This is a genomic window from Bacillus sp. IBL03825, assembly GCF_024712505.1.
Taxonomy (GTDB): Bacteria; Bacillota; Bacilli; order Bacillales; family Bacillaceae_G; genus Bacillus_A; species Bacillus_A wiedmannii.
Map to the genome: position 1 here is coordinate 1 of NZ_JAMXKE010000004.1, position 57,671 is coordinate 57,671.

Annotated in this window: 38 protein-coding genes and 17 pseudogenes; 25 read left to right on the forward strand and 30 right to left on the reverse strand. The window is 33.9% G+C overall.

What is annotated here, in order from left to right; translation table 11 throughout:
• Positions 1-416 precede the first annotated feature (416 nt).
• The 6 genes and pseudogenes from NHG49_RS30980 to NHG49_RS31010 form a co-directional block, all read right to left on the reverse strand.
• Positions 417-821, reverse strand: a complete 405-nt coding sequence (locus tag NHG49_RS30980) for a DUF6508 domain-containing protein (protein ID WP_258127200.1) — start codon at positions 819-821, stop codon at positions 417-419.
• A 649-nt stretch (positions 822-1,470) separates the two neighbouring features.
• Positions 1,471-1,629, reverse strand: a pseudogene (locus NHG49_RS30985) (IS4 family transposase); the annotation flags it as partial.
• Positions 1,630-2,097: 468 nt separating this feature from the next.
• Positions 2,098-3,033, reverse strand: a pseudogene (locus NHG49_RS30990) (RNA-guided endonuclease TnpB family protein); the annotation flags it as partial.
• 23 nt (positions 3,034-3,056) lie between these two features.
• A pseudogene (gene tnpA / locus NHG49_RS30995) lies at positions 3,057-3,371 on the reverse strand (IS200/IS605 family transposase); the annotation flags it as partial.
• Between the two features lie 56 nt (positions 3,372-3,427).
• The gene (locus NHG49_RS31000) at positions 3,428-3,658 is read right to left on the reverse strand and encodes a hypothetical protein (protein ID WP_258127201.1); all 231 of its coding nucleotides are present in this window, start codon (positions 3,656-3,658) and stop codon (positions 3,428-3,430) included.
• A gap of 1,166 nt (positions 3,659-4,824) precedes the next feature.
• Complete coding sequence (locus tag NHG49_RS31010; RefSeq protein ID WP_258127202.1) at positions 4,825-5,052, reverse strand: hypothetical protein; 228 nt, start codon at positions 5,050-5,052, stop codon at positions 4,825-4,827.
• Between the two features lie 148 nt (positions 5,053-5,200).
• Between NHG49_RS31010 and NHG49_RS31605 the strand changes: the two genes are divergently transcribed.
• The 3 genes and pseudogenes from NHG49_RS31605 to NHG49_RS31835 all read left to right on the forward strand — a co-directional run.
• On the forward strand, positions 5,201-5,575 hold the full coding sequence (locus NHG49_RS31605; protein ID WP_308665816.1) for a hypothetical protein: 375 nt from the start codon (positions 5,201-5,203) through the stop codon (positions 5,573-5,575).
• Complete coding sequence (locus NHG49_RS31610; protein ID WP_308665818.1) at positions 5,572-6,039, forward strand: tyrosine-type recombinase/integrase; 468 nt, start codon at positions 5,572-5,574, stop codon at positions 6,037-6,039. The genes NHG49_RS31605 and NHG49_RS31610 overlap by 4 nt, the downstream gene beginning before the upstream one ends.
• 63 nt (positions 6,040-6,102) lie before the next feature.
• Positions 6,103-6,948 (forward strand): annotated as a pseudogene (locus NHG49_RS31835) (DUF4158 domain-containing protein); the annotation flags it as partial.
• Positions 6,949-7,021: 73 nt separating this feature from the next.
• On the opposite strand, the gene NHG49_RS31030 reads toward NHG49_RS31835, so the two are convergent.
• The 5 genes and pseudogenes from NHG49_RS31030 to NHG49_RS31050 all read right to left on the reverse strand — a co-directional run bounded on the left by NHG49_RS31030 (position 7,022) and on the right by NHG49_RS31050 (position 12,035).
• Complete coding sequence (locus NHG49_RS31030; RefSeq protein WP_258127205.1) at positions 7,022-8,452, reverse strand: IS4 family transposase; 1,431 nt, start codon at positions 8,450-8,452, stop codon at positions 7,022-7,024.
• Positions 8,453-8,567: 115 nt separating this feature from the next.
• Positions 8,568-9,077, reverse strand: coding sequence for a DUF4367 domain-containing protein (locus tag NHG49_RS31035; RefSeq protein WP_258127032.1), 510 nt, complete (start codon positions 9,075-9,077; stop codon positions 8,568-8,570).
• Between the two features lie 306 nt (positions 9,078-9,383).
• Positions 9,384-9,641 (reverse strand): annotated as a pseudogene (locus tag NHG49_RS31040) (EamA family transporter); the annotation flags it as partial.
• Positions 9,642-9,788: 147 nt separating this feature from the next.
• On the reverse strand, positions 9,789-11,216 hold the full coding sequence (locus tag NHG49_RS31045; RefSeq protein WP_258127216.1) for a flavin-containing monooxygenase: 1,428 nt from the start codon (positions 11,214-11,216) through the stop codon (positions 9,789-9,791).
• Between the two features lie 510 nt (positions 11,217-11,726).
• Positions 11,727-12,035, reverse strand: a complete 309-nt coding sequence (locus NHG49_RS31050) for a hypothetical protein (protein WP_258127217.1) — start codon at positions 12,033-12,035, stop codon at positions 11,727-11,729.
• A 1,003-nt stretch (positions 12,036-13,038) separates the two neighbouring features.
• Here NHG49_RS31050 and NHG49_RS31060 point away from each other — a divergent pair.
• Positions 13,039-14,455: pseudogene (locus NHG49_RS31060) on the forward strand (IS4 family transposase).
• A gap of 548 nt (positions 14,456-15,003) precedes the next feature.
• On the forward strand, positions 15,004-15,933 hold the full coding sequence (locus NHG49_RS31065) for a hypothetical protein (RefSeq protein WP_258127218.1): 930 nt from the start codon (positions 15,004-15,006) through the stop codon (positions 15,931-15,933).
• Between the two features lie 443 nt (positions 15,934-16,376).
• Here NHG49_RS31065 and NHG49_RS31070 read toward each other — a convergent pair whose 3' ends face one another.
• The gene (locus tag NHG49_RS31070) at positions 16,377-16,691 is read right to left on the reverse strand and encodes a hypothetical protein (protein WP_258127219.1); all 315 of its coding nucleotides are present in this window, start codon (positions 16,689-16,691) and stop codon (positions 16,377-16,379) included.
• 176 nt (positions 16,692-16,867) lie between these two features.
• Positions 16,868-17,983: pseudogene (locus NHG49_RS31840) on the reverse strand (RNA-guided endonuclease TnpB family protein); the annotation flags it as partial.
• 524 nt (positions 17,984-18,507) lie between these two features.
• Here NHG49_RS31840 and NHG49_RS31085 point away from each other — a divergent pair.
• Positions 18,508-18,816 carry a hypothetical protein gene (locus NHG49_RS31085; protein WP_258127220.1) on the forward strand — a complete coding sequence of 103 codons (309 nt, stop codon included), beginning with the start codon at positions 18,508-18,510 and terminating at the stop codon, positions 18,814-18,816.
• 265 nt (positions 18,817-19,081) lie between these two features.
• Here the strand turns inward: NHG49_RS31085 and NHG49_RS31090 are convergent, their stop codons facing one another.
• Positions 19,082-19,507 (reverse strand): DUF4879 domain-containing protein, encoded by a 426-nt coding sequence (locus NHG49_RS31090; RefSeq protein WP_258127221.1) that lies wholly within the window; start codon positions 19,505-19,507, stop codon positions 19,082-19,084.
• A 1,556-nt stretch (positions 19,508-21,063) separates the two neighbouring features.
• Here NHG49_RS31090 and NHG49_RS31095 point away from each other — a divergent pair.
• Entirely contained in the window at positions 21,064-22,494 is a 1,431-nt protein-coding gene (locus tag NHG49_RS31095) for an IS4 family transposase (RefSeq protein ID WP_258127222.1), read from the forward strand.
• A 64-nt stretch (positions 22,495-22,558) separates the two neighbouring features.
• Positions 22,559-23,220 (forward strand): annotated as a pseudogene (locus tag NHG49_RS31100) (transposase); the annotation flags it as partial.
• 120 nt (positions 23,221-23,340) lie between these two features.
• On the opposite strand, the gene NHG49_RS31105 reads toward NHG49_RS31100, so the two are convergent.
• The 4 genes and pseudogenes from NHG49_RS31105 to NHG49_RS31115 all read right to left on the reverse strand — a co-directional run bounded on the left by NHG49_RS31105 (position 23,341) and on the right by NHG49_RS31115 (position 28,324).
• On the reverse strand, positions 23,341-23,727 hold the full coding sequence (locus tag NHG49_RS31105) for a hypothetical protein (RefSeq protein WP_258127223.1): 387 nt from the start codon (positions 23,725-23,727) through the stop codon (positions 23,341-23,343).
• Positions 23,728-23,911: 184 nt separating this feature from the next.
• Positions 23,912-24,006 (reverse strand): annotated as a pseudogene (locus NHG49_RS31845) (RNA-guided endonuclease TnpB family protein); the annotation flags it as partial.
• Between the two features lie 789 nt (positions 24,007-24,795).
• A complete protein-coding gene (locus NHG49_RS31110; RefSeq protein WP_258127224.1) occupies positions 24,796-26,112 on the reverse strand; it encodes an HlyD family secretion protein in 1,317 nt (438 codons plus the stop codon).
• Positions 26,105-28,324, reverse strand: coding sequence for a peptidase domain-containing ABC transporter (locus NHG49_RS31115; RefSeq protein ID WP_258127225.1), 2,220 nt, complete (start codon positions 28,322-28,324; stop codon positions 26,105-26,107). Before NHG49_RS31115 ends, NHG49_RS31110 begins: the two co-directional genes overlap by 8 nt.
• Before the next feature lie 174 nt (positions 28,325-28,498).
• Between NHG49_RS31115 and NHG49_RS31120 the strand changes: the two genes are divergently transcribed.
• From NHG49_RS31120 to NHG49_RS31850, 4 genes are all read left to right on the forward strand, one after another.
• Positions 28,499-28,711 carry a hypothetical protein gene (locus tag NHG49_RS31120; protein ID WP_258127226.1) on the forward strand — a complete coding sequence of 71 codons (213 nt, stop codon included), beginning with the start codon at positions 28,499-28,501 and terminating at the stop codon, positions 28,709-28,711.
• Positions 28,712-28,933: 222 nt separating this feature from the next.
• Positions 28,934-29,635 (forward strand): CPBP family intramembrane glutamic endopeptidase, encoded by a 702-nt coding sequence (locus NHG49_RS31125; RefSeq protein ID WP_258127227.1) that lies wholly within the window; start codon positions 28,934-28,936, stop codon positions 29,633-29,635.
• A gap of 221 nt (positions 29,636-29,856) precedes the next feature.
• Positions 29,857-30,978, forward strand: a complete 1,122-nt coding sequence (tnpB, locus tag NHG49_RS31130) for an IS200/IS605 family element RNA-guided endonuclease TnpB (protein ID WP_258127228.1) — start codon at positions 29,857-29,859, stop codon at positions 30,976-30,978.
• A gap of 217 nt (positions 30,979-31,195) precedes the next feature.
• Positions 31,196-31,438: a DDE-type integrase/transposase/recombinase gene (locus NHG49_RS31850; protein WP_374987946.1), complete on the forward strand. Its 243-nt coding sequence runs from the start codon at positions 31,196-31,198 to the stop codon at positions 31,436-31,438.
• Between the two features lie 360 nt (positions 31,439-31,798).
• On the opposite strand, the gene NHG49_RS31135 is transcribed toward NHG49_RS31850, so the two are convergent.
• Complete coding sequence (locus tag NHG49_RS31135; protein WP_258127229.1) at positions 31,799-33,178, reverse strand: S8 family peptidase; 1,380 nt, start codon at positions 33,176-33,178, stop codon at positions 31,799-31,801.
• Between the two features lie 290 nt (positions 33,179-33,468).
• Here NHG49_RS31135 and NHG49_RS31140 point away from each other — a divergent pair, with 290 nt between their 5' ends.
• Positions 33,469-33,789, forward strand: a complete 321-nt coding sequence (locus NHG49_RS31140; RefSeq protein WP_258127230.1) for a BLB8/JUQZ-1 family protein — start codon at positions 33,469-33,471, stop codon at positions 33,787-33,789.
• 194 nt (positions 33,790-33,983) lie between these two features.
• Here the strand turns inward: NHG49_RS31140 and NHG49_RS31145 are convergent.
• Positions 33,984-35,007, reverse strand: a pseudogene (locus NHG49_RS31145) (IS110 family transposase); the annotation flags it as partial.
• Positions 35,008-35,437: 430 nt separating this feature from the next.
• On the opposite strand from NHG49_RS31145, the pseudogene NHG49_RS31150 reads away from it, so the two are divergent.
• From NHG49_RS31150 to NHG49_RS31160, 3 pseudogenes are all read left to right on the forward strand, one after another.
• Positions 35,438-36,021 (forward strand): annotated as a pseudogene (locus NHG49_RS31150) (RNA-guided endonuclease TnpB family protein); the annotation flags it as partial.
• Positions 36,022-36,113: 92 nt separating this feature from the next.
• A pseudogene (locus NHG49_RS31155) lies at positions 36,114-37,158 on the forward strand (IS630 family transposase).
• Between the two features lie 20 nt (positions 37,159-37,178).
• A pseudogene (locus NHG49_RS31160) lies at positions 37,179-37,714 on the forward strand (RNA-guided endonuclease TnpB family protein); the annotation flags it as partial.
• Positions 37,715-37,965: 251 nt separating this feature from the next.
• Here the strand turns inward: NHG49_RS31160 and NHG49_RS31165 are convergent.
• Positions 37,966-38,273: pseudogene (locus NHG49_RS31165) on the reverse strand (transposase); the annotation flags it as partial.
• A gap of 98 nt (positions 38,274-38,371) precedes the next feature.
• Positions 38,372-39,643, reverse strand: a pseudogene (locus NHG49_RS31170) (IS3 family transposase).
• A gap of 252 nt (positions 39,644-39,895) precedes the next feature.
• Here NHG49_RS31170 and NHG49_RS31175 point away from each other — a divergent pair.
• The gene (locus NHG49_RS31175) at positions 39,896-41,854 is read left to right on the forward strand and encodes an exosporium leader peptide-containing protein (RefSeq protein WP_308665829.1); all 1,959 of its coding nucleotides are present in this window, start codon (positions 39,896-39,898) and stop codon (positions 41,852-41,854) included.
• A gap of 56 nt (positions 41,855-41,910) precedes the next feature.
• Here the strand turns inward: NHG49_RS31175 and NHG49_RS31180 are convergent.
• The 6 genes from NHG49_RS31180 to NHG49_RS31205 form a co-directional block, all read right to left on the reverse strand.
• Positions 41,911-43,373 (reverse strand): IS1182 family transposase gene (locus NHG49_RS31180; protein ID WP_374987945.1). Its coding sequence is split into 2 segments (ribosomal slippage): positions 41,911-42,812 and positions 42,812-43,373, totalling 1,464 coding nucleotides; the frame shifts between segments, so codons are not numbered across the junction.
• Between the two features lie 701 nt (positions 43,374-44,074).
• Entirely contained in the window at positions 44,075-45,307 is a 1,233-nt protein-coding gene (locus NHG49_RS31615; RefSeq protein ID WP_308665832.1) for an exosporium leader peptide-containing protein, read from the reverse strand.
• Between the two features lie 727 nt (positions 45,308-46,034).
• The gene (locus NHG49_RS31190; protein ID WP_258127231.1) at positions 46,035-46,472 is read right to left on the reverse strand and encodes a DUF4879 domain-containing protein; all 438 of its coding nucleotides are present in this window, start codon (positions 46,470-46,472) and stop codon (positions 46,035-46,037) included.
• Between the two features lie 918 nt (positions 46,473-47,390).
• Positions 47,391-47,570 (reverse strand): hypothetical protein, encoded by a 180-nt coding sequence (locus NHG49_RS31195; RefSeq protein WP_258127232.1) that lies wholly within the window; start codon positions 47,568-47,570, stop codon positions 47,391-47,393.
• 1,218 nt (positions 47,571-48,788) lie between these two features.
• Complete coding sequence (locus tag NHG49_RS31200; RefSeq protein ID WP_258127233.1) at positions 48,789-49,682, reverse strand: helix-turn-helix domain-containing protein; 894 nt, start codon at positions 49,680-49,682, stop codon at positions 48,789-48,791.
• A 56-nt stretch (positions 49,683-49,738) separates the two neighbouring features.
• The gene (locus tag NHG49_RS31205) at positions 49,739-50,107 is read right to left on the reverse strand and encodes a transposase (RefSeq protein WP_258127234.1); all 369 of its coding nucleotides are present in this window, start codon (positions 50,105-50,107) and stop codon (positions 49,739-49,741) included.
• A gap of 237 nt (positions 50,108-50,344) precedes the next feature.
• Between NHG49_RS31205 and NHG49_RS31210 the strand changes: the two genes are divergently transcribed.
• The 3 genes from NHG49_RS31210 to NHG49_RS31220 all read left to right on the forward strand — a co-directional run bounded on the left by NHG49_RS31210 (position 50,345) and on the right by NHG49_RS31220 (position 52,364).
• Positions 50,345-51,388: a tyrosine-type recombinase/integrase gene (locus tag NHG49_RS31210; RefSeq protein WP_258127235.1), complete on the forward strand. Its 1,044-nt coding sequence runs from the start codon at positions 50,345-50,347 to the stop codon at positions 51,386-51,388.
• A gap of 212 nt (positions 51,389-51,600) precedes the next feature.
• Positions 51,601-51,927, forward strand: coding sequence for a helix-turn-helix domain-containing protein (locus NHG49_RS31215; protein ID WP_258127236.1), 327 nt, complete (start codon positions 51,601-51,603; stop codon positions 51,925-51,927).
• Between the two features lie 92 nt (positions 51,928-52,019).
• Positions 52,020-52,364: a helix-turn-helix transcriptional regulator gene (locus NHG49_RS31220; protein WP_258127239.1), complete on the forward strand. Its 345-nt coding sequence runs from the start codon at positions 52,020-52,022 to the stop codon at positions 52,362-52,364.
• 102 nt (positions 52,365-52,466) lie between these two features.
• On the opposite strand, the gene NHG49_RS31225 is transcribed toward NHG49_RS31220, so the two are convergent.
• Both NHG49_RS31225 and NHG49_RS31230 read right to left on the reverse strand, forming a co-directional pair.
• Positions 52,467-52,817: a YolD-like family protein gene (locus NHG49_RS31225; RefSeq protein WP_258127237.1), complete on the reverse strand. Its 351-nt coding sequence runs from the start codon at positions 52,815-52,817 to the stop codon at positions 52,467-52,469.
• A pseudogene (locus NHG49_RS31230) lies at positions 52,814-53,969 on the reverse strand (DinB/UmuC family translesion DNA polymerase). The gene NHG49_RS31225 and the pseudogene NHG49_RS31230 overlap by 4 nt, the downstream one beginning before the upstream one ends.
• Positions 53,970-54,347: 378 nt before the next feature.
• On the opposite strand from NHG49_RS31230, the gene NHG49_RS31235 reads away from it, so the two are divergent.
• The 5 genes and pseudogenes from NHG49_RS31235 (at position 54,348) to NHG49_RS31255 (ending at position 57,575) form a co-directional block, all read left to right on the forward strand.
• Positions 54,348-54,542: a hypothetical protein gene (locus NHG49_RS31235; RefSeq protein WP_033710306.1), complete on the forward strand. Its 195-nt coding sequence runs from the start codon at positions 54,348-54,350 to the stop codon at positions 54,540-54,542.
• A gap of 247 nt (positions 54,543-54,789) precedes the next feature.
• Positions 54,790-54,939: pseudogene (locus NHG49_RS31240) on the forward strand (HU family DNA-binding protein); the annotation flags it as partial.
• Positions 54,940-55,747: 808 nt separating this feature from the next.
• Positions 55,748-56,017 (forward strand): hypothetical protein, encoded by a 270-nt coding sequence (locus tag NHG49_RS31245; protein ID WP_258127238.1) that lies wholly within the window; start codon positions 55,748-55,750, stop codon positions 56,015-56,017.
• 520 nt (positions 56,018-56,537) lie between these two features.
• Positions 56,538-57,026 (forward strand): reverse transcriptase domain-containing protein, encoded by a 489-nt coding sequence (locus tag NHG49_RS31250; protein ID WP_258127240.1) that lies wholly within the window; start codon positions 56,538-56,540, stop codon positions 57,024-57,026.
• 351 nt (positions 57,027-57,377) lie between these two features.
• Positions 57,378-57,575 (forward strand): HNH endonuclease signature motif containing protein, encoded by a 198-nt coding sequence (locus NHG49_RS31255; RefSeq protein WP_258127241.1) that lies wholly within the window; start codon positions 57,378-57,380, stop codon positions 57,573-57,575.
• Positions 57,576-57,671 lie beyond the last annotated feature (96 nt).

Consider the following 57,671-nt stretch of genomic DNA (forward strand, 5'->3'; position numbering starts at 1 on the left):
TTTTGGATAGATACGATATTTGTATGCTTTTCAATATTTCCTAGACCTCACTCAATACATTGCTTCTGTATTTCTCGACGAATACACGGTGATAATTTAATATGAACAATGAATGATTATTACTATCTAATTTAATTTTTATAACAACCTTTATAACTTATAAGAATAATTATATCAAAATATACGAAAAATAAAATGAAGTGCTTTTAGGCTATGCAAACCGGAATTCATCTCCCACCAACCGTTGGGGTATCCCCTTGCACACAATTAAGGAAGTAAATTCCATTTAGCTAGTTCGTCATAAATAAAAAATTTATTCAGAGGGCTACTCCTTATGAATTGTTCAAAAATCTAACTTAATTTAGGACCACAGTTATTCATGCCCTCAAAAATGGAGTTACACAAGAATAATTGTGCTATCCCTTATTTGCAAAATCCTTTAAGCGGAATAAAATTTTAACAATTTGTCTTCGATCAATCATATTAGCTAGATGTCCTTCACACCATTCTTCCCTACAAATATGATATGTTAATAATTTTCGGAGTGTCTCGAAACTAGCATTCGTTATCAAGTTTGGATATTTGATATATTTAGCGAATTGGCTTTTATTAGATATTCTTACAAAATCAACATTTAATAAAAACTTATGTTCTTTTAAATCTTTTTGAAATTGTAAAACTTCATTAGAGTAATGGAATGAACTTAAACCATTACTAGCAATATATGTTTTGTAAAATATATTACTAGAATCTTCAAAGTAATTTTTATATAGTAAAATTCTATTTATTGTAATTCGGTCTATATTAATGAATTTTTCCACCTATTCTCTCTCCTATTGTCCTAATTATATATGTCTTAAATCACGAGATATTGAGTATTTTCTCTTCCATGTATTAATATCAGAAATGGATAATGTTGGTTAATATGAAAATTTAGAAATACATACATTTGAATTGTATAAAATCATAGAAATGAAGATAATTACTACTATAAAGTATGCATATCTAAATTCTATTTAAATAATAGACTCCTATCTTAAACACTGTTGTAGCTGATATGAATTTAGTTTAATTAAAATATGTACTGTGCGCAAATTAGGAATAATCTTGGTCAAAAAAGAAATAATGACTATGTATATTTGTAATTAAGATTGTTATTTAGAAAAAACATATTCATTTCGGTTTTATAGAATAGTATTCTATACTCATAATATAAATATCCCCCGAAACAATTCATAAAAATAAAACAATATTTATCTTTTTTCGTCAGGGGACTCCTTTTTAAAATAGTAAAACATCAATTTTAGGCGGGCTTTTTTCTGTTTAAAAGTCCCAGTTAGGGGGGGCTGTGTACATGCCCATCAACTTAAGAGCGGAAACAAAATGAACTTTTGTTCAAACAAACTAAAAAACTATTTAAGCTTAAAAATGAGCATGCCAAATATATCTAGTTAGGTATCATTTTAAAAGTTATGCAGCTTTCTTTTGTTTTCCGAACCTATTATACTCATAGACAACACCCATAATATCAAAGACTGTCTTCTTCTCATATCTGTGAGAATTCCTACCATTTTTCTGTGGTAGGGTAAACAGGCGAATCAGAATCTTCGTTATTGCTTGGGTGTTTTTTGTGCGAAAAATAAGATTACTTTTAAAATTTTTTTAATTTATGTACGTTTGTTATTATTTATGATGTATTTACTTTCGTTATTTTACGAAATCCCTAGAAAGTATCCGAAAAAAGTTCTAACAAAGTTGTTAGAACTTTTCATTTATCTATTAATATATATATAAGAAATTTTTAGGAGTCTTTTCCATATGATGAACCATCCTCTATTACAAAAGTCAATAAAAATAAAAAATTAGGTACATGATTAATAATTGAGAGACACATGGTGGGTACATAAATGTTAGCATTTTGTACTTATTGTTTTTTCTAGGCTTTGGTGGAAGCAAGAGCTTCTATGCACTACTAGCTAATGTATTAAGGAGTGATGTGAACTACCCGCCACTTCACGTCCTAACGGACTGTTTGAAGTGGGGGCTTCTTAGTTAGTCGTTACTTTTGATAGCTAACGAATTTGTCCCAAGACAGCCGAGCGAAATGCCTTGTTCGCGTAGTTTATAAGCTAAAAAAGAAGTGAACATACCCCAACTATTGTCAGCGACACTTTTTCCAAAATGAAGTGATTGCGACATTCCTTTCATGCTTAGATCCTTAATAGCTACAACATCAAAATGAGTAGCTAACTTTTTAGACTCATGATGAAGGGAATTCTTACGTTGGTTAACTACTTTCTCCTGTAATTTCGCTACACGAATACGTTGTTTGTTCCAACGTTCTGAATTTTTAGTACGTTTTGATAATACTCGTTGTGCCTTTGCTAATTGGTCTAACATGTTACGATAAAACTTAGGATAATTGGCTTTCTCATCCTCAGAACTAACGTATAATCCCTCCATTGCAAAGTCTAGTCCAACAATTGTTTCTACTTCTTTTTGTACAATCTTTTTTACGTATTCAGTCAAGATGGACACATAGTATTTACCAGTAGGTGTCATAGGAATCGTACATGACTTGATCATATGGTCTTGTGGTATTGCTCGATGCTGTTTAATACGTACCATTTTCAATTTTGGCAACTTGATATGACCATTAAGCAACATAATATTTCCGTTTACTACATTCGTTGTATATGATTTTCTATCTTTTTTGCTTTTGAATGTAGGAAAGTCATTTTGACCACTAAAAAAATTCTTATAGGCAGTTTGCAAGTTTAGTTGAGCATTTGCCAAAGCTAATGAATCAACTTCTTTTAACCACTCAAATTCTGCTTTGTATTTCGCAAGAGTTGGTAGCTTTTGTTCCTTTAGTTTTTCCTTATCATCTTTGTATTTTTCGTACGCTTCTTTACGTTCAGCGAACATTCTGTTATACACGAAACGTACACAACCAAAGGGTTTACGCATAAGATATGCCTGTTCTTCAGTTGGATACAAGCGGAATTTATAGGCTTTATTATGCTTTGTCATATCATTTCACCTCACATTTCACCTTAATTTTCAATATATTTCTTTACCACGTCTATGGGTGAACCACCAGTAGTTAATAAGCAAAAACCTCTTGACCAAAACAGTTCTTTCCAAAGTTTCTTTTTTACTTGTGGAAAATCTCATTTAATGAGTCGAGAACTTGCACTCTTATAAGCATTGATGAATTTTGCCATTTCTGTATTCGGATGTGCCTTGAACAAAATATGAACATGGTCTACATCATGATTCCACTCATCTAATGTGATGTTATAGTTTTCAGAAAATCGCACAAACATGTCTTTTGCATAGTCTGACCTATCATTAACAAACACATTTCTTAACGTATCCTATGATTGGAGCAGTTAGCTTTGCTAGCTGCTCTTTTAACTTGCACCTAACCATGGATGCAGCAGTTATACAACTTTTCATCAATATGCTCTGTACGCTCATCATACTTAGCATTTTTTTCGCAAACTTTATGCACTTCTAGGACATTACTTCTTGCTGTAAAAATATCGTCTGAGCTTGTCAGGTAAATATAGAAGTGTCCTAATCCCACATTACGTACCATCGCTTTTCCTTTGCAATCTTGCTTCAATTTATTTCTTAGTGTTTCAATATACATTTATCACACCACTTTTCTACAAAATGAAAGTTTTGTTTTATTTCATTCATACTTGAAAATGACAAGCATATATTATAATACAATTGGAAATCCCTAAGATTCCCTTCTTAGGACATCTTTCTTAGAGCACATTGGCACATGTGCCCTGTTAACTTCACATGTATATTTATTTTCAAATGAAGTTTTTCAAAAAAATTTTTCTCAACACCGAATACGTGGAAATTCAACCTCTTTTCTGGTAATGTACTGGTAATACCCTATGTTTTTATCGTCTTTTAAATGATTTCTACTAAAAAGCTTTTTTGTTTAAATATGTTCACCTTTCACATGAGGCATGCATAGAATAAATGTACAAGACATAGTTTTTAATGGAACGTATACAAAGAGCACTTGTATACGTTTTTTTATTAATGAAAGTTTTTTACCAAATAGCTTTTTTGTTCGTATTTTTAATTTTTTTCGAATAAATTAATATTAAATCTTTGGACTGCAAGACCTTCTCTGGACTGTATTCTTTGAATCCCTTGTACATAGAGCCTATTAGTTGTAACAGGCTCTTTTATTTTCCTTATAATCTAAAACCTTCTTAACCCAATAACAATTCCGTGCACTTTTTTGTTGCTTTTTTAAAAAATTCATATGTTATATTTAGTACGTCCTTTAAAAAACAGATAGATTTATTATGTAAAAAGTCCTAGCCCCTTCTAGGACTTTTTACATTCGTGCGTGATAGGTACGGCTTTGATATCATCTCCACCTTTTCCCCCACCCAACACCGTACGTGCGACTTTCATCGCATACAGCGTCCCATCTTATCCTTTTGTACTAAAGTATCTAGATTACAAACTTTACGAAGTTCGTTTATTTGCTTCAATTGTTTATCATTCAATTGAAGCAATCTCATATATTTTCTAATCATCTCTTCCTTTTATGTATCTTCTTGTTATTTATAGATGTCACCACGCTTGCCAATTGGTTGTATGTATATTACTTTCTCGTCATAGTTTATTTCAAATAAAACCCGAAAGGTTCGCACCCTAAGTCGATAAAATTCCGTATAACCTTTCATCTCCCCTTCAGCAGGGATTTCCAGAAGCCCCTTTAATCCCTCAGCAATTCACTTTTGTACGGACTTCTCCTGCTTTGAAATAAACTTTAAAGCAGATTTATGGTAAATCAACTTGTAGTCTGAACTCACGTTTTACTCCCTCACCTGATACATATCCTTCTTCAATGTTTAATTGCTCCAGTTTTTGTTTAGATAAGAGCTCATCATCTGGTTCTGCACGATCAATCTTTTCCCAGTCTACAGGTTTTCGCTTGGAACGTTGAACAAAGAATTCTAAAAAATCAAATGCTACTTTTTCATCTTGGTGACCAAGACAATCAATCAATATAACTCTTATCTACAAACAGCCATATGCTACACCTACCCTCGGTATTTTTAATGTCCGCTAATCTAAGTGATCAATCAAGATTATTTCAACACAAGGAACATCTTTTATCTCAAATTTTATTTCTAGCTTATCTCTTGAAGGAAATTTGCATACAAAAACACTTACAGAATATAAAAGTGATCTTGAAGATTTTATATTCTGGTTTGAACATGTATGGGGAAATATCTCGGAAGAAACTTTCTTCCGGACAACTGAAATTACTGCTCGGACATTTGCAAGGTACCGAGAACACATTCAAATTCCCAAATCTCTAAATCCGGCCACAATTAATAGAAGAATAAACTCTATTAAGTGCTATTTTAACTGGGAGAAGGAGCAAGGAGTTATTCAAACGAATTATTCCAAGTCGATTAAATTTGTTCCAACAGTAAAGACGAGCCCAAAGCAAATGACGGTTAAAGAAAACGCTTCACTAATAATTCTGTTGAAAAATACGGAACACTTCGTGACAAAACCATGATTATTTTTATGCTTCATACAGGCCTTCGCTCCAAGGAAATTTGTGATGTCCAACTAGAAGATATTTTTATAAGAAAGCGTGGTAGCCATGTCATTGTTCGTTCTGGAAAACAAAATAAACAACGGGAAGTTCCCTTGAATAATACCGTTCGTTTAGCATTAGAAGAGTATATGGGACCAAACTATGTGCAGCAAGACTATTTGTTCCTTTCTACTAAAACAGGACAACGGCTACAAGAAAGAGCTGTTCGTCATATTCTTAAAAAATATATGAATTTTGCTAAACTGGAAGGATTCAGTGCACATGATCTACGCCATCGTTTTCATTATGTAATGACAGAACGTACACCATTACATCGTCTTGCACAAATTATGGGACGTGATAACTTAAATACTACGATGATTTATGTAAGAGCTAAGCAAGCTGATTTACGGGGAGAAGTAGAGAAAATCGCTTGGACTTAATACTAAATAGAATCTTACTAATTTTTTGATGCAGACTACTAAATGTAACAGGGGAAATGGATTATGCCTGTAGATTTTTTAACGCCTGAACAAGAAGCCTCAGACGGTTGTTTTAGTAATACCCCAACATCAAGAGCAATTAGCGAAATATTTTTAGCTAGACGATAAAGACAGAGAACTTACTTGGAACCGCCGAGGTGATCATAACCAACTCGGATTCGCTGTGCAATTAGGAACCGTTAGGTTCCTAGGTACATTTTTATCTAATCCTACAGATGTTTCACAAACGGTCATCGCATATATGGCAGACCAACTAAACCTAGATGTACAACGTTTTTCATCTTACACGAGTAATCGGCGTCAATGGGACCATATGAACGAAATACGTTTTACTTATGAGTATAGAGATTTTACAGATCAGTCTGGACATTGGCGCTTAATTAGGTGGTTATATGCGCGCATGGTTGTATAACGAGCGCCCAAGAATATTATTTGATTTAGCTACGGCAAGATGTATAGAGCAAAAGATTCTATTGCCGGGAGTATCTGTATTAACAAATTTAGTAGCAAATATTTGGAATCGTGCGTCAGAACAGCTTTGAAGGAAACATGCTGGCCTTTCCGGTAAGGAGCAGCGCAAAAAGCTAGATAACCTTCTTCAGTCGGATCCGAAAACAAAGAAAACTCATTTAGAGCATTTGAGCAATGCACTGGGATACATCTAGAATTCCTGTTAAAAGGATGCAACAACTCGCCCAGCATGCATCACAAGCAATTGCTAGAATGAATGATGAACGTCGTATAGCTATGTTAGTCGCATTCACTAAATTCTATACACAAAATGCTCAAGATGACGTTTTTGATATTATGAATCGCTATTTGACAGATTTATTTGCTAAAACCTATAGGGGTCTCACCACATCGCTATCAAGCTAAGCTTATACAAAGTCAATTTTAGGCGAGATTGTTTCATTTTTTTGAATTAAGCCGCTTGATTATCAGACATGGTACAATTGTAAACGACACCTAATATATCAAAGACTGTTTTCTTCTCATATCGATGAGATTTTCGCCCGTTTTGCTGTAGGAGATTGAACAGGCGAAGTAACACCCTTGATAGCTCTTGGGTGTTTTTTTGTATAGTTTGGAATAGAAGAAAAAAATAGTCTTTAATCATATATATGGCTTTATACTCACTAAGCTCTCGTTTTTTCTTCATGAGGAGCAATTGGCGCATCTGAAACATGATAGAAGAACAGAGTAGAATGGCAATCAACTGACCATATAAATGGCACTCCAATCTTTCTGGTTTTATCTTTTTACAATGATGGATTTGAAAGAATGACTTCCACGTTTTAAATAAAATTTCGATTTGCCAACGCAAAGAATACCAGTCATGTACCTGTCCCATCGGGACAATGTCTGTAGGGGTGTTTGTCATATATACATTGATACCACTGAGTCGTTTACTACGAGGAGAATACTTCATTCCTTTCTTTTTTTCTCTTACAGCTTGATCTTGTAATCGTTTTTGTTGCTGTTGTTTTGTTAATCGATGAAAAATTACACGAGCTGGCACTTTATCAATCATACCTACATAAGCATCAGCTATTTCACATGTTTGTCCTGGTTGAAGAGAGTTCATTACCGTCTCCATATCTATCTGTATATACTCTGTACCTTTCTTGATTCTTCCATCTTGAAAATAATCAGGGTTAGGATTTTTTTGATATATACGTGTATTCGACTTGATACGAGAGATATAGTAGGCCTCTTTATCTTGTATATATTGAAGGTCTTTTAAATGAAAATAACCTAAATCTCGGATACATAAATCATTCGCTGTCACAGTTGGTGCACACAGAGAGCCGTAAGTGCGATCATGTTGTTTACCTGGACCTGTATGAATATGTAGGAACTGTCCACTTAACAAATCATACTCAAGTTGAATTTTTATCCCAGCTGTATGGCTGCATCCTCCTGCACCTGGATAAACCGATGAAAATACATCCGGGAGTTGAAATGCCGTTGAATCTAAAATACGAATACGCTTGAAAACAGAAGTGTATGGAGAAGAAATTGGTATAGATGTGGCCAATTTTTTGCTTAGTAGTTCGGCTAGTAGGTGTTGTAAAAGTTGGACGGCCGCCTTATTAAACCGTTGATTCAGTCCCTCAGGACTGATGAGTACTTCTGTTGATGCTTCTAAACAGCTAGATAACTGAGTTAAAGAAGTCATAGTTACATTTTGGCTCACCCATACACATAAAGCTACTAAATCTTTTGCTTGGTATTTACTGGTTCGTTGTACAAAACCAACATCTCTAGCAAGATCCCGCAAGGTATTTGGAGATAAAAAACTTTGAATCTCTTGAGCAAATAGTTGTAATTCGTCAGACACAGAAACAGACATAAAAAACGCCATCCTTTCCTATAATTCTACAGAAAGGATAACGCCTTTTTTGCTTTATGGATAGTGCAAAACCTTAGCTTTATAGCGATGTAATGCTACCCTATATACACCTTTTTTATATTTTCTTCATTGATTTAGCGATTGTAATTAATTCTTCTTTAGAAATTCGTGAACTAAACAATGTAATTATTGTTCCGTCTTGTACCCAAGTTAATTGACCACCCTTAACATCTTTAATTCTTTTTGTCGGTATTAAGGGATGAAATACACCATCTATATTTTTTACTTTTACCCTTTTCTTATGATTACCAGATTGAATATCATTTCTTTTTGCTGTTTTTTCAATAACCGCAACTTTTAATTTGGTACCAGTTCTATCTAGAAAGTGTATTTGTACTTTTCCCATATTTTCATGTACATGCTTTGGATATTTTAATTCAACTTTCCAGTCTTTTGCAATCTCAGTAGGAATGAAACAATTAAAAGATGTTTTCCCTTTTAATTGTTTCACAGAAAAAGTTTTATTACTCATTTCAGTACTTTCAGCGTAAATACTAGTAACAGAATTACTACATATTGCAAATAAAAAAAGTGATATAATCACTTTTAAAAAAATATTTTTCATGTGTTTTCTCCTAATTGAATAATTTTTACTAGTAGTATTAAGTTTCCTTGGAATTTTTACTCTTTTTTAAAGAAGGGGTTCAGCCGTGATATACACGTTATCTTGACTAAGAAAATACACGTATCTCGGTCGAACCCCCTTATAGCGTGATTGGGTTCCATTGCTACACAAACCCCATGCTCATCAACTTAAGAAAAATAAACGCCCTAAAACGAAAAAAATGAGCTGACTTCTCAAAGTAACTACCTGTAGAGAAAGAAAATTTTCGTTTAGGGGGTACTTCAAAACCTTAGCTTGATGGAGATGTGTCTGTAACCCCAAAAAGAGAATCGTATTAAAGAATGCTGAAATACAATATTTCGACCACTTTTCACGCCAGTTGATCCTGTTCCTCATTTTATATATGAGAGCTGCTAGTATAAGGCCCCCAATCACAGCACGCATACCTGCAAATAATAACGGGGGCGTATAAGGCACAGCCATTTTATAGATTGGCCAACTTCCACCCCAAAGAAAGATTAACAATAATAATGCACACGTCGATTTTGTAAGGACTTTCCCCAATTGTCTATCCTCTCTTCAATAGTTGAATAGAAAACTAAGTCTATATTTCGAATTAGGCTTGAACTCTCCCCCCCACCATTAGATTCTAGCCTATGTTAAGGGAAGATATCTGCACCCTTTTATTTATCTTTATCCATATCGAAAAAATTATCTTACTTCAGAACCCCTATTTATCCATTCTCCAACAAATTCAGTTTCATTATAAGAATAGAAGTTTTTCAGAATCACCTCACGATTATCAGAGAACAGCTGGTCTGCCACAGCTGAAACTAGTCTAGGTATCCCATATCTCATTCCCGGAAGCGAAGATGCTGAGATACCACAGCTAACTACAGCTGAATAGTTAAAAGCAAAAAGCCCATGAAGAAGCTTTGTATCCTTTTTGTCCCGGCATGTGAAAGTAAAGCCAGGGCCAAGGTAAGGATATGCATCAAGCTTACGGTTGGCGATCTCAGCAGGCGCATTATAATAGTCGTCCCAACGTGCAATATGGCGTTCGAAAAGCTTTAACTCTGGACGTAAAGAATAATCAGTCACAAGACCAGTGGAAATGATTAGAAAATCAAAAGTAAAATTACCTTGTGGAGTAGTGACAACAGCATTCTCAGCTTCATGCTGTACGTCAAGCCATGGTGCACCTAAGTGTAATCTAAAGCCGGGATATGAAGCTGCACGTTCAAATGTGTCATTTGTAGGAGGTTGATGCTTAAAGTAATGAGCCATAACGGAATATTTATCAGCATCAGATAGAACATGAAAACGTTCAATTAGACCTGATACCCCCATTTGTCGCATTGGGTTAATGCGTGGCATCTCCGTGCGGCGAACAAACACATGAGCCGAACCCACACCTTCAGATAATGCAAAATTCGCATTATCAAAAGCTGAGGCCCCACCGCCTAAAATTGCTATCTTCTTGGCTTTAAGGGCCTCAAAGTCAATGTCTTCTGAGGTGTGTGCATAGAGGTGACGAGGTAATGTTTCGGAAATCATAGATGGTACGTGCCATTCCCCTCCGCCTTGAATACCAGTGGCTAAGATAACCTTGCGGGCCAGTAATGTATTAGAAGATGCTCCTGCTCCTTCAATATGCAGTCGATAAACATCTTCCCCTGCAGGCTCAATAAGCTTCATCTTTACCTCATTAACAACAGGTAAATTAAGAACCTTTCGATACCAACGTAGATAGTTCATCCAATCGTTCCGCGGAATCTTATCGATGTCCTCCCAACTTTTTGGTCCAAATTGCGCTTCCCACCAGGAGCGAAAAGTCAGAGAAGGCACTCCAAGATCAATGGATATCAAATGTTTAGGCGTACGCAATGTCATCATACGAGCGTAAGTTACCCATGGCCCTTCATATCCTTCAACGTTTTCGTCGATGATAAGGATATTAGATATTCTTTCACGCAAAAGCCCAAAGGCCACACCTAAGCCACACTGGCCGCCTCCTATAATCACTGTATCGTAGACATGCCCCTCAGGATGGTGGGTTGGGCATACCCAATCCTCTCCCCCAAATGCAAGATAAGAAAGATCCCTTTTTACTTGTTCATTTAAAGCTTCTAAACTCATAATTTTTCATTCCTTTCAATATATGACTTATTAACTTCTGAACTAATCGTTAAGTTATTCTTTACTTTATCTGAATGGCGGCTTTTTCTTACACCGTCTTATGAGCAGCATTGATCGATTTCAACAATTTTATTAAGATTTTCTGAAATCATCGACATTTCCTCACCTCCATAATTTTACAATACTATACCCCTCTATGGTATGTAAAGGACTTTTAATAAAAAGTTTAAAAATAGGTGTTTGACGAAGAATTTTTTTACTTAGAATTTCCCCTTGACTGAAGTGCATCCTTCTATTGTGGAAAGCATACCCCATACCCATCAAGCTAAAATTTTAAAGTATCCCCTAATCGAAAAAACACCTCCATTGAATTTGCATAATTAGTATGCGAATTCAATGGAGGTGTTTTTTCATGTACCACTATTCTGTTTTACTTCATCATATCATTGTGAAAATCGACTTTCTAAATAATGATTCTCTTCTTAATACTTCCTTGCTTCTTTATATAATTTATCTAGGATGAATAGTAATATTGGTCGAGAACAATTCTCCAGCACGTTCTGTATGTGTAGCATTTTTGTATAGTTGAACATGTACGAATGTAACTTCACTTTGATCTCCAAGATATGTTTGCCCTATTTTTAATGATTTTAATGGTGTGCTAGAGGAAAAGTATCCACTGTTTTTTGGATTTTTTTCATACACAGTGCGATCAGTATAAACCCTGGCTTGACAATCAGTTCCTCCCGCTGTTACTTTATACCATCCTCCTACTGCTGCTTTAGTTTTACCGGATGTAATAAAAAATCCACTAGACATTAAACTAATACCAATACTAGTTTTGTTAAATGTTTCAAAACCCTCACTCCTTTTATTTTATTATATAAAGATTAGTATATTTATTATGTTATATGGATAAATTTGGTGCATTTATAAATTTTATTCTGAATATTAAGTTTATAAATAGTATATTGTGCGACATTTTGACTCGACCATATACATAAAGCGACTAAATCTTTTGCTTGGTATTTACTGGTTCGTTGTACGAAATCAACATTTCTAGCAAAATCTCATAAGATATTGGGAGAATGATAGATTTGTTTTTTTATAGTTTTGCTGTGTATGAAAAATATAGAAAGTAGCTAAATAAATTTTTATACGACATTCTTTAAAAGAATGATTTTGCCAATAAAAGAGTCAGTTTATTCACCGAGATTGTGATTTTAAGATGATTATCTTTTCTTTTGTGTGTAATCCACCGTTCGATGTCTTCTAGAGCTTAATAGAGGTCACCATACATGCCCATCAACTTAAGAATTCAGAATTACCCCAAAATGAAAAATGAGCTTTTTTGTTACAAGTTAGTACAAAATGACAGTATTTCTTGCACCAAAATCAACAAAAGTAATTAAATGTAAAAAATGGTTAAAAATAAAAACGTATATTATTATATATAGAGTTAAAAATTAAAAGTGGCATTTGGAAGGGAATAGTTATACATGCAAATAATAAAGGGGAAGCTATTTTTTTAGCATTATAATGCTTATTATAAGTCTTGTTGATTTTAGAACATGGTTACATCCTTTTTTATTCTTTACCTTCGGACTATTTTTCCTTATTAATATAGTAAATACTCTTAAGAGAAAAGGGCGTAATTCAAATTTTAAATTTGATTCTCAAATGCTTATATTTTATAAAGTATGTTAGTGTTTTTTTAATAGGGGTCACCTTCCATCACCATCAAGTTAAATAAATTTGTATCCATATAGCAAAAAAATCGCTATTCTTTTTGTAGAAATATACAGAAAGGATGGCATTTTTTATGAATCTTGCGATTCAAGATGAATTACAACTATTTTCTAAAGAACTGTGCCGTCATTTAACCCCTTCTCTTTTAGAAGAACTCGCAAAAGAATTAGGTTTTGTAAAAAGAAAACGAAAATTTTCAGGAAATAAATTAACTACCATTTGTATCTGGGTAATTCAACGTACAGCGAACGATTCCCTCTAGCCAATTACACGCAGCAACTGGCACGCTTATGAATCCAGAAGGACTCATAAGCGCTTTGATAGGAAAGCTGTTGAATTTTTGAACTATATTTTTTCTGCTTTATGGAAAAACAAACTTTGTGAAACATCGACCATTTCAAGCGCGGCGCCCACGTATTTTCAACGAATTCGTATTTTAGATGCGACGATTTTCCAAGTACCAAAACATTTAGCTCATGTATATCCTGGATCAGGTGGTTGTGCACAAACAGCGGGTATAAAGATTCAATTAGAATATGACTTACACAGCGGACAGTTTCTAAACTTCCAGGTAGGACCAGGAAAAAAATAATGACAAAACATTTCATACGGAGTGCTTAGTTACCTTACGACCAGGAGATTTATGAATTCGTGATTTAGGTTATTTTTCATTGGAAGACTTAGATCCAATGGATCAACGTGGTGTGTACTATATATCAAGACTGAAATTAAACCATACGGTGTATATGAAAAAAACCGTTTCCGGAATACTTTCGAAATGGGACAGTAAAAAAGCAATCACAGTATATCCAAATTGATTTAGAGTACATTATGAACAAGTTAAAACCAGCACAAATATATGAAATAAAAGAAGTATATATTGGAAAGGGACAAAAACTATTCACACGAGTGGTTATCTATCGATTAACAGAAAAACAACTTCAAAAACGACGAACTAAGATTGTTGAAAAAGAAAAATCAAAAAATAGAACGTACTCAGAGAAAAGTAAAATGGTGCGGGATTAAATGTGTATGTGACGAACACATCTTGGGAATGGGTTCCGATGGAACAGGTACATGAGTTATATACTTTGCGTTGACAAATAGAGATTATCTTTAAAACATGGAAATTACTCTTTAAAATAGACCATTATCGTAATGTAAAACAGGAACAATTAGAGTGCCAACTATATGGAAAGCTAATCGCTATTTTCCTGTGCTCCTCTACTATATTTAAAATGCGTCAACTGCTTTTACAAAAGAAGAAAATAGAATTAAGCGAATATAAAGCAATAGGGATGATCCAAGATTATTTATATCTTCTGTATCAAGCTATACAGAAAAACATCCACGAAATAACAAAGATTCTAATCTACATACTACAGAAAAGCGGACGGAAATCTCATAGGTATGAGCAGAAAACAGTATTTGATATTATGGGTGTTATCTATGAATATAATGGATTTAGAAAACAAAAGAAAACTGCATAATCTTTAAAAATAATACCTATTTAGGTTTATTTGGTATGCTCATTTTTAAGGCGAAAAAGTGTTTTAAGAGTTTTTATATTATTTGAATGCAAGTTCATTATATTCCCGTTCTTAAGTTGATAGGTATGTATGGTGAACCCCAATAGTATACAAAAAAAGTAGGCTTACGGCCTACCGACATTCATCTCCCACCTAAAATTGATGTTTCAAACCTTCACATTTTTGAGGAAGGAGTCTTCTGACGGAAAATGATAAACATAAAGATGTATATTAATTAAACCTGAAATCCGGATATATTCTTTTTACTATACTTGAACTTATTGAAATGTTTGTGAACTTTCCATCAAACAGTCAATACAAATTGTGATACCTCCACAAGAAAACTAGGTTTAACAAGCGAAATGAATACATTTACATACTGTCTTTTACACAAATAGTAATATTAATATAGCTTTAAAGTTTGTAAACATGGTATTTAAAAGGTTAGTTGTCAAATAATTTGAAGAGGAATAGAATTAATTTTGCAAGATAATGAAGGAGGAAAAGAAATGAAAAAGAAACTACTTATAATTCCCTTTGCTACATTAACTCTATTAACACCAGTTACATCTAGTCTAGCTGCAACTAATGAAAATCAACCTGTACAGTCACTACAAACCAGCGGTGTACAATACAACAAAGTTCAAAATGTTGATTTAGGACAACTTATTAATCAAGCAGCAAAAGCCTATGTAGCACACAATTATGGAAAAAATGTTCCCATAGAAAGTATCAAAATAAATAATTTAGAAGAAAAATTTGGGTATGTTAAAACACCTACTCTTATCAGTAAAGGTCGACCTGAAGTTAAAAGTTTTATGACACATAAAGGTACTAATACTAGTTCTAAAAACTCTCTTGACATAACTCACCAATTTACACATGCTTTAGCGAATCAAACTTCACTTACAAAAACAATTACGAACACCCATGCCGGTGGACTGAAATTTACGTATAAGCAAACCATAGGTGCTGAGCCATTGAAGACTGAATGGTCGACAGAAGCATCCTACACATATACAAACTCTGCTGCGGAGGCAAATATGCAATCTCAGACTGCAACAGGCACTTATCAGGTAAATGCAAAAGCGACCCTTGCACCTAACACAAACGCTATGCTAACATCTAAAGTATATGCTTCTAGGGCCAGTTATTCTGTAAAAACAATGAGCTTCTTTACTGGGTCCGTACAAATCAAATACAAATACCCTAATAAATGGAGAACAGAAACAGTACAATTAGATGACCTTTTCGCATTAATAGATGACCAAAACCGAAACATGTATGCGAATTCTTATAAAGTTTGGAGTAGTGGATACGACGATCCAAAAACAAATGAATATGTTTCTGCATTAGCATTTGAAGGTGAAGCAATCTTTGAATGTGATAGTGATTGGTATGCTGAAACAACGCTTGAGGACATGAAAGAAAACAACTGAGATAAATGCAATACACTTTCAAAATAAAAATCAATACCAAAATTGATTTACACACTTATAATTTGTAACTAATGTAGTTTCTATAACTTAGCTAGAGTTAAGTTATAGAGAAAGATGTGTGAAATAGTCCCTCACTATTAATGGAAGCGGACTATTTCACATATAATAGATATTCATTGCTTATAAAGGTCCTATCAAAAAGTTCATAATGTTTGCATTAATGTATTTTATCAATGTTATTCTGTCATTACATCGCTAGCAGGTTTTGACCTACATTCAAATAAACACTTATAGACGATTATTGTGGTTCAATATAAACTTCTTTTACATTACTGATTCCATTAATTTGTATTTTCATTCTTTTTTGCGTAATTTTTATTTTACAAAATCTGTTTAGTTTCTCATTTCAATGAAAACGATTCTGTCAATATAAAAAGAGGCACTTAGTGTCCCTTTTCTACTTTTTCTGCTGTATTTTCGTCAGTGTAAATAGCTTCTTTTATGGAGACTCCAGTTTTTACTTCTTTCTTAATATCCGATTTTACATCACTTGGATTTGTAATAGAAACAGTAATTGGACTTCCACGGAACAGTTCAACGTTAACGTTGAAATTACTTGCAATGATAATTCCTGCGTTCACTAGGTTATCAACAATATCATCAATCTCCATAAATTTATTATCATTACCAGGCTTATTATCTTTATTAAGCATAGAATTTTGATTTAACTGTGTTAATAACTTCTCAATAATGGGCATTATTTGATTGATAATTTGGTTCTGTACTTGATTTACCTATTGATTTGTTATCGAATTTTGTTCCTGTGTTAGATTTTTCATATTCTCTCCTCCTTATCCTATTTGAACTACACAACATTTAATATCCTTATTTAGGTGAACATGATTCTCGCATAGTTGGGCATTTTTGCCCCCACAAAGTATTCTGCTTTGTATTCCAACATGGCTCGAAACTGTGACCATGATACCTCACTAATTGCTTTTGCTAACTTATGATTCTTTAACATATTCGATACTTGCAAATCTTCTATACCGATAACATCGTGGTTTTTGATGATTTCAGTTGAGACTTTGTCCAAGTAATCTTTTCTAGCGATAGTCATGTATTCATGAATTCTAGCTACCTGTACTCGTTGTTTATTCCAGCGAGAAGAACCTTTCATTCTTCTAGAAAGCACACGCTGCGCTTTCGCTAACTTTTCTTCTAACAATCGAAAAAACTTCGGATTTTTATAGATTGTTCCATCTGACAAAATAACGAAATCTTTTAGTCCTACATCCATTCCAATGTAAGATTGTGCTTTTGGAAGTTTTTGTACTTCTGTTTCAACTAACAATGACACAAAGTATCTGCCAGAAGGGTTCCGTCTAACTGTAGCATTTAAAATACGTCCCTTTCTAAATCGAAGTGCTTTTAATATGGTTTCTTTTACGATTTCATCTCAATCGCTCTTTTGTTTCCGTTGTTCTTGAGATGAAATTGAAAAGTAATTATAGTATCCCGAACGGGATACACCAGCTACTTTACAAAAATGACTGACCATATTCCTTACGTTGTATTTTATGATGACAGAACGAATCAAGATGAATTTCTGACTAGGTGATAACGTTATTTCCTTCTCCTCCTCCCTTCCATAAGTTTGATTTTTTTAACAATTCATTTTCCGCCTTTAGTAGGTTTCGTTCGGCTTCTAAACGGGCATACTTCTCTTCTAGCGTGAGCTCTCTCTCAAGAGTTTTCCCAGCGTTTTCAATGCGTGTATCTCGTAAACCAAATACACCATTTTTTCTATAAGCAGCACGCCATCTACTTCCTGATGACATAACTCTTTTCATTCCAATCATATCTATATCAAATCCACATTCTTCAAAAATATTTTGAGGAGCTTTCCTTTTTCATTTTCCTCATTAAAAATATGCTTAAGTTCCTCGGTATAAGTAATACCTTTCTGACTTACAGATTTTACGTATGGGTTACTCGATAAAATTTCAATTTCTCTTTCTGTAAATAGCTTTTTTGTCATTCTGAACATTCCCCGATCCAAATTTTCCTCTTATTATACAAGAACTACCCTATAGAATAGACTTTTTTCGAGTGCCTATTCTATAGGGTACATTTTAATTTTAGAATGTACTTTTTATTATCCCCCTAAATAATCTTAATAATAAGAATGTTAATTATCAATTTTATGTCTATCATAGTGATGTAAAATGATACTAAGCTACACTTTTCTTTAAATCCTTACCCCTAATAAAAATTTAGAGGTTCTTCTATGTTTAAATATAAAATATAGTAAAAAAAGAAATTCATTGGAATGCAGATTGAATTTCTTTCTTTACTTGACTTTTCAAATCAATATATTTTTTGTATATAACAATTATTTGGCGAAGAATCCAGACATCTTTCATTTTATGAATATCTTATACTATAACTTCAACCATTCTTTTATTTAGGGGGGATTTTTTTGTATTAAAATACTCTTTCTTAATCGGTTATAAAAGAGGAAAAAACACCTCCTTTAGAAAATATATACATAAACTTATATTCAGGAGTGTGATGCCTTTGAAACAGTTTAAAGAGATTTTAGAAAAAGGAGCGATACCTATCGGTCAATCCGATAAATTAGGAAAATCGTTGCGACAATTTGATGAAATACAATATAAAAATGAAACATATATCATTGTTTGGCATCCCATTTATAATGAATTTGTCGGCTCTCATGAATCAGGGAATTGGATTTCTCATACTGATTTACATAAATCTGTTTGGATAAAAAATTTAAAAGACTCTTTTGTTATGAAAACACGAAAAGGTTCTAACATCTTTGTTAGAACCTTTTCCAAATACTTTCTAGGGATTTCATAAAAAACGAAAGTAAATATATTATTTCATAAATAACAAAAACATATTTTTGAAAAAACATTAAAATTCTCCTTAAAGCACGCTCCTTAATGTCCGCTAATGCTTATTGCGTGACTTCGTTCCATTACTACACAGACTCCGTTACTAGCTCATGATACAATAAAGAAACAATTTATATTTTTCAAGTCAGATTGGAAACCTAGCTTGTTATCTACCAAAAATAATCCCCACACAATGCGTGGGGATTATTTTACTATGGATTAAGTGATTATTTAATGTATATAGAAGTTCGTAATGTATTTCTAGGATAGTTTATTGAAGTTTTTTGATACTCGAAAGTTCCCTCTTTAAACTTTGATACATCCCATTTATACTCCCAACCAACTATAGGGTTACCACCAATTATTTGTGAACCAACACTTTTCACATCAAATCCGTCCATTTTTGCAAAAGGAAATTGACCATAACCAATTTCTCTTGTATAAACATATAAATAACTTCCACCATGATCTCTAGTTGTACTAAAACTATTAGGATTAATAGTTTCTACCCCACCTAATTGCGATTCCACTTTAACCACATTTAAAGAAGTTAACGGTGCTGCTGGTCCTGCTGATGCCTCAGGTGCCATTCCTAAACCTACTACTGCTGCCATTGTTAACGAAGATATCCCTAATGCAACTTTTTTTAACATATAAACATCCCCTTCTTTTTATATAAGTACAACTTTGATATTAACAGAAATCCATAAGAATATTCCTCATTTTGAAAACGTTAACAAATTATACTTTTTTAGATATGCAATTTAGCATATCCATTGACATACAGGATAATCAATCCACTATATTCTCATAAAAAAAATGGTTGTCTATACAATATTTTGGTAAAGTGTAGGTATTATTTAAGAAGGTAAAGCTAATATAGATTAAATAAATAACGTAAAGAGATTGTTTTATTGCATAAAAAAAGGCTCCATTGCTGGAGCGCTCAAAACATATTATAAGTAAATGAATTAAAATAAATATCAGACAATTAAAATATACAGGTGAACTACTCGCCACTTAGCAAAGCTTAAAGTGGGAGCTTCTCAGTTCCACGACGAAAGTAACCTTTCGTCTCCCTGAGCGTTACTTCGGGGTGTTCCACCCCCTAGATGTCCAACGCTTGGATGCTCTCTTGGTACGGTTGATATTTTACGCAGGAATCGAATGGCTTGGTTTTCGCACTCTCTTTTCTTCCTGCAACCTCATATATCAAGTTATCAAAGAACTTCATATAGCTAGTTTATCAAAAGTGTTTGGCTATGCCAAACCGAAATTCATCTCCCACTTAACGTTCGGCTATCGCCCTTCACACGCTTGAAGAAGGAGAATTCTTTCATTAAAAAATAAAATGAATATTACACCTACTAATTTTAACTTTACAAATTCCGATATATTTTGAAAGTAAAAACAAATAACAGATCTTTCTTGTTATGTGTTTTTTCATTTTGGTTAGGTAACTCCTATTATAAAGTAAACAGTATATTATTTTAATACCTTTTACACTTTCATTTAATACGGTGCTGAATGTGGACTAATCCTTGTTGCGTGATTAGGTTACATTGCTACACTGATTACAAATTCAAACAGATCTTTGAGTGCTGCCTATTGTTTTCTGAGTGACCCAAAAAAGAAGGAATCGTTGCCATGCCCTTAAAGTTATATTTAAAGATATGTGAAATAGTCCCTCAATCTTAATTAAAGTGGACTATTTCACATTTTATAAATATCCCTTACTTATAGAGATATTATTAATTAAGTTTATCAATGTTACCCTGTCATCACTTCGTTATCAAGCTTTTGACCTACATGGTATTACTATATATACCTATCAACTTAAATTTTTTAGTACTCAAAAATGAAATTTTGTGTTAAATTATAAAAAAAATTCTGTTTTTGGATAATTTATTTTATTAGGATGCGGGGGCTACCCCATCGCTATCAACCTAATAAAACAAAATACCCCCTAAAATACAAATATACGCTATTCTTTCTGTAGAATCCTAGGAAAGGATGGCGTTTTTTTATGTCTATTACAACTATTTGCTCAAGAGATTCAAAAATTTTTATCTCCAAATACCTTATGGGTTCTTGCTAGAATTGTTGGTTTCGTGCACATCACTATCAAGCTAACAAAACAAAATACCTCCTAAAATGAAAAAATACGCTATGCTTTCTGTAGAATCATAGGAAAGGATGGCGTTTTTATATGTCTATTTCTGTATCTGATGAATTACAACTATTTGCTCAAGAAATTCAAAGCTTCTTATCCCCAAATATCTTACGAGATTTTGCTAGAGATGTTGGTTTTGTTCAACGAACCAGTAAGTACCAAGCAAAAGATTTAGTCGCTTTATGTGTATGGATGAATCAAAATGTCGCTACGACGTCTTTAACTCAGTTATCTAGCTGTTTAGAAGCATCGACAGAAGTGCTCATCAGTCCCGAGGGACTGAATCAACGATTTAATAAAGCAGCCGTCCAATTTTTACAACACACACTATCCGAACTACTAAACCAAAAATTAACCTCATCTATACCGATTTCTTCTCCATATACTTCTGTTTTCAAGCGTATTCGTATTTTAGATTCAACTGCATTTCAACTTCCAGATCTTTTTTCGTTTGTTTATCCAGGTGCAGGAGGATGCAGCCATACAGCGGGAGTAAAGATTCAGCTTGAGTATGATTTATTAAGTGGACAGTTCCTTCATATTCATACAGGTCCAGGTAAACAACATGATCGAACCTACGGTTCCCTGTGTGCCCCAACTGTAACAGCGAATGATTTATGTATCCGAGATTTAGGTTATTTCCATTTGAAAGATCTTCAACATATACAAGATAAAAAGGCTTATTATATCTCACGTATCAAATCGAATACACGTATTTATCAAAAAAATCCTAATCCTGATTATTTTCAAGATGGCAGAATCAAGAAAGGTACAGAGTATATCCAAATAGATATGGAGGTTTTAATGAACTCTCTTCAACCAGGACAAACATATGAAATATCCAACGCGTATGTAGGAATGACGGATAAAGTCCCAACTCGTGTGATTATTCATCGACTAACAAAAGAACAAAAACAAAAACGATTACAAGATCAAACTGTAAGAGAAAAAAAGAAAGGAATGAAGTATTCTGCTCGTAGTAAACGACTTAGCGGTATCAATGTATATATGACAAATACCCCTACAGATATTGTCCCGATGGGGCAGGTGCATGATTGGTATTCTTTACGTTGGCAAATCGAGATTTTATTTAAAACGTGGAAATCATTCTTTCATATTCATCATTGTAAAAAGATAAAACGAGAACGATTGGAATGCCATTTGTATGGAAAACTGATTGCCATTCTACTCTGTTCTTCTACCATGTTTCAAATGCGGCAATTACTTCTTATGAAAAAGAAACGAGAACTGAGTGAATATAAGGCCATATATATGATTAAAGATTACTTTCTTCTTCTTTTCCAAGCTATACAGAAAGACACCCAAGAGCTATCAAAGATTCTAATTCGCCTGTTCAACCTCCTACAGCAAAACGGGAGAAAATCTCATCGATATGAGAAGAAAACAGTCTTTGATATATTAGGTGTCGTTTACAATTGTACCATGTCTGATAATCAAGCGGCTTAATTCAAAAAAATGAAACAATCTCGCCTAAAATTGACTTTGTATAAGCTTAGCTTGATAGCGATGTGGTTTCGTGCAACGAACCAGTAAATAAAAAGCAAAAGATTTAGTCGCTTTATGTGTATGTAGGAGTCAAAATATTGCTACGACTTTTTTAACTTAATTATCTAGCTGTTTAGAAGCATCAGCAGAAGCATCCAGCAGCTGTCCAATTTTTACAACACCTATTAGCTGAACTACTAAACCAAAAAATGACCACACCTATGCCGATTTCTTCTCCATATACTTCTGTTTTCAAGCTTATTCATATTTTAGATTCAACTGCATTTCAACCTCCAGATTCCTTTTCATTCGTTTATCAAGGTGCCGGAGGGTGCAGCCATACAGCGGGAGTAAAGATTCAGCTTGAGTATGATTTATTAAGTGGACAGTTCCTTCATATTCATCATTGTAAAAAGATAAAACGAGAATGATTGGAATACCATTTGCATGGGCAACTGATTGTCCTTCTACTATGTTTCAAATGCGGCAATTCCTTCTTATGAAAAAGAAACGAAAACTGAGTGAATATAAGGCCATATATATGATTAAAGATTACTTTCTTCTTCTTTTCCAAGCTATACAGAAAGACACTCAAAAGCTATCAAATATTCTAATTCACTACTGTAAAACGGGAGAAAATCTAATCGATATGAGAAGAAAACATTCTTTGATATTATGGGTGTTGTCTGTGAGTATAATGGATTTGGAAAACAAAAAAGCTGCATTATTTTGAGATCTGATCGAGGTTTATTTAGTTTGCTCATTTTTGATTCGTTATTTCTGCCAGAATATGATAAAAAGATGCACTTATTGTACCTCTTCTACTGTATTTTTCTCAGTGTAAACACCTTCTTTTATGGATATCCCTGTTTTTACTTCTTTCTTAACATCCGCTCTTGCATCACTTGGATTTGTAATGGAAACAGTAATTGGGCTTCCACGAAACAGTTCAACGTTAACGTTGAAATTACTTGCAGTAATAATCCCTGCGTTCACTAGGTTATCAACAATATCATCAATCTCCATAAATTTATTATCATTACCAGGTTTATTATCTTTATTAGGCAAAGGGTTTTGACTTAACTGTGTTAATAACTTCTCAATAATGGGCATTATTTGACTGATTATTTGGTTCTGTATTTGTTTTTCCTCTTGATTTGTTATCAAATTTTGTTCCTCAATTTGATTTTTCATATTCTCTCCTCCTTATTTAGGTGACCTTGATTCTTGCATAATTGACTACAGCTATAGGTCTTTTTCCCATTATAAATCCCACATATTATTCTGCTTTATATCCCATCTTGAATCTGAATTATAACTAGAAAACTAGACTGATTATTTTTTCAAGTTTAACATTTTTCAACATATTGCTAACTTATAGATTCTCTATGCCGATTACATCATGGATTTTAATGATTTTGGTAGGGATTTTATCTAAGTAGTTTTTCTTTTATTTGTAATGTGTTCATGGATTCATAAGTTTTCATACTATTTATAATTACTGACTTCCCTCAAATATACGAATATATTTATTTCCCGCAAAAATCTTTATTAATATTTAAGGATTTAAAATATTTATTCCTTACTTGATTTCATTCCTCCTATTATGTTTTTAGTAATCTTATAGACCTCACACTTAATGTACATTATTACCTACTATATGTATATATAATTATAAAGATTTTTTATGCTCGTCGAAAAATAAATACATCTTCATTACCAAATATAACTTGATATAAATGTGAATCCTAAGACTAAACTCGCCATCCCTAACCCTTTTGGATTAACGACGGATTTCTGAAAAATTAAGTGTTCGCAGTCCATTTCTGTTTTGAATAATCTTCAAGGTTAACGTAACTCATTTCCCCTCCTAATACAGCACCTCCCTTACCGTCAATCACAAGTTACGTAGCTAATATTTATCATTTCAACGATATCACGGTGTTTCTTGAACCTATATGGTTACTTGTATTTTCTAACCTGTGTCGTATTATTTGTAGAAAATTCTGGACATGTTTGGCTTGTATAAGCAGGGCTTACATATTCGACTTAAACTCGATAAGTTGTACTAAATGTGGGCTTACACCTCCGACATTCACCTTCCTCATATAATTGCTACTTTACACCCTTACGTATTTGAAGAAAGAGTCTTCTGTCAGGAAATGATAAAAAGAGAATTCTTCAATTGAACTATCCCCACCTTCACTCCATTTATAGGAGGGGGGCTTCTCGTTCACATGATACAAAGAATCCTCCTTATCTTTACTGATTAGAAATAAAATCTAACTTTCTTAGTGCAAATTTCCAAATTTCTTGCTTTCCTGTTATTACAGAAGCACCTCCTACCATCCCCGCGTGTAAATCACCTTGATTGACTGTATGAATTGTTGCTTCTAATTCATACATATACGAATTGGACTCTTTGTCAAATGCAGGATTTGCCGATATATAAGTGACTTTCCCTACTTGCTTATCTGTTTTCTTTAATTGAAAAGAATATTGTACCTTATCTCCCTTTTTAACCCCTTTCACTTCTTGCGCTGACAATAGCATCTTTATTTTCTTTTCATTATCCTTTGAGACAATAGAAATTATTTCTTGTCCAGATTCGATTAAATCACCCGATTGTACTGTCTTTGGGAATTGTATAATGCCATCCTTTAATGCTTTTACACTAGCAGTTTTCCCTTCATTATTCGATTCATCAAATTCTTGTTTTTTTTCAAAAATACTTTGCTCTAAAGATTGAATCCGCTGATTAACCGATATTATCGCATTCTCTTTATATTGATTTAGCGCATATTTCATTTCTTCTTGTTCTCCTTCCTTAATTGATTCAATTTTCTTTCTTTCATTTTCTAATACTTTTATTCTTTTCTCACTTCTCTTTTCTAAGCTATTCTTTTGGGCTTCAAGTAGTTGTACTTTATCATTTACTATTTCTTTCTGTTCCTCAGATATATATTCTTTACCTCTTCGCCTATTTAAAGACGTAATCTCTCTTTGAAGATTTTCTTTTTCTGTAATTAGACCTTGTAAAATATCATCTTGTTCATTAGCAATTTTACTACTATCTAATATCTGCACTTCATTCTCTTTTTCTTTTTGTAAAGATTGATAACCTTGTTCATACCCTTTATATTCTTCTCTTATTTTTACATCTACTCCATCAGAAAATGCTTCCTTCTTAAACTGAATGCTTTTTTTAAATTCTTCTAGCATTCTTTTTTGTCCTTCTAATTGTTTAATAATTTGGTCTAACTGTTTTTGTTTATGAGCTAATTCTTCATTTCTCAGTTGAACTAATACGTCCCCTTTTCTTACTTCATCACCTGGACGAACCATAACTGCTTCCACAACACCCGTCATCTGCGTTCGAATTACACTTACTTCAGACTTAGCCTGTACAATCGCTGTTCCTTTACTAACAATATCTATTTTACCTGTATATGCCCAAATCATAAAAGTGACAATAACAGCGGAAATAAAAAATAGTAACCAAGTAATAAAACGTGGTGGTTTTTTGTCTAATAGCTCTGTACTATCTGTTAGCTGATCAAAAGAATATATCTTACTCATCTTGATTCCCCCGTATTGCATAGGATTGTGATTCTATATGTTCCACATGAACAGTTTGATTCTTCCACAAGCGATAGTATTCCCCTTTTTCAAATAGTAACTTCTCATGGGAACCTTGTTCTATAATAGTTCCTTTTTCCATAACAAAAATCTTATTTGCATGTTGAATTGTACTTAATCTATGTGCAATCATAATCACCGTTGTTCCTTCGGTCCCTAATTTTTTCAACATATCTGTAATGTGTTTTTCTGTTGTAGAGTCTAAGTTACTTGTTGCCTCGTCCAAAATTAAAATATCTGGCTTTTTTAATAATGCTCTTGCAATTGCAAGTCTTTGTTTTTGCCCACCAGATAAATTTGAAGCATTTTCCTCTAACATTGAATCATATCTTAATGGTAATTCACTAATAAATTCATGTATATATGCCTGTTTAGTAGCTTCAATTATTTCTGCTAACGGAACCTGGTTCTCTAATCCAAATCGTAGGTTATCATAAATAGAACCACTGAAGAAAAATGATTCTTGGGATACATATGCTATACGCTCTCTTAAAATAGTTCGATTAATCTCTCTTATATGATAATCATCATAATAAATATCCCCTTGCTGGAAATCATAATAACACATCAATAATTTTGAAATTGTTGTTTTTCCTGAACCACTTTCTCCTACAAAGGCGACTTGACTTCCGGATTCAATAGAAAAATTAATATTATTTAAAACATTACTTCTTGTGCCATAACGAAACGTTACATCACGGCATTCAATTTTTCCAGATAATTGTTTAGGAATAACTTTTCGATGCTCATTTTCACTTTTCTCAATATCCAATTCGAATATTTCATTTAATCGTTCTGCAGCAACAATTGCAGATTGCATTTTCGGTTGTAGTTCAATTAAGTTTTCAACTGGATCTAAAAAATACACCAATAAAGCATTATATGTAATTAATTCGCCAATAGTCATTTTCCCTTGTAAAACTTGAGTAGCACCTATCCAAAGGATTAGAACACCACCAATTAGCTCTAATAGTAATTGGATGCTAGTTTGTAAATTATTAACCTTCCCTAAACGAAATACATAGTTTAATACTTTTATAAAACGATTTTCTACCTGAAAGAAAACTTCCTTTTCTGCATTATATGATTTAATTGTCCCAATACCATTTAGTGACTCAATCATATAAGAATTTAAATTGGCGCTGCTTTCCATTTGTTTTCGATTAAGAACTTCATATGATTTACTGAATATCAAAACAATTATTATGTAAAAAGGGATCATTAAAAGTGTAAGAACAAATAGTGTTTCATTCTTGGTAAATAATATAACGGTACCAAATACAATCATTAAAATATCGATCACCACAGTTACAGCAGTAGTTGATAAGATTTCATGAACTTTACCTGCATCTGAAAAGCGAGAAATGATTTCTCCAACTTTTCTAGTCTCAAAAAAATTCATTGGTAATTGAATAACGTGTCTGTAGTATCCCAACATTAGTTGTATATCAATTCTCCGACTGAAATATAAAATTAAATGTGTCCTAAAGTAAGATAATACAACTTTAAAAACATATAAAATAATCATTCCTAATGAAACGATATTTAATGTATTCAATAATTGATGAGGAACTATATCATCAATTAAGAATTGAAAATAAAACATCCCAATTAATCCGAAAATATTCAGGAATATCGAAACGAAAAATAAAGGTACCAACAGATTCATTTGTGATTTTAATAAGCTAAAAAACTGAGCTAAGATACTAATAGAGCCCTTTTCTTTTTTGAAATATTTATTCGGTTGAAGTAAGACAAGAACATTTGTCCATATATCTTGAAAATCATTCAAACTATATGTAATTAAACCCTTATCAGGATCTGCAATATATACCTTATTCTTTTTTATTTTATAAATAACCACATAATGTAAAAATCCTTCATCTACAATTACATGTGCGATTACTGGTAAAGAGATTTCAGTTATAGCACTAATATCAGTTGCTCTAACAGCTCTAGCATCAAAACCTAATCGCTCTGATGCTTCTACTAAACCTGCTACATTTGTCCCCTGTAAATCTGTACCTGCACTTTCTCTAATTTTAGAAATAGATACTGAAAGTCCATAATGCTTAGAAATCATGGCCAGACAAGCCGGTCCACAATCCTTAAGATCATGTTGTCTAATTAATGGAAATGACCTTTTTCTCAAAAAATTACCTTCTTTCTGAATTAAGTAAATATGCATTTTTGCATATAATGTTACGAATATTAAAATTCGCTAGACATCTGACTTTATATTTCTATATAATACAATACACCGGTTACATTTTACATCTAATATTAGATAAAAAAATAACAAAACATTGATTGGAGAATATTATTTATGGAACTTAAATTACAAAATTTAACTCAAAAAGAAATGCAATGTATCGATGGTGGTAAAGGTAAGAAAACAAAAAGTAAAGGTAAAAAAAGAGACTGGGAATCTATTATCGAATATGGAACTGAAGCAATAAAATGGGCTGGTAAAAATGCTGGTGGAGCAGGAAAAATTGATGCTAGATATAAACATGGTGCTCCTGGACGTAAAGCTTAATATATACGCTGAACCCCTAATCAATATTGATTAGGGGTTCAGCGTATATATTTAGTTATACCACTTTCAAATATCTTAAGTTATAATAAAATTTTCTTATTAAATAAAAAAACAAAACATTTGAAGTGTTTATTTCATGATATTTATCTTAAAAATTTATACCTTATTTCTAACGGGAAACTCGTTGGAAATAAGACATGAAATAGAAAGGACTTAACAGATTTGACTAATTTACAAGATCAAAATTTCATTACGTGGAAGCAATTTATTTCAGGTTCATTAATAATTTCTATTATTGTACCAATTGTTATTGGAATTTCATTAAGAATCGTGTTTTCATTAAATTTCATTCAACAGGCATATAATAATAACACTCTAAAAATATCAGAAAATTTCTTATTAGATCTTTTTATACTTTTATTCACAATCGGTTTTATTTTGACATACAAGCCTTTTTATAATCTAGTATTATATACACTTAACATTGAGCCTCTAAAACAAGGCAAAACATATCTATATATTTTAATTGCAACTATAAGTACTATACTTTTAGATAAAACAACGAATCTCCTCCCAAACGATTCAGGAAATATACAAGCAACAACTTTAGGATTAGATACATTATCTGAACAATCCACACTAATATATGCTATTGCTATGTTGTCATTTATATTATTAGGGCCTGTTTTTGAAGAGATTTTTTATCATGGGATTATTCTTAGGTTTTTAGAAGTCAAGCATACTTTTTTAATAGGTTTAATTGTATCTAGTTTTTTATTCGGTTTGGCCCATAGCTATGACTTTATATTTGTCATTTTTGCAACGCTAACAGCAATAATAGATGGTCTACTTTACAAAAAGACCCGATCAATAATTACAGTTTTATTTGGACACATAATTTATAATTTGTATGTATTTATATAAATACTTCTTTTATCATTTTAGCCAAGAAGACTCCTTCCTCAAGGAACGTGAAGGGCCACAGCTGGGAGATGAATTGGCTTCGGACAAGGGATGGAAGGAAGCCATCTTAATTGTTCGACAGGTAGTAAAGTGTTACTTGACAAATTGTCAGGATCACTTTACTATCTACCGAATGTATGTTCAGTGTATAATAGACATATATCGAAATGGAGGTGAAACTTATGATTATCAATAAAGCATATAAATTTCGTGTATATCCAAATAAAGCACAAGCAACTCTAATCAATAAAACGATTGGTTGTTCTCGTTTTGTATTTAATCATTTCCTATCTCTATGGGATAACGCGTACAAAAAAACAGGAAAAGGTTTGACATATGGTACATGCTCTGCCAAACTTCCTGCCATGAAGAAAGAATTTTTTTGGCTAAAAGAAGTGGATAGTATTGCTATTCAGTCTTCTGTTCGCAACCTTACGGATGCTTATACACGTTTTTTCAAAAAACAAAACAGTGCCCCGCGTTTCAAATCTAAGAAGAACATTGTACAATCTTACACCACAAAACAAACAAATGAAAATATTGCAGTTGTAGGAAATAAAATTAAATTGCCAAAACTAGGTCTTGTTCGATTTGTCAAAAGTCGTGAAGTAAACGGACGTATTTTAAACGCTACGGTTAGACGGAACCCTTCTGGTAGATACTTTGTGTCATTGTTAGTGGAAACAGAAGTGCAAGAATTTCCAAAGACACATTCTTACACTGGAATTGATGTAGGACTAAAAGATTTCGCCATTTTGTCAGATGGAACAACCTATAAAAATCCTAAGTTTTTTCGATCATTAGAAGAGAAGTTGGCGAAAGCACAGCGTGTTCTTTCTAGAAGAATGAAAGGATCTTCTCGCTGGAATAAACAACGGGTAAAGGTAGCTAGAATTCATGAATACATGACAAACGCTAGAAAAGATTACTTGGACAAAGTCTCAACTGAAATCATCAAAAACCACGATGTTATCGGTATAGAAGATTTGCAAGTATCGAATATGTTAAAAAATCATAAGTTAGCAAAAGCAATTAGTGAGGTATCATGGTCACAGTTTCGAACCATGTTGGAATATAAAGCAAAATGGTTCGGCAAACAAGTCATTGTCGTATCGAAAACATTTGCTTCCAGCCAATTATGTTCTTGTTGTGGATATCAAAACAAAGACGTTAAAAATCTAAACCTACGTAAATGGGAATGCCCTTCTTGTCGTACACATCATGATAGGGATATTAACGCAAGTATCAATCTAAAGAATGAAGCGATAAGGCTTCTAACCGCAAGGGCTGCGGAGATAGCCTAATAAATTAGAGTTCGATAGAACTCTTTACTTAGGAATCCCCCACTTCTAAACGAAGTGAAAGTGGGGGTAGTTCAATAGAGAGTTTTAGAAAATAAAGTTTTAAGTACGGAAATATGAAAAATATTCGAGGAACATAAGGGGCCGATAGTAATTACCTTATATTGAAGGATCCCCCTTTGATTAAGTTTTTCACACGGGTCGAAGAAATAAAATAGGGATAGGTGATATTATCTATATCCTAACTCAAAAGAACACCTTATATCTTGCCGTATTTATAGATAAGTACTCCAGAAAGGTGATTAGTTGGTTCATGGGTTCACAAATGAAAGTTCCTCACGTGATATACACTTATTTACAAACGTATAAGAAAGAACATCCGAAAAATAAGATTGATCATTCTTATAGAATAAAGGTCTCAGTAAACAAGTTGATATTTTTAATCCATACTAAAAAAGTATAGAGCTGTTTCAAGTATCAGTAGAAAAGCAAACCCTTATGACAAAGCATCTATGGAAACTTTTCAAAAAACCATAAAAAGAGAGCTCGTTCAAAGTTCTAAATTTTTAAAAAACGAACAAGCTCGAAAGGAAATATTTAAACATATAGAGTTATACTACAATATTAAAAAATACATTCATCTTTAGATTATCTTTCTCTCCCCAGATTTGGTCACAATTATTCATAATTGTGACCAAATCTAATGTCCATTAAATGTTGACAAGACCAATTTAAGGTACAGTACGAAAATACAATGTGAACAGGTCATAGTCTATCTTTGATCACCATAAAAGTTATAATATTTGGTGATTTTCAATAATAACTACTTTGTTACTGCCTTATATACATTTAAACTCCCCTGCTTTAAAATTTTATTATCCTCTTGTCCATCTACACCATTCTCATAAAGGAATTTAATCGATTCATTTGGTTTATCTTTAAAACCATATTTATCTATAATCAAGGCCAATGTAGCTGACACTTTAGGGGCAGCTACAGAACTTCCAAATCTATAAGAATATCCCCCTCCTACAGTAGTACTTATAATATGCTCTTTCTCAAAAAGTTTATCCTCAATCCAAGTATCTGGTCCACGTTCACTTAATAACCTTAAATCACCACCTGGAGCAGTAATATCTGTAAATCCTTCTCCATAATTAGTAAAAACCGAAATTTCATTTGATGGACCTGAAGAAGAGACAGTAACTACATTAGGTAAACTCGCCGGGATATCCAAAACTTCCCCTTCGAATGCTAGTTCTGTAGAATCTAATTTTAGTTTGAAAAATTCATCCATTTGCTTTTTATCAGTTATATTTAGACCATCATTACCACTAGCAGCAACAGTTATACTACCTTGACTTTTTGCATAATTAATAGCCCTTTTATAACCTTCAATTTCCGCAACATCCCCACTAATTTTCTCCCCATTACGTAGATATGTTCCATCCAATAAATACGTTCCTAAGCTTAAATTTATAACATCAATATCATCTTTTGCAGCTTCTACAATCCCTTTCATTATCCAAATTGATTCGCCTCCCAAGCCTCCAAATACCCTATAAGATTTAATACCGATCCCTGGTGCAACCCCTTTTAGCACTCCATTTGCTGCAATTTGCCCTGCAACGCTTGTACCATGGCCTAATATATCATTAATATTATTAATATCTCCAGCTTCACGGGACTCTGTTCCCCTTAACCCTCCTCTAGGAACCAAATTTTCCGAGCCATAAACTATATTGTTTTTTAAGTCTGGATGTTCTATATCTAAACCAGAATCTATAATTCCTACAGTCACATTCTTTGTTCCTGGGAATATTTCATAACTTTTACCACCATTAGTAATTTTTTTCATATCCCATTGATAATCCCATTTATTATCGCTTAAATTATTACTATTTTGATTTAATATTGATTGCGAATCAATTACTCGTACTGAATTATTAAACGTTTTAATAATAGGGCTATGACCAATTTTTTTCATATCCTTTTCTTTTGCTTTTACCTGTAAAACTCCAATTTCTTGAACCGAGTAGGTAATTTCACCAGCATGTCTATTAATTATCTCCTTAGCCTTTTTATAATCCCTATTATCCTTTAGTACAAGAGTATAATAATGGTCTATATCCCGTTCAGCTTGTACTAGAGTTACTGGCTGTATGGCTAATAGAAATATAAAAATATACTTTAAAAATTTCACAGATTCTCCTCCTTAATGAATAATCTATTAAGATTATATTACAAATAATAAATTATAGTTCAACAATTTATTATTCTTTCGTTAGTTCCAATGAAGCACTTTCCCCAAATACAATTATTAGTTTTCTCATCCCGCAGCTATAAAAAGGCTAACTAAATAATGGTCACAAAGGTTTCATATATGTAAAATTGCATATTATATTTTAATTATTTTTTTGTAATGTATTATCAATATAAGAACTTTAAAAAATATCAAAAAGTTCTTATATTAATACCACTGGAGGGATTCTTATGTTAAAAAAGTTAGTAGTAGGAGCAATAACAACTGGAATTATGTTATCAAGTGCTGGAGGTGTACTAGCAGCTGAAAAGCCATCGATGGAAAAAAATAAAATTTCTAATTTTGTTCAACCAAGAGATACTACTGCCACTTTAGGACTTGATAGTACGTATTATATGACTGGTTCACGCTTTAGCATCCTATATGGAAGCAATGTAGTTTCACTTTCCGGAAATAAGGTTACAACTATTGGCGAAGGGACAGCTCAGGTAGCAGCATACAAAGCTAATGGCGATTTAAATGGTGTATATACATTCGTTGTAAAACGATAAACTTATACCCCACCTAGGCTAACGTTTAAAGGTGGGGTTTCCCCCCTAGATATGAAAGCCTACGATTTTTGGTTGATTAGGCTGCCCCGAGTGAACCGAGAGATCTAATTATATTTATGTTAATAAGAAAATGCTTTCGTTTCTAATATTGATAGCTCCACTCCAATTTCCATTAGAAGCGCATCTACCAATCACACAAATTTTCTTGCAGTTAGAACGAGGGCACGTTTGTGTTGATGTTTTGGTACTTCATTATATTTTTTTACGTAATACTCTTAGTAATCTGATACATGCCTTATTACTTAGTTGGCGTCTTCAACTAAGTAATAGCGTAAATAGTAATTACCCTTACGAGATAATGGAGTATCATCAGCAATAATTCCGGCAGCGTATACAGGATCCACTTCAGGAATGGATTCAAGTGTTTGTATTAATTCATCCATAATTCTCTTAATAGATTTTTCTAATTCTTTAATTTGCTGTTGAAACGTACGAATGAATGCGATTAATGTGCCTAAAATTACATCTATGGAATCTTCTACAACCTTATCTAAACGATAAGATGCTTTCACCGCTTTTTGAATGGACGATGCTACGCACTTTGAATCACTACAGCGGTTTCTGCCTTTCTCCTGTAGGAACTCAGCGAATTCTTCTAAAGGCATATTGGCGAGCTCCTCTAAACTAAATTTTCCAAGTAATAGTTCCATCATAGCGTTACCAAATATAGAAGAATCCACTTCTTGTGAAAATGTATTACATTTAAAACTTAGATGTTGAAGAAAGTGCTGTTTTTCTTTCGTTAACATTTTGACGAGTTGATAGCGCGATTTTGTTAGTTGCTGCAGTGCCACATATTGGCTCTCCTTTTACAATGGACATTTGATTACGTTCAAATCGTAAGTAAACAGCAATGACCAAAGTATCAATCTCATCCGTTTTATTCCTGTCGGGGTAGCTTTTCTTAAAGTTTGCCATTTGCTTTGGGCTTAGGAGAAATACCTTTGTTCCAAAACTATTAACAGATGTCGATTCTTATCCAATTTTGATGTTCTCGACCTTTTCATCAATTACACGACTCAATAATCGTTCTTTAAGTACCCTAACTCCAGGCAGGTCATTGTTGAACGAAAAAGAATCCAGTTTTTCTCCTTCACCATTTAAAAAACAAACTTTTATATCAAATGAACTTACATCTAAACCAACAAATAATCTCATGTAAGAGACCTCCTTTCTATTTAGAATCATTTCTTGAACGTCTCGAGATATCTCTACTAGTGTGTACGCCGACCAACAACCTCGTGTATAAGAGCTCGTCCTGAATCGAAAGCCGCCCTAGAGCTACTATCATCTAGGTTCGAGGGTCAGGCTGCTCAGCCTGCGAGTAGGGAGTTCCGCACGTTCACTAAGAAACACTCTAAAAATGTGGTAAATTCACAGGTGGGAATAGAATTGTCTCAAATGATCCTAAAATCATTATCTAGAAATATTCTGAGACATCCAAGTATTATTTGTAGGCCTTTTATTAGCAAGAAAGTCTTGGGTTAAAAGAAGACTTAAATATAATATATGAGATGAATGTCAGTAGGCGTAAGCCTACTTATTTTGTATACTATGAAGAAGAACGCTAGAAAGTGAGGTGCAATCAATATTAATAAATAAAGCATATACATTTCGGATCTACCCGAATAAAATACAAGAAATCTTAATTGTCAAAACGATTGGTTGTAGTCGATTTGTATTCAATCGCTTCCTTACTATGTGGAACAGTACATACAAAGAAACAGGGAAAGGATTAACCTATCATTCTTGCTCTGCCGAGCTTACGCAATTAAAAAAGAAGAATGACACGATATGGTTAAAAGAAGTAGACAGTATTGCACTTCAATCCACATTGAAAAATCTGGTAGATGCTTTTTCAAGAAACAGAACAATCTTCCACGATTTAAGTCAAAACGAAATAACATCCAATCTTACACAACAAAACAAACAAATGGAAATATTGCTGTAATAGAAAATAAGATCAAACTACCTAAATTCGGACTGGTGAAGTTTGTAAAGAGCCGTGAGGTAACAGGACGTATTCTAAATGCTATCTTTAGACGGAATCCAAGTGATAAATACTTTTTATCTTTGCTAGTTGAGACAAAAGTAAAAGAATTACCGAAAACAGGATCTTCTGTTGGAATTAATATGGTATTAAAGGATTTTGCTATTCTTTCAAATGGAACTATATAGAACGCATTAAATGATTTTGAATAGTTTTGTCGAATTCTATAAAGTATTCCACTATAGAATGGACGGATGGATTTATGAAACGAGCTATGGAGTACGATCAGTTAGAAATACGTATACATGAATTAGAAAAAGTTATGAAAAAAGAAAAAAATCGTCGTTTATATGAACGTTACCAAGCAATTATATTGCATCTAAGAGGATATACAAATATAAAAATCGCTGAAATTATTGGTCGTTCTAACTTAACAATTGGAACCTATATAAAACGATATCAAGCAGCCGGAATTGCTGGTCTCGAAATATCTTATTCTCCAGGCGCACCGCGCCGGTTGACACCTGAACAAGAAGAACGTATATATGAGGTCGTTGTTCACCACACCCCAGCAGAATTAGGACTCAAATCAGAAATGAACTGGACAGCACCTTTACTTCGCGAGTGGATATATCGAGAATGGAACATTATATACAAAGATAGAGCCGTATTAAATATTCTACATCGTCTTGGTTTCAGCCATACGAGACCAACTTATACACTAGAAAAAGCAGATGAGCAGAAGCAACAAGCATTTCTTGAAACGTTCAAAACATATAAAAAAACTCGAAAATGGGGAAATTGACACCATTTTATTTCAAGATGAATCCACAATTCGTGACTATGTAGCCGTTGGCTACTCTTGGTTTTGTAAAGGAAAACAACGAAAAACCCCTACCTACGGAGCCCATCAAAGTGTGAAATTATTAGGCGTTCTGGATTATGAAAAGGGAAACACCCTATGCATGGAGGAAGAACGTTTTGATGCGAAAGTATTTTTATCTTTTCTTCAACAAGTACTTATGCAATATCTCGAAGGGAAAATTGTTATGATACTGGATAATGCTAGAATTCATCACGCAAAGCTCATCCAACCTTTTTTAGAGAAATATGCCTCTAGATTAGAGCTGGTGTTTCTACCCCCATATAGCCCCAATTTGAACCCAATTGAAGGCCTGTGGAAATGGCTCAAATCATCTATTATTTATAATGTATTCTATACATCTGTTGCTGAAATTCGTAAAGCTGTACGAGAGTTTATCCAAAAAGTAAATCAGCAGCCTCAACAGGTAATTGATCGACTCTGTCTTATTTTATAATTCTTTAATACTTTCTATATACATACAAAAAACCTAAATTCTTTCGTACATTAGAAAATAAGTTAGCGGAAGCTCAACGCATCCTTTCCAGAAGAGCGAAAGATTCTTCGAAATGGAATAAACAACGTGTGAAATTGGCACGAGTCTATGAACATATTAGTAATGCGAGAAAAGATTACTTGGATAAAATCTCTACCGAAATCAAAAAAATAACATGATGTAATTGGGATTGAGGACCTACAAGTAAGCACTTTGCTAAAAAAACGGGAAATTTACCAAAGCAATCAGTGAAGTATCTTGGTCACAATTTCGAGATATGTTGGAATACAAGGTAAAATGGTACAGGAAACAAGTTGTAGTTGTCTCAAAAACATTTGCTTCTAGTCAGCTATGTTCAAGTTGTGGTTACCAAAATAAAAACGTTAAAAATCTAAATCTTCGTGAATGGGATTGCCCTTCTTGTGGCACACATCACGATAGAGATATTAACGAAGGAATGAATCTTAAAAACGAAGCGATTCGTCTCTTAACCGTAGGGACTACGGGAATAGCCTAACCGCTAGGTTTCCGTACTTAGGAATCTCCCACTTCAAACAGTCCTTTAGGACGTTAAGTGGTGAGTAGTTCAAGCTATTTCTTTAATAAGATTAATTTCTTTATTTAACCCCGTCCTATACAAATAAGGATGATATGTTATATCTTTTTTTGAACTATTACTATGAATTAATGCATTTCTTGTTTTATATACTCTATTTGCCATCAGCTTTAAAATTTTATCATTTTCGTAATTCCAATTAATAACATCTTCTCGTTTAATACCTGTTCATGAATTAAAGGAGAATTCCTTCTTCACAAAACCAAGCGTCTACACGTGAAAAAATAAAGATATGAGGAACAACAGATAAACCACAAAACTCACGAAAAAAAGGATATTCATATGGAAAATAAGTTCATTTCCGTAAGGAATCAATTTGAAATACAGTCTTCAGAAACAAATATTTTAACAATGCTTTTCTACAGATTGGTGGTCGACCTATCTTAAGAGGAACGCCTCCAATTATTAAACTGACTACATCGGCAAATAAAATATATAAGATGGATTCAGTTTTGAATATTTATGGATTTTGCAACCCCCAAGTACTATAGCCTTTTTTGTGATTGAATATAGACTATAGTCTATATTTTACATATATCTTGTTAAAATACATCCTTATCAAAGGTTATATTCAAAGTAATCTGTACCCTTTGTAAAGAACATTTTGAAAAAAGTTAGGCAACATATTTTTTTATAATTCCATTTATATCTATAATAATTATAATACGTCATATATAACTTAATTTCTTGTTTCAACTTCGCAAGGTTTTATATGTGCTTCATCTTTCAGATGACCAAAAAACGATTCTTGCGGGACGTTATCCCAACAGTTTTCTCTTCTTGATATAGATTGCTTTTCGACTAATTTTTAGTGGGCAGGACTTGTGTAGTGGACTCTTTGATCTCACTGAATGTATGCATCTTCAGTCAATCGAATCCTCTTATTCCTTTTTAGTTTATGGAGGGTTATCGTTACGAGGTCTAATGTCATCTGTTCTGGAGCATGGTAAGCTAAAATCCCATTGGTGGGGCCATCTAAAATTGCAGACAAATAAGCCTTTTTATTTTCACTGTAAACTGAATAAGTGATATCTGTAAGAAGCGTTTTTCCTCGGATGTTTTGTTTGAATTCTCGATTTAATCGATTCGGTACTACTCGATGTTCTTTTGTCGCTTTCAGCATTCTTTTATAAGGATTCGATTGACTGAACCGGACAGACAATCTCATATTACTTCATGACCCTACGGATACGCTTTAAATTGTAGAAAACTTGAAACTGACCCGCCAATTTCATTTTTATTTGACAAGCCTCTTTCTTTCAATTTCTAAATCGAAGTACTTTTAATTTGATTTCTTTCACGATTTCATCTTGATTGCTCTGTTGTTTCCGTTGTTCTTGAGATGAAACGGAAAATAATTATAGTATCCCGAACGGGATACACCAGCTACTTTGCACAAGTGACTCACCATATTTCTTAAATTGTATTTTATGATGACAGAACGAATCAAGATATATTTCTGATTAGGTGGTAATGTTATTTTCTTCTCATCCTTCCTTCCATAAGTTTGATTTTTTAACAATTCATCTTCCACCTTTAGTAAATTCCGTTCGTCTTCTAAACGGACATACTTCTCTTCTAACGTATGCTCTCTCAAGAGTTCTTCCAGTGTTTTCAGTACGTGTATCTCGCAAACCAAATACACCATTTTTTCTATAAGCAGCACGCCATCTACTTCCTGATGACATAACTCGTTTTATTCCAATCACATCTATATCAAAACCACATTCTTCAAAAATATTTCGAGATACCTTTCTGACTTACAGATTTGACGTATGGGTTACTTGATAAAAGTTGAATGTCTCTTTCTGTAAATAGCCTTTTTGTCATTTTGAACCTTCTCCAATCCCAAAGTCCCTCTTATTATACAAGAAATACTCTATAGAATAGACTTTTTTCAATGTCTATTCTATAGGGTACATTTTAGACTTTACCATTTCTTTTTTCTTTAATAGCAGGTGAATATATGTCACTCCTATTCTATGTGTTATGATTCGAAAAAATAACAGAATTATTTTATTATTCTCATGCATTTATTATAAAGAATAATTATTTTTAAATGGAAAAATTGGAGGGAAATATATGTCATGTGAAAAAGATAAAAATCAATTTAATTCAAATGAAATTTTGTTTACACCTGCTTTAGACCCTAGTTTAATAGGACCTACTTTCCCACCACTTTCATCTATTACGCTGCCTACTGGACCCACTGGATTAGATGGTAACACCGGTCCTACTGGTTCCACTGGATTAGATGGTAACATCGGTCCTACTGGACCCACTGGATTAGATGGTAACATCGGCCCTACTGGACCCACTGGATTAGATGGTAACACCGGTCCTACTGGACCCACTGGATTAGATGGTAACATCGGTCCTACTGGACCCACTGGATTAGATGGTAACATCGGTCCTACTGGACCCACTGGATTAGATGGTAACATCGGTCCTACTGGACCCACTGGATTAGATGGTAACATCGGCCCTACTGGACCCACTGGATTAGATGGTAACATCGGTCCTACTGGACCCACTGGATTAGATGGTAACACCGGTCCTACTGGTTCCACTGGATTAGATGGTAACATCGGTCCTACTGGACCCACTGGATTAGATGGTAACATCGGCCCTACTGGACCCACTGGATTAGATGGTAACACCGGTCCTACTGGACCCACTGGATTAGATGGTAACATCGGTCCTACTGGACCCACTGGATTAGATGGTAACATCGGCCCTACTGGACCCACTGGATTAGATGGTAACACCGGTCCTACTGGACCCACTGGATTAGATGGTAACATCGGTCCTACTGGACCCACTGGATTAGATGGTAACATCGGTCCTACTGGACCCACTGGATTAGATGGTAACATCGGTCCTACTGGACCTGGTAACACCGGTCCTACTGGTTCCACTGGATTAGATGGTAACATCGGCCCTACTGGACCCACTGGATTAGATGGTAACACCGGTCCTACTGGACCCACTGGATTAGATGGTAACATCGGTCCTACTGGACCCACTGGATTAGATGGTAACATCGGTCCTACTGGACCCACTGGATTAGATGGTAACACCGGTCCTACTGGTTCCACTGGATTAGATGGTAACATCGGTCCTACTGGACCCACTGGATTAGATGGTAACATCGGTCCTACTGGACCCACTGGATTAGATGGTAACATCGGCCCTACTGGTTCCACTGGATTAGATGGTAACATCGGCCCTACTGGACCCACTGGATTAGATGGTAACACCGGTCCTACTGGACCCACTGGATTAGATGGTAACATCGGTCCTACTGGACCCACTGGATTAGATGGTAACATCGGTCCTACTGGACCCACTGGATTAGATGGTAACACCGGTCCTACTGGACCCACTGGATTAGATGGTAACACCGGTCCTACTGGACCCACTGGATTAGATGGTAACATCGGTCCTACTGGACCCACTGGATTAGATGGTAACATCGGCCCTACTGGTTCCACTGGATTAGATGGTAACACCGGTCCTACTGGACCCACTGGATTAGATGGTAACACCGGCCCTACTGGTTCCACTGGATTAGATGGTAACATCGGTCCTACTGGACCCACTGGATTAGATGGTAACACCGGTCCTACTGGGCCTCTGTCTACAGCGAATAATGCACGTATTACACGTGATCCTTTAAATAATTCTGTTGTTGTTGCAGATGGTGATCCTATTATATTCACAGTTTCCTTGACGATAAATGGAACCGATATTTCTTTTACTGGTCCCTCTCCAGATATCAATCTTAGCGGAGGACATACGTATTTTATTTCTTACGAAACAAGTGCAACGATACCAACCAATGGTCAAGTTATCGTAGATTTAGGTACGATTACTGGTGCCCGGAGTCAGTTCTCGCAACAAACAGTTGCATCAATTGTTACATTGAGTTCTAGCGCAATCTTTAATGCTGGTGGGGATATAACAATAAATTTAATTAATAACTCTGGTGCGAGTGTCACTTTTTTAAATCCTATAGTGAATATCATCGAATTATCGTAAAACAATCATTAATAACTGCAACTAAAATAAAAGAAGTATCTATTGAATATAGATATTCAGAGTGTTGGGAAACCCTTTAGGGTTCCCAACACTCTGCAATCCTTTTTAATTTTAGTGAATGAAAACAATATAAAATAATAAATTTTAGAAAAATAGCCCTCCACCAGAACCTTTTTGGTTAGGTGAAGGGCTATTTTTTTCATATTTTGACAAGCTGCAGTGAGGTAAGCTTGCATTTGGACAAACTTCAACCCTCGAAACCGAGCATATCGATAGCCATGTAGTTCTATGGCATCCGCAAAGCTTCGCTCTATAGTTGAACAGCGCACTTTATACAGCCTTTTCCCTGTAGCTGTTAGTTTGTTTTTTCTAGCGATATCTTTATATTTTTCCCATATATGATGAGTGATAACTTTTTGTTTTTGTTTTTTTGAAAAGCATACCTCACGTAGCGGACAAACAGCGCAGTCTTCTGGATTTGATTTATATTGACGATATCCTTCGCGATCCGTTGTCGTATATTCTAAAATACATCCCATCGGACAAGCAAATACATTCATTTCTTTTACATATTTAAATTGGCTTTTCGGAACGTCTTTATTTCGCTTTCCAAATCGGCGATACCCCATCACCATAAATATATTCTGTTCTGATAGTTTCTTACAGATATAACCTGTAAAATAGCCTGCATCAAGAGCTACAGCTTCAACTTTGAATCCAAATTTATTAATTTGAGCTTGTAGACGTGCTAAATACGGCTCGGAATCTGCCCTATTTCCAGCCGTTATATAGATATCTGTAATAATATTATATTTCGCATCAGTCGTACGATGATCTAAGAAATGAAAATCGTTCGGTTTTCCATCCCTCATTAAAAATCCACTATCTGGATCCGTTGTACTAATACGAGTTTTTTTAGTAGGGGTATCACTTTCCTTTCTAGGTTTTAATTCTTTTTTCCATGTACCTCACGATCTTCGATTACCGCAGCTTCTAGTTCATCTATATAGAACTTTGCCTTTTCTTTTTTATATTTATGTACAAATTTATTTTTATTAGCATTCGCCTTAATGTGTGTAGAATCTGTCATCAACGCACGTCCTCCCAACATTCGTTGCTCTGTCGCTTGACTCACAATTTCATCAAAAATTTCTTCGAAAATATTCGTATGAATGAAACGAGTACGGCGATTCCAACTGATTGTAGAATGATCTGGAATTGTATCTGATAGAGAAAAACCTAGAAACCAACGGTAGGCAATATTCGTTTTAATCTCCTTTTCCAATTGGCGCTCTGAACGAATACCATAAAAATATCCGATAAACATCATCTTAAATAAAACGATAGGGTGAATTGACGGACGACCATTGTTTTTACAGTAATAAGGGCGTAACTTTTCCTCAATAAAATCAAAACTAATTGTCGCTTCAATCGCACGAAGGAAATGGTCTTGCGGAACTAATTCTTCTACAGAAACGGATACACGCTCATCACGATGATTTTTTAAAGCACCCATCATAAAAAATCTCTCCTTTACCTCTTTTTTATCAGTGTTGACACATAAAAAGAGGTTCAGACACAAAAACAGGCTGTGGAGAAGACTTTCTCCACAGCCTGGAAATCCGTCTTCTTGGAAGACGGATTTCTTTATTCATTCAAGTTTGAATATTTATGAATTTTGCAACACCCTCACAAGTTACTTATCATTGTAGAAATTAGATATTTACCTATTAATTAAGAGGATGCAAAACAACGCATTCAATTAATTGATAAACGTTATAAAAAGTAGTACCATCTTAAGCACTAATATTAATTCCAAATCATGAGACGAAGTGTTTCAAAATCTTTAGCTCGTTAGTATCGAACTAAAGGTCATTTAAGTAAAAAAATGAGTGATTTTATACATTCTTAACAAGGGAAATTGTACATGTTTAGATTAATATTTACAATTAGTCTACACTGATTACGGATTATTTTTGTTTTTAATATATTTTCACTGTACTATTGAAAAAACTTAAGAAAAAATATGATTTGAAAATAACCACAAATCATAGGCACAATATGTTGCATATGCCATACACTTTTAAACTTAAATGAGATTTGAATCTCCATCACATTCATTTGTTTTTAGTATATAAACTTATAATAGAATTCATGACTTACAATATCTATATTCAATAGATACTTCTTTTATTTTAGTTGCAGTTATTAATGATTGTTTTACGATAATTCGATGATATTCACTATAGGATTTAAAAAAGTGACACTCGCACCAGAGTTATTAATTAAATTTATTGTTATATCCCCACCAGCATTAAAGATTGCGCTAGAACTCAATGTAACAATTGATGCAACTGTTTGTTGCGAGAACTGACTCCGGGCACCAGTAATCGTACCTAAATCTACGATAACTTGACCATTGGTTGGTATCGTTGCACTTGTTTCGTAAGAAATAAAATACGTATGTCCTCCGCTAAGATTGATATCTGGAGAGGGACCAGTAAAAGAAATATCGGTTCCATTTATCGTAAAACCAGTTGTGAATATAATAGAATCACCATCTGCAACAACAACGGAATCATTTGCAGGATCACGACCAATACGTGCATTATTCGCTGTAGACAGGGGCCCCGTTGACCCTGTAGGTCCTGTAATTCCATTTAACCCAGTAGATCCCGTTGGCCCTGTAGGTCCTGTAACTCCACTTAATCCAGTAGACCCCGTTGACCCTGTAGGTCCTGTAATCCCATTTAACCCAGTAGATCCCGTTGGCCCTGTAGGTCCTGTAACTCCACTTAATCCAGTAGACCCCGTTGACCCTGTAGGTCCTGTAATCCCATTTAACCCAGTAGATCCCGTTGGCCCTGTAGGTCCTGTAACTCCACTTAATCCAGTAGACCCCGTTGACCCTGTAGGTCCTGTAATCCCATTTAACCCAGTAGATCCCGTTGGCCCTGTAGGTCCTGTAACTCCACTTAATCCAGTAGACCCCGTTGGCCCTGTAGGTCCTGTAATTCCATTTAACCCAGTAGATCCCGTTGACCCTGTAGGTCCTGTAACTCCACTTAATCCAGTAGACCCCGTTGGCCCTGTAGGTCCTGTAATTCCATTTAACCCAGTAGATCCCGTTGGCCCTGTAGGTCCTGTAACTCCACTTAATCCAGTAGACCCCGTTGGCCCTGTAGGTCCTGTAATTCCATTTAACCCAGTAGATCCCGTTGGCCCTGTAGGTCCTGTAACTCCACTTAATCCAGTAGACCCCGTTGGCCCTGTAGGTCCTGTAATTCCATTTAACCCAGTAGATCCCGTTGGCCCTGTAGGTCCTGTAATTCCATTTGGTAACGTAAGAGATGGAATCGGCGGGAAAGTAGGCCCTATTAAACTAGGGTCTAAAGTAGGTGCAAACAAAATTTCATTTGAATCAAATTGGCTTTTATCTTTTTCACATGACATATAGCTTCCTCCAATCTATCCTTTAAAAATAATTTCCCCTTATAATAAATGCATAAAGTTAATAAAATGATTATGCATTTATTATTATATGAAAAATATTTTTTTTGCCCCCTAATTGCTGGATAGGAGATGCTACAATAAATTGGACACTAAGTTAAATGAAAAAGGTGATTCAGTTTATGGGTAGGAAAGTCTATGATTGTCAATTTAAAATGACCTTAATCCAATGAGTTTTGGAAGAGAATATATTTGTGAAAGAGGTTGTAAAAGAATTATCTATCCATTCGATTATTCTTTATCGTTGGATAATTGAAAATGAAGAATATAGGAATAGTACTTTTTGGAGCAGTGGAAACGCAACCACAATCACATTGGAATACTCGTTCATAAATAGTGGATTCCTCTTTTATTGTACTAAGATTAAATAATGATTTCGTGAAATCATTATCAATTTTGATTTAAAAGTTCATAATTTATAAAGAATATATCATACTATTTGTAAAGTAGCTTTGGGTAGATAATATTCCATTTCAGTTCTTATAAAAGCGGCGAATCATAAACCATTTGAATTCCCTCACTTGTCTGGTAAATCATTTTAAAATGATAAATAACGCCTTGCTTCTACCTTTGCTTAAAATATAACTGCTTTGTGCTTTTGCAGACACAAAAAGAACGATTCACCACCTTTGAGATGATAAATCGCTCTTTTTATTACCCTACTTATCCCTTATCTAATATTTAAAGACGTAGACAGTGTATTCCACGGAGCATTTGTAGATCTATTTTTATATTGGAATTGGCCACCAGATTGATAAACCGATGCATCCCATTTATACTCCCACCCATCAATTGTACGATCACCGTTCACATCTATTGGGGTTGAGCCTACTTTCTTAAGGAATCCTCCATTCATTTGTGCGCCTGGATTAGATCCATAACCCATATCTCTAGTATAAACGTATAAATAACTACCACCATGGTGTTGAGATGTACTAAGACTATTTGAGTTAATAAATTCTACTCCTCCGAACTGTGATTCAACTTTTACTATTTTCACAGAAGTAAGTGGTGGCGCTGGAGCTGCTGATGCTTCCGACGAAAAACCTAATCCAACTGCTGATGCTATTGCTAATGAAGTTACTCCTAAAACAAGCTTTTTAAACATATTTCCATCTCCTTATTTGTATTTAACACCTAAACAGTAACATGTATCAAAGGTTTTATATATAAATATAAAATTAATTAACAAATAATACTTATTCATATATATAATTTTACATATTTATTGACATAATCAACATTATTAATCTATAAGGTCCTCTTTTCAAATTGTTTGTAGTTGCATAGTACCCAACAGGTAGTAATGAGAATAATTGAATTTCCACACAAAAATATATACATTTCTATAGTAGAATATTTTTATATAACTTACAGATTTCGCGATATAGGAAATCCCCTACCGTACTTTAGTCCGGATTTAAGCACGGGATGAAACAATCGCTTTTTCATAAAAAAATAATTGTTTTTTGAGTATAATTTAACTTTAGATAAGAACAAGTCTTTAAAACGCCTATTTGTTCCTTGAAAACAAGATATCATATGGAGTTTGATAGATTCACGCTATCGATAAAATGATATGTGCATCAAGAACAAGATACTAAAACATTTGAACACGCGACTAGCTGTATGGTCTGGTCATGGTACCGTAGCTCACGAACCTATACGGTCTGTCGTGAGAGTGGTGATGGCACACCGCACTCTTGCACGTCAGCGATACCAGAAATGGACTTCGCCTTTGACAGCAAGAATTCAACTGACGTTAGTCAGCTTGCCTCTTTAGGAGTGAGGGTGTCAATCTATGAAAATCGAATTAGACAAGCAATTTGGGAACCCCTGTTATGCAACTATAAATAAATTTCTTAATTCGTTGCACGTCAGAAAAACCCCCACTTTAAAACTCTTATTTTGTTAATATATAGTATAGATGGTTCCGATTCCTTTTATTTTTTGATTAGTGTCTTTGAATAAAATAAGATAATACAAAAAACTCAATGACATAAAGAAAATGAATGTAAATTAATATTCAAAAATTATTTTCGTATCTATCCTTTTCTAGCCAAGCAATAGAAACTTCCTTTTCACCAATTATTTCAAACTGAATTTCTCCATTATTTTCATAGACCCGTTCAATAATTGGTATTGTAATCATTTTATCTTTGTTTATTTTACACTTTCGGACTAGTTCTAAGTCAATAATATTCATGATACAATCCCCTTTTCTGTATGTAAGACAGAAAAAAAGCACCCAAATGAGTACTTTTTATCTTAAATCACCATTTTACTTTTGAGCTCTCGCTCTATACCTATTTTACCATATTTATTTATAAATTTACTTGATAAAGTTATTTTATCCTAATTTATCACCATTCAAAAAACACTTATCAGGGATATAGTTTTTAAGAAAAGCTTTCGGGAAGCGCTTGTTGTTCGAATATCTCAAAAATAATCATTTTTGAGATTTGTATCTTTGAAAAAGCAGAATCATATTGTAATTTTCTCAACAAGGAAGTTTCCAATTAAAATACATTAAATAGTTATGTATAAATACTTCATTTCTTTTAGGAAATGCATAATAAACAAAATGGGATAGAAATAAATAAAAATATCACTTAAAATGAAAATATTTGAGAGAACATATGGTCATATTAAAAATCAGGTAGTTACAAATATTACATTTTCCCCATAATTTTCTATGCACCCTAAAACACCTCTCCATTTAGAAAATTTTAACTCTGGGGACAAGATATTAAAAAAATTAGGTTTTCAAAAAAACTATTCCATTGAAGATTAAAGATATTATTATAAAAATAGATTCTACAAAAGATATCAGTAAACATAATTAAATTTTCCAGGAAAACTTTAGAAAAATTGATTGCTGCATTCATGTAGCTCTGTACTTTGAATTTATCAACTATGTCTTTTAAAAATTGTTGTCGTTTTCGTAGTATAGATGGATCATTTTGAGTATTAAAATCGCAAACGAAAATTCCCATGCTATTATGCAATTGTACTACTATTTTATTATGTTTCCACTCTCTTAAATAGCAAATCCTTACGGCCTCAACCATTTTCTAATATTTTAGTGTAGGAATTAAACCGAACATTAGTTTACTATAATTTAATTATGTATACTGATGGATACGCGCTTTTGTATTTTAAATTCATTTAATTTAAAAGTTATTCTATATATTCAGAATTTGTAGCGAAGAGGGAACACTGCTTTTAAAAATACAATTTGCAATTTAATTTAACTACTTCAAAAAACGGGCTCTCAGATTGAATTGTATGAGGGTTCTATTTTGAAGTTAATGTCATTTTACCCAAGAAGAAGTTATCCTTAATACAGGGCTAATAAAACCCTTAAAAAGAAATCGGCTATAAATAGCCGATTTTGTTGAGGTATTTTCACGCAATATATCCGTTAATCACTCAATTTTTCACTTAAAATTTCTTCTAACACTTTTTTGTATCCCTTATACCCTTTTTCTTTGGCCATGTGTTTCGCATTCTCAATTATTTCAGATTTTAGATACAAACTGACATGCTCTTTATTATTTGTAAAATATATTATATCTTTCTTCTTTTGCAAGTTACCACTTATCAAACAAGTATTAAGCACTCTAAATATATGAGCATCATAAGGGATATTTCCTAGTTTGCACTTCATCAAGTACCCTTCATTTTTTTTAGAAACAAGAACATTTGAGGCACCTAAATGAGATATTATATACAACATGACGTCATAAGCTGTATATAATGGGAATAAGAAAGTAACATCCCCAGGTTTGGTAATTCTCGTAGCCTGAATACATTTTTGAGAAAAATGATTTGATGAAACATCTTCCGGAATTGTCATATATTCATTCTGTAGATTAATCCCACTCCGTTTCGTTACATCTATTACTCTTACAGGTTGTTCATCTAATGTAACGGCGTCAAACAATAGAAGATTTTTAGTATGCAATGGGATATGATCATACATTCTTTGGCTTTCCTTATTCACATTATCCATACTTCTTTTAAATTCTTTTAAATCCTCTATATGATAGAGCTTTTCTCTTCGTTTACCTTTCAATACTTCTTTAAATGGTAAGGCCCCTTCTTTTGCCATGTTTGATACATATGTTTTTGATTTCTGTAAATATGTAGCCGCCTCTTTTAAAGTATATAGATCTTTATAAATTTCAAGTATTCTCCTTGCGTCTTCCTCGTGGAATCTATATCCTCCATCTGCTTTCCAACTTATTAAATTAGCTGGCTCAATTTGCTTATGTTTAATTAAATAACTCAATTGTCCCTTACTTAACTTTGCCATTGTGCAAAGTTCTTCAAAAGATATGTAATTCAAGGTTCCACCTCATATATCATGAATTATTCCATTTTAGTCTGCAGCATCGTTTGTTTCATCCGTTTTCTCAGTTCGTACTTTGTTATTCCTAATTCCGCTATTATAACCTCAATCGGATATTCTTTGTACTGCAAATACACACTTGGATTGTCCATATATTTTTGTTTTATTGTATTAAATGTACCTTGTTTTGATAATTTATTCAATCGTTCTCCTCTCTCTCTTATTTCTTTATACACCGGACAGCCCTCACATAATTTATTATTTCTTGTTTTTTTCTTTTGGTTTTTTTCAGATGCAACTTCTTTTGAAGTATATAAAGGACATTCGATACAATGCTTCACTTCTAAATAGGATATTTCATTGATAATGGCTCTTCGTTCATCTTCCACAAGTACTCCTCCTTTATCTTATGAATAAAAAAGAAAACTCAAATAAAATAAAAAGGTATGCTATTTTGATTATACGATCTAACGGAAATTATTTCATCTATATATAAAATAATTAGTTATGTTGTTTTGTTTTATACCACAATAAATAATCTATTTATTGTGGTATAATTAGAATCATAAAAATTTATATAAAAATATTTATTTAATATTTCATTCCATAAAAGGTTGTGTTTAGATTTGAATATTATAAATTACGAACATAGTAACCAAATTGTAAAATCAAAATCAGATTTTTTTGATAGCAGTCATTTTGAAAAAATTATGGGTTTGGGTATCCGTAATATTGACTACTCTCAATTAAGTGAAGAATCATTAGTTTATTTATTTTTACACGACGAGCCTTCTTTAACGAAAAAAAGAAGTGAGCGAACAAAACAACAGTATCTGCACGATCTTTCTCATTTTCTTCGTTATATAAAAGAAACAATCGGAACCATCCAGGAGTTATCCCATAATGAGATGGAAATCTACTTCTATGAATTAAGTAAGAAATATGCTGCCACTACATTACGTCGAAAGAAAACAGTGGTTCAGCAGTTTTTAAAATATGTTTATGATAACGATGGACTCTCAGACGACTTTAGTAGTCGTCTCAAAAAAGTATCTGTAAAAAAAGAAGAGCTAGTCAACCGTGACCTGTTTCCGGAAGAAGTGAATGAAATTCTAGATACACTGAAGAAAACAAATTTCTTTATGTATTCCTTGTTTTTCCTCCTTACGACTACTGGACTTCGGATTGAGGAAGTTGCAAACTCAAAATGGGCTGACCTTGCATTTCATCCTTCTTTAAATCTCTATCTCCTACGTGTAGTTGGAAAAGGAAATAAAACTAGAGAAGTCCGTATATTTGAGGATGTACTCGATGATATTTGTCATCTTCGCCAATTGCGTAAACAAACAAGTGAATTGGACGCCTCTAGCATATCTGCTTTTCTACCTAAAGCGGATGGATCTCACTATAGGGCCGACTACTTATCAAAATATGTAGCAGAAAAAATTGTAGAAATAAACTTACCATTTCTACGTTATCGAAAAGATAGAATTACTCCCCATACCTGCAGGCACTTCTTTGCAAATCATTTGATGGGAAAAGGTGTCGAGCTTAAGAAAATACGTGACTATTTAGGACATGAATCTATTATGACGACGGAACGTTATTTAAGGGAACGTACAAGACGTCAAAACTTGGCCACAATAGATATAGGAAATTCATTATTTTAGTAAGTATATATAATAGGAAGAATCTCGATTTAATGTATCGATTTTTTCCTATTTTTTTGTTCATAGAACTCTAAATCTTTCTCTTTCATCATAACATTCTGACTATTTATTACAAGTAAATTAAAAAAATGACTTATTATAAGTCATAAGGGTACATTTTACCTTTTCTGTTTTACACTAACCTTATAAATCAGAAAGGAAAAGGTGATGATATGTCTCATCTAAGCAAACGACTTGCTGAATTGCGAAAAAAACAAGGATACACCCAATCCGATATATCACATCGCCTAAATATTGCCCGCACTACTTATGCCAATTGGGAATATGGGAAAGCTGATCCTGATGCAGATTCGATAATGCGGATTGCAGAGCTGCACAATATCTCCATTGATGAATTGTTTGGAAGAAATAATCCTCTAGAAAGTAAATTAGAATCCATTAAAGTAGCACTTGCAGATTTACCTGCTGAAAAACAACAAGAAGCGTTAGATATTCTTATCGATTATACATATTTCATTAAAAAACACTTTACCAAATGAAATTAACCAAATGCAAATAACACCTTATGTATTATACGGTAGTAAAGCGACTGTTTGTAGTAGTTGAAATTCTTAAATTTTATACTATAGTTATGATAAATTTTGGTGAAGTATTAAAAAGACTAAGAAAATCTAGAGATCTTACGCAAGAACAGCTAGCTGAACAATTGAATTTAACTCGAAGCCAGATTAAGAATTGGGAAACCAATCGATACGAGCCTGATATTAGTACAATAATTCTTTTAGCGTTCTATTTTAATGTATCGGTAAATATGTTAATTGGTTATCAAACAGATTTTGAAGACGAACCAATTAAGGATTTGATTTCGACAACACAGGCTACCTATGCAAGTCTGGATGAACAGCAGCGTGAGCGTTTTTGTAAACAGGTTGAACAATTTGTATTAATGATTGATTCTAATAGGGACATTTTCTAATGTACTAACATTGCAAAAAACTTACCATTCTATGGTGGTAAAAATGTGTTTAAAATCCATGAAAAGGTATGTGTTTGGATAGTCCAACCATACCTTTTTTCATTATTTGTGAATGCTACACTCTACAATATCAACTAAGTACAATGAATTGTTAAAACCAAATGCATCAGTAACAACTAATGTCTTATTTATTGCATCTAACTTATGAATGCTTACAATTTTATATAGTATAATTCCATCTTTATAATGCCAGAGATCAACTTCTTCTTTTGTCTGTATGGCTTGTATTAACACTTGATTTATTTCTTCAGATTTTTGTAAATCTAATATTGGTTTGGATACTTTTGTTTGATCATGAATTAATTTATGTAGACCTGCAAACTGTTCCGGCATACTAGAAAATGGTGCCCATTTCTCAATGCCACGTCCTCGTGGAATACGTGTCTCTTTCATGCTTTGTGGCCTCCTACAAGTGTATTTCTGTATTTAATCGTTGAATGTGGTGTGTAAGATATAGCCCGTAAAATGCTATTTTTACCGAAACGAGTTCGAATTTCGTCTAAAGCCCGTGTTAATTTAATTTGTTGTTCTCTCTTCTTTACATCATCAAATATAGAAATTTGTTCCTCACCTTCACTTACTAAGTTAGTCAGAGAAATACTGATACTTCTAATAGGTTCGCCTGTATGCAACTGCATCAAATGTTTTAGACATATATGATAGATATCCATTGTCATACAAGTTGGCCGCTCAAATGTTACGCTTCTTCTAAAACCACCACCATATGAACGACTGTAACCTATTGAGAATTGAACGGTTCGAGCGAGTTTATGTTTCATTCTCATACGGTAGCAAACCTCTTCTATCTGTTCTAGCAGAATTACTGGTATCTCTTCAATTTTATAATCTCGCATTAGAATTTGACTCTTCCCAATGGAAGTAGATTTTGGTTTGTATGTATCCGTAATACGGCTAAAGTCAATTCCATGGCTATGGAGATGTAAATCGGTTCCGATAACCCCGAATTCCTGCTGCAAATATTTTAAAGGATAATGAGCTAAGTCACCTATTGTATGTATTCCCTTCCTATTTAACTTTGCTTCTGTTTTTGTCGATATTCCCCAGAACTTACTTAGTGGACGTATTGGCCAAATTTTTGTGGGGACATCACTATAATCCCACTCCGCTATTAGATCTGGACTATGTTTAGCAGTCACATCAAGCGCTATCTTTGCCATGAGCATGTTTTTTCCTATTCCAACTGCTGCGGATATTCCCCTTGTTTTTCTATATATTTCGTGCTGCAGTTTTACAGCAAATTCTCTGGGACTATCAGCAAAAAGAGGTAGTATGTTGTCAGTCTGTATAAAGCACTCATCGATGCTGTATTGAAAATAAAATTCAGGGGGAACGTACTGTAATATAATCTTTGCTATATAGTTTGAACACCGTATGTATGTATCCATTTGCGGATTTACAACTATTACATCTGGTATTTTATCTTAGTGGATCATAACCTAATTTCACGCAAGAAACCGATGCGAAAAAAGAAACAAGGTCTAGGCAAAATACTGTATCGTTTGGGCAAAGTGAATAGTCATCCACTTTATTATCCCCCTCTATAGAACGTTTGTTCTTATTATATTCCTACTCAACCCGAATATTCAACCTATTTTACGAAAATACGTTCGTTTTTTGCTAGATTTTAATTTAAAATTGTTATAAATCATATTTCTTAAAAATTTTTATAGATAAATATGGTAAAATGAATGTGATTTGAAAGATAGCTGATATATTTGTAATTGTAAGAAGAAGTGGATGTTATTAAAATTAAGATGGTTCAAGTTGGAGAAAAGACACTCAAAGGAGAGTGTCTTTTCTTTGTGGCATCAATACTTGTTTTTTGTATTAAGCTCGATATGGTAAAATGCTAACTATATAAACTCTTTTGAACGAATATATGAAGGGTGGTTGGCTTTGAAAATGACAAAGGGAGACGCTATATTGCGTTTGTTGACGGAAATTAAATTAGAGCTGAAAGAAACAAAAGAGGCAATAGAAAAAGTAGAAGAGCGATTGGATAAGATAGAGAAACAAACCCTTCCTCAAAAAACGTCTAATTCTACTCCAAAAGCAGGAACAGAAAAAGATTGGAAATATCCTTCTAAAATGAAATGAGTTTGGAAGGATATTATTAAATTTAGAATATGCAGCAACAAACATATACTCTGAAACACCGTTTTATATTTATTAATATAAATATAAAAAATGTTAACTGTATGCTGAGATTAGTTTCCTTGGTACTACTATCACACAGAATTGCCCCTAGCTCTTGCTAGGGCTTTTTCTATATATCTTATTTACATCAGAAACGTAGGTACGTTATAATAATCTCTTATTACATTCAAAGAGGTGCAAAAAATGAATAAAAACCGAATTAACAAAAATGGTAGCAGAAAAAGCAGAACTTACACAAAAAGATGCAGCTGCAGCAACACAAGCTGTATTAGATGCTATAACAAATGCTCTTGCAAATGAAGAGAAAGTACAGATTATTGGTTTTGGTACATTTGAAGGTGCGGGCTGTTGCTCAATAACTAGTGCTGCCTAAACGTCACTCATGACAATCAGGTGGTAGGACGCAAGTCCGAAAACTAGGAAATGAAGCGGGATTCAACCTGAATCCTAACTGCACCAATCTTATGGGTGAATGAAAATACACCCCTTATCCAATATCACAACCAGGATAAGAGTCTGATACTCCTACGTGCAACGAGGTGATAGCACACCAGATTGTGCGGAGCTAGGTAAAGTCGTAATCCACGTTGCGTGTGGCTCTTCTATTATAAGAAGACCTCAGGTCTTGAGGACGTAACAATGATGCGGGACTCCACAACTAAATATGGCTAGGAGACGAACCCTTGCGTGAAGCGTCCGATAGTTCCACCTCCCCTTGTCACAAAGGGGATACAGAGTAGGTGTGATGAAATTCTCTTCAATAATTTCATCATCCAAATCCTTAAATGGATTTGGAATTTGAGAACAATTCGTGGTATTAAACTCAAATCAGACCTAACGGCGTAAAGAGGGAGCCTAAGTTTAGTTTATAAGGAAAGATAGTGCGGAACAGTCGAGAGCAAGTAATCACAGGAGGTATGCTATTACCAATGAAGGTGATGAAAGCAGTCAGTGTCCCATAGTAGTGTTGATGGTAATGCCATTAGTAATATAGAAGTAATTCTATATGAAGGATATAAACATACCGGAGCAAAGGGGGACTAGTCGGTGTTAGAATATAGCGAAAATCGACGTACGACAATACGAGGGCAAGTCCGAGTCAAACAGCTAACCTATCAGTAACTACTATTAATAGGAGTGATGATATGGGGTTCAAAGGTCGTACAATCGCAGGCGAAAGAGATTTATTAGGATTCCAAGATAAAATGTATCAGGTGGCTTTAGAAGGAAAACCCATCTACAATCTAACCGAGTTCATGAAATCCGAACCAGTTATCGATAAAGCCATACATAACATCAAATCCAATCGCGGCTCTCAAACCGCAGGAATAGATGGGACAACCATCAATGACTATCTCCAAATGGATAGAAAACCAACTTATCAACCTAATACAATCTCAAATCGACAACTATAATCCAAGCACGGTAAGAAGAACCTAAATTCCTAAAGGAAATACAGGAAAACTCAGACCACTAGGGATTCCGGTCATAGTTGATAGAATTATTCAAGAGATATCAAGAATGGCTATCGATGCCTTATTGCGAGGCTAAGTCTATCCTCACAGTTATGGTTTCAGACCATACAGAAGTATCAGAAACACGCAATCGCTAGAATAGTTCAGAATATCAACTCGAAAGCCTATATAGCCATCGAAGGGTGATATCAAGGGTTATTTTGACAACATCAACCATAATAAGCTACTCGCGATATTGTGGGAAAGGGGATAAAAGACAAGCAATTCCTCCTTCCTCAATCAGGAAAATGTTAAATCTAAAATCCATGACAATGGAAACATATTCAGCTCAGACAAAGGCACACCACAGGGTGGTATTATCAGCCCTTTGTTAGCAAATGTTTACCTAAATAACTTCGACTGGATGGTCAGTGATTTATGGAATCGCATTCGGCAGTGACCACTTATGCTGCTACACGAAATGGTAAAACGGTTGAGGAAAAGAATTACCATTCCTTCGAAAGAATCTGTTGCCAAACACTACAAGACGAATCTTGTAAGGTACGCGGATGATTGGATAATCCTAACGGAGACAAAAGAGTGTGCAGAAAAACTTCTCACGAAGTTACGAAAGTATATGAAACACCAACTCTCCCTTGAACTATCGGAAGAAAAGACGGTCATCACGGATTGTCGTGAGGAACCTTTACACTTCCTTGGATTCCGAATCAAAGCCGAACCGAAGCGTTTGGATGGTAAGATTGTCGCAAAAGTCTATCCTGACTGGAAGAAAATACTGCCCAAGGTTAGCGAAATAAGTAAAGATATTTCCCAATTACGGAGGACCAAACACCTCAAACATAGAGTCACTAAGATTGAACTAATCAACTCTAAAATAATTGGACTGTCTAACTATTACAGTATTGCTGTCCAAACGGACAATTTCCAAAATCGACCACATACTGTTTAAGTCAACTTACGGGAGTTTCAAAAAACTCTATGGTAAGAACCATACTAAACAGATTTACAAATGTTGTGAACTTACAAATAGGCCGTAAGGCACGATAGTACAACTCCAAAACGTATGCTGAAACTTATCAGGATACTATCGTGGGTATACAAAATGTGCAATCACAAAGATTGAATACGCTAGATTGTTTAATCCAGCGTGGCTACCTTACACCCCTTCGGGACGAGACCTTTGGCACGATGCTCATAACAAAAGGCTAAAAGTTACATCTCGAAGACATATGGGTTAACTATGAAAAAATTAAACCTATATGCTAACCACAACAATCACAAGCACAACTTTGAGTACTTTATGAACAGACCGTATGCCATAAAGCGTGATAAAGCCAAATGCTCCGTATGTAAATCATTTGTTTATCCTGAATCGGTGGAAGTCCACCACAAGAAACCTAAATTACCTTTAGAATTAGTAAACAAAGTGTCTAACTTAACAACGCTTTGTCTTCGATGCCACAAATATGTCATAATAATGTACAAGTTATGGAACTAAATTCCTAGCCAGTGCAAAAAGGTCAACAAATTAAGAAAAGAATTAACAATGACTGTATAGGTATAGTTGTAAAAAAATGTGCGACGAGAAGTATCT

What these genes read in the sequence shown, in the direction of transcription:
- NHG49_RS31175 (WP_308665829.1), top strand. Translation starts at nt 39,896, where the DNA reads ATGTCATGTGAAAAAGATAAAAATCAATTTAATTCAAATGAAATTTTG.
- NHG49_RS31045 (WP_258127216.1), bottom strand. Translation starts at nt 11,216, where the DNA reads ATGAGTTTAGAAGCTTTAAATGAACAAGTAAAAAGGGATCTTTCTTAT.
- NHG49_RS31090 (WP_258127221.1), bottom strand. Translation starts at nt 19,507, where the DNA reads ATGTTAAAAAAAGTTGCATTAGGGATATCTTCGTTAACAATGGCAGCA.
- NHG49_RS31235 (WP_033710306.1), top strand. Translation starts at nt 54,348, where the DNA reads ATGACAAAGGGAGACGCTATATTGCGTTTGTTGACGGAAATTAAATTA.
- NHG49_RS31095 (WP_258127222.1), top strand. Translation starts at nt 21,064, where the DNA reads ATGTCTATTTCTGTATCTGATGAATTACAACTATTTGCTCAAGAAATT.
- NHG49_RS31195 (WP_258127232.1), bottom strand. Translation starts at nt 47,570, where the DNA reads ATGAATATTATTGACTTAGAACTAGTCCGAAAGTGTAAAATAAACAAA.
- NHG49_RS31110 (WP_258127224.1), bottom strand. Translation starts at nt 26,112, where the DNA reads ATGAGTAAGATATATTCTTTTGATCAGCTAACAGATAGTACAGAGCTA.
- NHG49_RS31255 (WP_258127241.1), top strand. Translation starts at nt 57,378, where the DNA reads ATGAACAGACCGTATGCCATAAAGCGTGATAAAGCCAAATGCTCCGTA.
- NHG49_RS31190 (WP_258127231.1), bottom strand. Translation starts at nt 46,472, where the DNA reads ATGTTTAAAAAGCTTGTTTTAGGAGTAACTTCATTAGCAATAGCATCA.
- NHG49_RS31615 (WP_308665832.1), bottom strand. Translation starts at nt 45,307, where the DNA reads ATGTCATGTGAAAAAGATAAAAGCCAATTTGATTCAAATGAAATTTTG.
- NHG49_RS31215 (WP_258127236.1), top strand. Translation starts at nt 51,601, where the DNA reads ATGTCTCATCTAAGCAAACGACTTGCTGAATTGCGAAAAAAACAAGGA.
- NHG49_RS31140 (WP_258127230.1), top strand. Translation starts at nt 33,469, where the DNA reads ATGTTAAAAAAGTTAGTAGTAGGAGCAATAACAACTGGAATTATGTTA.
- NHG49_RS31085 (WP_258127220.1), top strand. Translation starts at nt 18,508, where the DNA reads ATGCCTTTGAAACAGTTTAAAGAGATTTTAGAAAAAGGAGCGATACCT.
- NHG49_RS31070 (WP_258127219.1), bottom strand. Translation starts at nt 16,691, where the DNA reads ATGCCCATTATTGAGAAGTTATTAACACAGTTAAATCAAAATTCTATG.
- NHG49_RS31610 (WP_308665818.1), top strand. Translation starts at nt 5,572, where the DNA reads ATGATTATTTTTATGCTTCATACAGGCCTTCGCTCCAAGGAAATTTGT.
- NHG49_RS31050 (WP_258127217.1), bottom strand. Translation starts at nt 12,035, where the DNA reads ATGTCTAGTGGATTTTTTATTACATCCGGTAAAACTAAAGCAGCAGTA.
- NHG49_RS31120 (WP_258127226.1), top strand. Translation starts at nt 28,499, where the DNA reads ATGGAACTTAAATTACAAAATTTAACTCAAAAAGAAATGCAATGTATC.
- NHG49_RS31030 (WP_258127205.1), bottom strand. Translation starts at nt 8,452, where the DNA reads ATGTCTGTTTCTGTGTCTGACGAATTACAACTATTTGCTCAAGAGATT.
- NHG49_RS31245 (WP_258127238.1), top strand. Translation starts at nt 55,748, where the DNA reads ATGGGGTTCAAAGGTCGTACAATCGCAGGCGAAAGAGATTTATTAGGA.
- NHG49_RS31000 (WP_258127201.1), bottom strand. Translation starts at nt 3,658, where the DNA reads ATGTATATTGAAACACTAAGAAATAAATTGAAGCAAGATTGCAAAGGA.
- NHG49_RS31200 (WP_258127233.1), bottom strand. Translation starts at nt 49,682, where the DNA reads ATGGCAAAGTTAAGTAAGGGACAATTGAGTTATTTAATTAAACATAAG.
- NHG49_RS31225 (WP_258127237.1), bottom strand. Translation starts at nt 52,817, where the DNA reads ATGAAAGAGACACGTATTCCACGAGGACGTGGCATTGAGAAATGGGCA.
- NHG49_RS31065 (WP_258127218.1), top strand. Translation starts at nt 15,004, where the DNA reads ATGAAAAAGAAACTACTTATAATTCCCTTTGCTACATTAACTCTATTA.
- tnpB (WP_258127228.1), top strand. Translation starts at nt 29,857, where the DNA reads ATGATTATCAATAAAGCATATAAATTTCGTGTATATCCAAATAAAGCA.
- NHG49_RS31250 (WP_258127240.1), top strand. Translation starts at nt 56,538, where the DNA reads ATGGTAAAACGGTTGAGGAAAAGAATTACCATTCCTTCGAAAGAATCT.
- NHG49_RS31035 (WP_258127032.1), bottom strand. Translation starts at nt 9,077, where the DNA reads ATGAAAAATATTTTTTTAAAAGTGATTATATCACTTTTTTTATTTGCA.
- NHG49_RS31105 (WP_258127223.1), bottom strand. Translation starts at nt 23,727, where the DNA reads ATGAAAAATCAAATTGAGGAACAAAATTTGATAACAAATCAAGAGGAA.
- NHG49_RS31220 (WP_258127239.1), top strand. Translation starts at nt 52,020, where the DNA reads ATGATAAATTTTGGTGAAGTATTAAAAAGACTAAGAAAATCTAGAGAT.